Source organism: Streptomyces sp. NPDC047981 (assembly GCF_040653315.1).
GTDB lineage: Bacteria > Actinomycetota > Actinomycetes > Streptomycetales > Streptomycetaceae > Streptomyces.
In genome coordinates this window covers 1-47,085 of the sequence record NZ_JBEZNQ010000062.1, presented here as the reverse complement: position 1 = coordinate 47,085, position 47,085 = coordinate 1, and the positions used below count along the sequence as shown (strand labels likewise).

Annotated in this window: 39 protein-coding genes and 2 pseudogenes; 14 read left to right on the top strand and 27 right to left on the bottom strand. The window is 71.4% G+C overall.

Features of this window, described 5'->3' with window-relative positions; genetic code table 11:
• Positions 1-351 (top strand): annotated as a pseudogene (locus tag AB0E14_RS29270) (2-oxoacid:ferredoxin oxidoreductase subunit beta); the annotation flags it as partial.
• Between the two features lie 75 nt (positions 352-426).
• Here AB0E14_RS29270 and AB0E14_RS29265 read toward each other — a convergent pair.
• From AB0E14_RS29265 to AB0E14_RS29250, 4 genes are all read right to left on the bottom strand, one after another.
• A complete protein-coding gene (locus AB0E14_RS29265; RefSeq protein WP_362424628.1) occupies positions 427-2,673 on the bottom strand; it encodes a bifunctional serine/threonine-protein kinase/ABC transporter substrate-binding protein in 2,247 nt (748 codons plus the stop codon).
• Positions 2,674-2,676: 3 nt separating this feature from the next.
• Complete coding sequence (locus AB0E14_RS29260) at positions 2,677-5,121, bottom strand: ABC transporter substrate-binding protein (protein WP_362424625.1); 2,445 nt, start codon at positions 5,119-5,121, stop codon at positions 2,677-2,679.
• A complete protein-coding gene (locus tag AB0E14_RS29255; protein ID WP_362424622.1) occupies positions 5,118-5,960 on the bottom strand; it encodes a hypothetical protein in 843 nt (280 codons plus the stop codon). Before AB0E14_RS29255 ends, AB0E14_RS29260 begins: the two co-directional genes overlap by 4 nt.
• An 83-nt stretch (positions 5,961-6,043) precedes the next feature.
• Positions 6,044-6,481, bottom strand: coding sequence for a helix-turn-helix domain-containing protein (locus tag AB0E14_RS29250; RefSeq protein ID WP_362424619.1), 438 nt, complete (start codon positions 6,479-6,481; stop codon positions 6,044-6,046).
• Positions 6,482-6,578: 97 nt separating this feature from the next.
• On the opposite strand from AB0E14_RS29250, the gene AB0E14_RS29245 reads away from it, so the two are divergent.
• Positions 6,579-7,439 (top strand): NAD(P)H-binding protein, encoded by an 861-nt coding sequence (locus AB0E14_RS29245; RefSeq protein WP_362424616.1) that lies wholly within the window; start codon positions 6,579-6,581, stop codon positions 7,437-7,439.
• Between the two features lie 104 nt (positions 7,440-7,543).
• Positions 7,544-8,641 (top strand): EamA family transporter RarD, encoded by a 1,098-nt coding sequence (gene rarD / locus AB0E14_RS29240; RefSeq protein WP_362424613.1) that lies wholly within the window; start codon positions 7,544-7,546, stop codon positions 8,639-8,641.
• On the opposite strand, the gene AB0E14_RS29235 is transcribed toward rarD, so the two are convergent.
• Positions 8,638-10,116, bottom strand: coding sequence for an MFS transporter (locus AB0E14_RS29235; protein ID WP_362424610.1), 1,479 nt, complete (start codon positions 10,114-10,116; stop codon positions 8,638-8,640). The two genes, rarD and AB0E14_RS29235, sit on opposite strands and share 4 nt — an antisense overlap.
• Positions 10,117-10,212: 96 nt before the next feature.
• Between AB0E14_RS29235 and AB0E14_RS29230 the strand changes: the two genes are divergently transcribed.
• Together AB0E14_RS29230 and AB0E14_RS29225 are read left to right on the top strand one after the other, a co-directional pair.
• On the top strand, positions 10,213-10,698 hold the full coding sequence (locus tag AB0E14_RS29230) for a helix-turn-helix domain-containing protein (protein ID WP_362424607.1): 486 nt from the start codon (positions 10,213-10,215) through the stop codon (positions 10,696-10,698).
• Positions 10,699-10,961: 263 nt separating this feature from the next.
• Positions 10,962-11,417: a VOC family protein gene (locus AB0E14_RS29225; protein WP_362424604.1), complete on the top strand. Its 456-nt coding sequence runs from the start codon at positions 10,962-10,964 to the stop codon at positions 11,415-11,417.
• Positions 11,418-11,420: 3 nt separating this feature from the next.
• Here the strand turns inward: AB0E14_RS29225 and AB0E14_RS29220 are convergent, their stop codons facing one another.
• Entirely contained in the window at positions 11,421-11,933 is a 513-nt protein-coding gene (locus tag AB0E14_RS29220; RefSeq protein ID WP_362424601.1) for a DUF1203 domain-containing protein, read from the bottom strand.
• 354 nt (positions 11,934-12,287) lie between these two features.
• Here AB0E14_RS29220 and AB0E14_RS29215 point away from each other — a divergent pair, with 354 nt between their 5' ends.
• The 4 genes from AB0E14_RS29215 to AB0E14_RS29200 all read left to right on the top strand — a co-directional run bounded on the left by AB0E14_RS29215 (position 12,288) and on the right by AB0E14_RS29200 (position 16,102).
• Positions 12,288-13,142 carry a helix-turn-helix domain-containing protein gene (locus AB0E14_RS29215; RefSeq protein WP_362424598.1) on the top strand — a complete coding sequence of 285 codons (855 nt, stop codon included), beginning with the start codon at positions 12,288-12,290 and terminating at the stop codon, positions 13,140-13,142.
• Positions 13,143-13,191: 49 nt separating this feature from the next.
• Entirely contained in the window at positions 13,192-13,758 is a 567-nt protein-coding gene (locus AB0E14_RS29210; RefSeq protein ID WP_362424595.1) for a Uma2 family endonuclease, read from the top strand.
• Positions 13,759-13,830: 72 nt separating this feature from the next.
• Complete coding sequence (locus tag AB0E14_RS29205) at positions 13,831-14,640, top strand: HEAT repeat domain-containing protein (protein WP_362424592.1); 810 nt, start codon at positions 13,831-13,833, stop codon at positions 14,638-14,640.
• 148 nt (positions 14,641-14,788) lie between these two features.
• Positions 14,789-16,102 (top strand): M28 family metallopeptidase, encoded by a 1,314-nt coding sequence (locus tag AB0E14_RS29200; protein ID WP_362424589.1) that lies wholly within the window; start codon positions 14,789-14,791, stop codon positions 16,100-16,102.
• Between the two features lie 121 nt (positions 16,103-16,223).
• Here the strand turns inward: AB0E14_RS29200 and AB0E14_RS29195 are convergent, their stop codons facing one another.
• Positions 16,224-17,444 carry a DUF2092 domain-containing protein gene (locus tag AB0E14_RS29195; RefSeq protein ID WP_362424586.1) on the bottom strand — a complete coding sequence of 407 codons (1,221 nt, stop codon included), beginning with the start codon at positions 17,442-17,444 and terminating at the stop codon, positions 16,224-16,226.
• A 117-nt stretch (positions 17,445-17,561) separates the two neighbouring features.
• Positions 17,562-18,572, bottom strand: coding sequence for a polyprenyl synthetase family protein (locus AB0E14_RS29190; RefSeq protein WP_362424583.1), 1,011 nt, complete (start codon positions 18,570-18,572; stop codon positions 17,562-17,564).
• A 267-nt stretch (positions 18,573-18,839) separates the two neighbouring features.
• On the opposite strand from AB0E14_RS29190, the gene AB0E14_RS29185 reads away from it, so the two are divergent.
• Both AB0E14_RS29185 and AB0E14_RS29180 read left to right on the top strand, forming a co-directional pair.
• Entirely contained in the window at positions 18,840-20,345 is a 1,506-nt protein-coding gene (locus tag AB0E14_RS29185; RefSeq protein ID WP_362424580.1) for a peptide MFS transporter, read from the top strand.
• Positions 20,346-20,363: 18 nt separating this feature from the next.
• Entirely contained in the window at positions 20,364-22,394 is a 2,031-nt protein-coding gene (locus tag AB0E14_RS29180) for a CocE/NonD family hydrolase (RefSeq protein ID WP_362424577.1), read from the top strand.
• 64 nt (positions 22,395-22,458) lie between these two features.
• Here the strand turns inward: AB0E14_RS29180 and AB0E14_RS29175 are convergent, their stop codons facing one another.
• Positions 22,459-23,739 carry a peptidase gene (locus AB0E14_RS29175; protein ID WP_362424574.1) on the bottom strand — a complete coding sequence of 427 codons (1,281 nt, stop codon included), beginning with the start codon at positions 23,737-23,739 and terminating at the stop codon, positions 22,459-22,461.
• Between the two features lie 318 nt (positions 23,740-24,057).
• On the opposite strand from AB0E14_RS29175, the gene fahA reads away from it, so the two are divergent.
• Positions 24,058-25,284, top strand: coding sequence for a fumarylacetoacetase (gene fahA / locus AB0E14_RS29170; RefSeq protein ID WP_362424571.1), 1,227 nt, complete (start codon positions 24,058-24,060; stop codon positions 25,282-25,284).
• A gap of 69 nt (positions 25,285-25,353) precedes the next feature.
• Here the strand turns inward: fahA and nuoN are convergent, their stop codons facing one another.
• The 14 genes from nuoN to AB0E14_RS29100 are packed head-to-tail and all read right to left on the bottom strand — an operon-like array spanning position 25,354 to position 41,113.
• Entirely contained in the window at positions 25,354-27,003 is a 1,650-nt protein-coding gene (gene nuoN, locus AB0E14_RS29165; protein ID WP_362424568.1) for an NADH-quinone oxidoreductase subunit NuoN, read from the bottom strand.
• Entirely contained in the window at positions 27,000-28,574 is a 1,575-nt protein-coding gene (locus AB0E14_RS29160; RefSeq protein ID WP_362424565.1) for an NADH-quinone oxidoreductase subunit M, read from the bottom strand. The genes nuoN and AB0E14_RS29160 overlap by 4 nt, the downstream gene beginning before the upstream one ends.
• Positions 28,575-28,579: 5 nt before the next feature.
• Positions 28,580-30,475, bottom strand: coding sequence for an NADH-quinone oxidoreductase subunit L (gene nuoL, locus AB0E14_RS29155; RefSeq protein ID WP_362424562.1), 1,896 nt, complete (start codon positions 30,473-30,475; stop codon positions 28,580-28,582).
• A gap of 11 nt (positions 30,476-30,486) precedes the next feature.
• Positions 30,487-30,786, bottom strand: a complete 300-nt coding sequence (gene nuoK, locus AB0E14_RS29150; RefSeq protein WP_069927518.1) for an NADH-quinone oxidoreductase subunit NuoK — start codon at positions 30,784-30,786, stop codon at positions 30,487-30,489.
• A complete protein-coding gene (locus AB0E14_RS29145) occupies positions 30,783-31,631 on the bottom strand; it encodes an NADH-quinone oxidoreductase subunit J (protein ID WP_362424558.1) in 849 nt (282 codons plus the stop codon). The genes nuoK and AB0E14_RS29145 overlap by 4 nt, the downstream gene beginning before the upstream one ends.
• On the bottom strand, positions 31,628-32,224 hold the full coding sequence (nuoI, locus tag AB0E14_RS29140) for an NADH-quinone oxidoreductase subunit NuoI (RefSeq protein ID WP_362424555.1): 597 nt from the start codon (positions 32,222-32,224) through the stop codon (positions 31,628-31,630). Before nuoI ends, AB0E14_RS29145 begins: the two co-directional genes overlap by 4 nt.
• A complete protein-coding gene (gene nuoH, locus AB0E14_RS29135) occupies positions 32,199-33,557 on the bottom strand; it encodes an NADH-quinone oxidoreductase subunit NuoH (RefSeq protein WP_362424552.1) in 1,359 nt (452 codons plus the stop codon). The genes nuoI and nuoH overlap by 26 nt, the downstream gene beginning before the upstream one ends.
• Entirely contained in the window at positions 33,554-36,037 is a 2,484-nt protein-coding gene (locus AB0E14_RS29130) for an NADH-quinone oxidoreductase subunit G (RefSeq protein ID WP_362424549.1), read from the bottom strand. Before AB0E14_RS29130 ends, nuoH begins: the two co-directional genes overlap by 4 nt.
• Positions 36,034-37,383: an NADH-quinone oxidoreductase subunit NuoF gene (nuoF, locus tag AB0E14_RS29125; RefSeq protein ID WP_362424546.1), complete on the bottom strand. Its 1,350-nt coding sequence runs from the start codon at positions 37,381-37,383 to the stop codon at positions 36,034-36,036. Before nuoF ends, AB0E14_RS29130 begins: the two co-directional genes overlap by 4 nt.
• On the bottom strand, positions 37,383-38,126 hold the full coding sequence (nuoE, locus tag AB0E14_RS29120; RefSeq protein ID WP_362424543.1) for an NADH-quinone oxidoreductase subunit NuoE: 744 nt from the start codon (positions 38,124-38,126) through the stop codon (positions 37,383-37,385). Before nuoE ends, nuoF begins: the two co-directional genes overlap by 1 nt.
• Positions 38,123-39,454, bottom strand: coding sequence for an NADH-quinone oxidoreductase subunit D (locus AB0E14_RS29115; protein ID WP_362424540.1), 1,332 nt, complete (start codon positions 39,452-39,454; stop codon positions 38,123-38,125). The genes nuoE and AB0E14_RS29115 overlap by 4 nt, the downstream gene beginning before the upstream one ends.
• Complete coding sequence (locus AB0E14_RS29110) at positions 39,454-40,185, bottom strand: NADH-quinone oxidoreductase subunit C (RefSeq protein WP_362424537.1); 732 nt, start codon at positions 40,183-40,185, stop codon at positions 39,454-39,456. Before AB0E14_RS29110 ends, AB0E14_RS29115 begins: the two co-directional genes overlap by 1 nt.
• Complete coding sequence (locus AB0E14_RS29105; protein WP_010041554.1) at positions 40,182-40,736, bottom strand: NADH-quinone oxidoreductase subunit B; 555 nt, start codon at positions 40,734-40,736, stop codon at positions 40,182-40,184. Before AB0E14_RS29105 ends, AB0E14_RS29110 begins: the two co-directional genes overlap by 4 nt.
• Positions 40,737-40,753: 17 nt before the next feature.
• Positions 40,754-41,113, bottom strand: a complete 360-nt coding sequence (locus tag AB0E14_RS29100; RefSeq protein WP_030494815.1) for an NADH-quinone oxidoreductase subunit A — start codon at positions 41,111-41,113, stop codon at positions 40,754-40,756.
• 681 nt (positions 41,114-41,794) lie between these two features.
• On the opposite strand from AB0E14_RS29100, the gene AB0E14_RS29095 reads away from it, so the two are divergent.
• The gene (locus AB0E14_RS29095) at positions 41,795-42,628 is read left to right on the top strand and encodes a C40 family peptidase (RefSeq protein ID WP_362424534.1); all 834 of its coding nucleotides are present in this window, start codon (positions 41,795-41,797) and stop codon (positions 42,626-42,628) included.
• 73 nt (positions 42,629-42,701) lie between these two features.
• Here AB0E14_RS29095 and AB0E14_RS29090 read toward each other — a convergent pair whose 3' ends face one another.
• Complete coding sequence (locus AB0E14_RS29090) at positions 42,702-43,574, bottom strand: NAD(P)-binding domain-containing protein (RefSeq protein WP_362424531.1); 873 nt, start codon at positions 43,572-43,574, stop codon at positions 42,702-42,704.
• A gap of 85 nt (positions 43,575-43,659) precedes the next feature.
• Here AB0E14_RS29090 and AB0E14_RS29085 point away from each other — a divergent pair, with 85 nt between their 5' ends.
• A complete protein-coding gene (locus AB0E14_RS29085; RefSeq protein WP_362424528.1) occupies positions 43,660-44,670 on the top strand; it encodes a helix-turn-helix domain-containing protein in 1,011 nt (336 codons plus the stop codon).
• Here the strand turns inward: AB0E14_RS29085 and AB0E14_RS29080 are convergent.
• The 3 genes and pseudogenes from AB0E14_RS29080 to AB0E14_RS29070 form a co-directional block, all read right to left on the bottom strand.
• Positions 44,636-45,925, bottom strand: a complete 1,290-nt coding sequence (locus tag AB0E14_RS29080; RefSeq protein ID WP_362424525.1) for a geranylgeranyl reductase family protein — start codon at positions 45,923-45,925, stop codon at positions 44,636-44,638. The two genes, AB0E14_RS29085 and AB0E14_RS29080, sit on opposite strands and share 35 nt — an antisense overlap.
• Before the next feature lie 99 nt (positions 45,926-46,024).
• On the bottom strand, positions 46,025-46,717 hold the full coding sequence (locus tag AB0E14_RS29075) for a demethylmenaquinone methyltransferase (RefSeq protein WP_362424522.1): 693 nt from the start codon (positions 46,715-46,717) through the stop codon (positions 46,025-46,027).
• A gap of 132 nt (positions 46,718-46,849) precedes the next feature.
• A pseudogene (locus tag AB0E14_RS29070) lies at positions 46,850-47,085 on the bottom strand (hypothetical protein); the annotation flags it as partial.

Here is a 47,085-nt window from a genome sequence, read left to right as displayed (position 1 = left end):
ATCCGCCTCGAACACGGACAGCCCATCCGCTTCGGCACCGACCTCGACAAGGGCGTCGTCCGCGACCGGGCCACCGGCGACCTCAAGGTCGTCACCATCACCCCCGGCAACGAGACCGACATCCTCGTCCACGACGCCCACGCCACCAGCCCCACCACCGCCTTCGCACTCTCCCGCCTCGCCGACCCCGACACCCTCCACCAGACCCCCATCGGCGTCTTCCGCTCGGTGAAACGACCCGTCTACGACACCCTCATGGCCGACCAACTCGACACCGCCATCGAACAACACGGCAAGGGCGACCTCACCCAACTCCTCACCGGCAACGACACCTGGACGGTCGTCGGCTGAGAGCGGCACCAGCACGGAAGTACGGGCACAGCGGTACGGACGAGGGGCGCGGCCGGAACACCGGCACCGCGCCCCTCAGTCGATCTTCCGCCGGTTCTTCTCGCCCTGCGCCGCCGCCTCGAAAGCGCCGAGGAAGCGCGGGGTGCCGCCCTCGATCCGGTAGAGGAACATCTCCTTGATGTACTTGAACGCGGACACGTTCCGCTCGTCGAAGCCGTACTTCTTCGCGATCCCGTCGTAGGGGAACAGCCGCATCGCCCCGCGTACGGCGGTCCGCGCCATGTCCAGCTTCTGGCCAGACACCATCTCGCTCATGCTCGCCGCGATGCCCGTCACCACGTCGTACGCCTCGACGGCGAACGGCTCGACCGGCGCCGTGGCCGACAGGCCCCAGCGCTTGCGGTACGCGGCGGTGAAGCCCTTCGCCGCCGGTACGAGCGCCGGATCGACGTACGTCGTGCCGAAGTACCACTCCTCGGCGGCAGGGCCCGCGACGGACAGGAACTCGGGGCCGAGCGCGTACTCGACACCACCCCGCAGGCCCTTGTACCCCTGCTCGCTCAGCGCCTTCGCGCAGAGCCCGGCGCGGCGCGGGGAGACCCCGGCGTAGAGCACCGCCTGCGGGCGGGCGGCGAGCACCTCGCGCACGACGGTCCCGAAGTCCTCGCTGTCGGCGGCGATCCGATGGACCGTCACGGCATCGGAGACCGGAGTCATCGTGCTCTGCGCGGAGTTGGCCGTCCGCCAGCTGAAGTCGCCGGCCGCGCGGTCGTCGACCACGGCCGTCCGCCTGGCCTTGGTGACGATGGCGACGCTGGTGAAGGGGAGTTGCAGCATGTCGTGCGGGGCGCGCAGCTCGCGGTGGACGGGGTTGACGGTCTGGGTCGTCAGGTCGCCCGCGTCGATGCCGACGGCGACGGTCGCGAAGACCAGCTGGTTCCTGTCGTACGCGGCGGAGCCCGCGACGACGGTCTCCCTGGCCGTGGGGCCGACCACGGCCATGACGGACGCGTCCTTCCCGAACTCCTCGGCCACGGCGGCGGCCCGGCGCGGGTCGCCGCCGTCGTCGCGTACCTTCACCGCCAGGTCGAAGGGCCGGTCGGCGCGGGCGTTGAAGGTCTCGGCGGCCAGCCGCACACCGCGCTCCTGGGCGCGCCCGGCGGCCTTGCCGGGGCCGCTCAGATCGGTCTGGACGCCGATCGTGTACGCGGGACGGGTGCCGGACGGCCCGCCCGAACGCGTGCCGACGCCCGAGCCCCCGCCCGTGCCGCCGGACGTGCCGGCTCCGGGCTCTCGGTTCACCAGCCAGGCCGTCAGGCCGCCCGCCCCGACGACGGCGGCGGCCGAGCCGAGGGCGAGGAAGCGCCGCCGGGACGGCGAGGTGCGGGCCCGGTCGCCGTCGGCGGCGGGTACGACGACGGTCGGCTCGGCGACGGGCAGGTCGAGGACGCGCGTGGAGCGTTCGGCGATGAGCGCCGGGAGGCCGGGCGGCAGCCAGTCCCCCGCCGGGCCCTCGGTCCGGCCGAGGCGCGCCCGGACCTCCGGCGCCGTGGGCCGGTCGGCCGGGTCCTTGGCCAGGCAGGCGGTCACCAGCGGCAGCAGCGGCTCCGGTACGCCGTCGAGGTCGGGCTCCTCGTGGACCGTGCGGTAGACGATCGCGGCCACCGTGCCCGTACCGAACGGGCGGCGGCCGGTCGTCGCGTACGCGAGCACGCAGCCGAGCGAGAAGACGTCGCTCGGCGGGCCGACCTCGCCCGCGCCGCCCGTGCGGGCCTGCTCGGGGGCGAGGTAGCCGGGGGTGCCGATCATCGCGTCGGTGGCGGTCAGGGCGGTGGCCCCGGCGGAGCGGGCGATGCCGAAGTCGATGAGGCGCGGCCCGTCGAGGGCGAGGAGGACGTTGGCGGGCTTCACGTCCCGGTGGACGAGCCCGGCCGCGTGCATGCCGGTGAGCGCGTCGGCGAGCCGTGCGCCCAGGGCCCGTACGGTCGCCTCGGGCAGCGCGCCGTGCAGGCCGACGGCCTCGGCGAGCGAGGGTCCCGGGACGAACTCGGTGGCGAGCCAGGGCTCCCGGGCCTCCGGGTCCGCGCCGAGGACCCGGACCACCCACCGGCCGGTGATCCGCTCGGCGACCAGGGCCTCGCGCCGGAACCGCTCCCGGAAGCCGGGGTCGGCGGCGTGCTCGGCTCTGATCAGCTTGAGCGCGGCGAGCGCGCCGCCGGCGGAGCGGGCGAGGTAGACCACGCCCATGCCGCCGGCGCCGAGCCGGCCGAGGAGGCGGTAGCCGGCGATCGCCGAGGGGTCGGCGGGACGGAGGGGCCGCACGCGTCAGGTCCGTCTGGTCTTGGGCGGCCCGGCGGGCGCGAACTCCAACGGCTGGTAACGGCCGTTCTGGACGGCGTACATGAAGGTGCCGATCCCGCTGAGGTTCCCGCTCTCGGTGTCGAAGGTGTAGCCGCCCATGACGCCGGTGTACCGGGCCTTGCGCAGCGCGGGCGTGAGCGCGGTGCGGTCCGGTCGCTTCCCGCCCTCGGCGGCCTTGACCACCTCCTGGATCAGCAGGTTGACGACGTCGAAGGACTCGCCCGTGTAGGGGGCGGGGGGCGTGCCGTACCGGGTGCGGTGGGCGGCGACGAAGTCGGCCGCCTCCTTGCGGGCGGTCGGGTCGGTGACGGGCGCGCCGAGGATCCAGCCCTCCGCCGCAGGGCCCGCTTCGGTGAGGAAGCGGGGCTCGAAGACGTGCTGGCCGGTGATCTTCATTCCGGTGAAGCCGAGTTCGTCGAGAGCGCGGGCGGCGAGGACGGCGCTGGGGGTGAGGCCGCAGTGGACGTACGCGTCCATCCCCTCGCCGATCATCGAAGCGAGGATCCGCTTGTAGTCGGTGGCGCGGCCGGGGACCACGCGCGGGACGGGCACGACAGCGGCCTGCCGGAAGCCGAAGTTGGCGCCGCCGATGTACTGCCAGGCGTAGGGGTCGTCGGTGCGTTCCTGGAGGATGCCCGGGCGGATGCTCCGGGTCTTGTGCAGCACGTAGTAGGCGAGGCAGCTGCCGGCGATGGCGTGCTGGGGGCAGGCGCGCAGGACGGAGAGGCCCTGGGCGCTCGTCGCGTTGGTCAGCAGGTTGAGCCCGGCGGAGACCGTCATGAGCGGCAGCCGTGACTCGTCGTAGGCGGGCAGGGCGTTCAGGCCGGTGTAGTCGGAGGTCGGGCCGAGGACGCCGAGGACGTCGGGGTCGCCGGTGAGGACGCGGGCGGCGGCGAGGGCCTTGTCCTTGTCGCCGCCGTCGTCGGAGACCTTCACTTCCAGGGTGAAGGGCTTGTCCTTGCGGGCGTTGAACCGTTCGACGGCGAGCCGTGCGCCGCGTTCCTGGGCGCGGCCGATGTCCTTGGCGGGGCCGGTCAGGTCCGCCTGGACGCCGACGATCCAGCGCCGCTGCTTGGGCGGCGGGGCGGCGGTCCTGCCGTCCTTGCCCCGGTTGTCGTCGCTCAGGGCGGCGTAGGCGGCGACGCCTCCGCCGGCGGCGAGGACGGCGGCGCCGGAGGCCAGGAGCAGGAACTTCCGTCTGCTGGGCGCCGGTCGGCTCGGAGCCGTCGGCGTCCCGTGCTCGGTGGGGTCGATCGAGGGCAGGGCGAGCATCGCGGCGGAGCGTTCGGCGATGGTCCGGACGACGGGGGCGGGCAGCCAGTCGGCGGCCGCGCCGGGAGTGTCCTCGGTGAGGCGGGCGGCGACCTCCTCGGCGGTGGGCCGGGCGGCCGGGTCCTTGGCGAGACAGGTCCGTACGAGGTCCAGGAGCGTCCCGTCCGGTACGCCGACGAGGTCGGGCTCGTCGTGGACGGTGCGGTAGAGGAGGGCGTCGACCGCCCCCGTGCCGAAGGGCGGGCGGCCGGTCGACGCGTGGGCGAGGAGGCAGCCGAGGGCGAAGACGTCGCTGGGCGGACCGATCTCGTCGGCACGGGCCTCGGCCTGCTCGGGGGCGAGGAAGCCGGGGGTGCCGACGACCATGTCGGTGGAGGTCAGCGCGGTCTCCCCGGTCGCCCGGGCGATGCCGAAGTCGATGAGCCGGGGGCCGTCGACGGCGAGCAGGACGTTGCCGGGCTTGACGTCCCGGTGGACGAGCCCGGCCGCGTGGACGGCGGCGAGCGCGCGGGCGACGGCGCCGCCGAGGATCCGTACGCTCCGCTCGGGCAGCGGCCCGTGCGCGGCGACGGCCTCGCCGAGGGAGGGTCCTGGGACGAAGGCGGTCGCCATCCACGGCTCGGGGGCGTCCGGGTCCGCGCCGGTCACGGGGACGGCCCAGCGGCTGACGACCCGGCGCGCGGCCTCGACCTCGCGCCGGAACCGGGTCCGGAAGTCGGCCTGTTCGGCCTGGTCGGCGTGGGTCACCTTCACGGCGGCGAGCTCACCGTGCTCCGTACGCCCGAGGTAGACGACGCCCATGCCGCCCGCCCCGAGCCGCCCGAGGATCCGGTAGCCGGCGATCACGGAGGGGTCGGAGGGGAGGAGGGGCTGGGGGGCGCCGGGCTGGGGGTCGCGCGGCTCGTCGGGCTGGGGGGCGGTCTCGGGGGTCGGGGCGGACTCGGGGTTCGTGGCGGACTCGGGGTTCGGGGCGGACTCGGGGTTCGGGGCGCCGGGCTGGTGGGGCTCGGGCTGGTGGGCCTCGGACTGCGGAGCGCCCGGCTCAAGCTGGGACTCAGGCCGAGGCTCGGGCTGGGAGTCGGGCTGAGGCTCGGGCTGGGAGTCGGGACGCGGCTCGGGCTGCGGGACCTGGCTCACTTCTGGACCTCCAGGGCGTCCTCGGCGCGTCCGACCATGGCGACGAGGGCCTGGATCTGGGCCCTGTCGACTTCCTTGCCGGTGTGGCCGGGCGCGCCCTTGACCACGGCGGCGACGGTGACCTGGCCGACCCGGGACTGGTACCAGGAGTACGTCTGCTCGCCCTTCACGGCGTCGTTGACGTACGTCCCGGCCTCGCGGAGCGAGTCGGCCGCGGTGAAGTTGCCGCCGACTCCGAAGGGGCTGCCGAGGGACATGAGCCCGGTGATGCGCTCACCGTCCCGCAGCTGCTGGGAGGGGCAGCGGAGCGCCTCCTCCAGGGTCTGGGCCATCTCCCAGTCGGCGTCCGTCTCCGTGCGGTGGACGGTCACGGTCGCGGACACCTGCAGGAGCCCCCTCCCCGTCGTCGCGGGGACCTCGCTGTAGGCGGTCACGCTGTGGAGCACGGTCGGGGGCCGGGTACCGGCCTCCCAGGTGCAGCCGGCGTCGAGGACGGGCCAGTAGGCGTCGGCGCTGAGGTGCGGGGTGCGCTTGACGTAGTCGGGCCCCCAGGACTCCGGCCCGGCGACGATCCCGCGGGCGAGGCGTCTGGCGTCGGCCTCGTTCTTCGGGGCCCGGCTCGGGTCCGCGGTGAACTCGAGCCCCGTGGGTGTGGGTACGGGCGCGGCCGACGCGGGCGGTGCGGTCGAGGTGCCGGACGGCCCGCGGGACGTGGGCGGACCGCCCTTGCCGCCGCCCTTCCCGTCACCCTCACCGGAGTCCGTACAGCCGGTCAGGATCAGGCCGCAGGCCAGTAAGCCCCCGCAGGCACGCAGCACTCTTCCGTACGCGTACGTCACGAATCCCCCACACACGCTCACACTTGCCCCCAGTGGTGAGCAGATCGTACGACGCACGGGCACAACTGGCCCTTGTTACCGCCTCATTGGGACGATCTCGTGGCCACCGCCGCACTCTTCGCCACGTCGTACCTGTCGCGGGCCTCCTCGACCGCCGAGAGACGGGCGTCGGTCCACCGGGCCAGCTCCCTGACGCGCTCGGCGGCCTCCTCGCCGAGGGGGGTGAGGCTGTAGTCGACGCGGGGCGGGATGACGGGCTTGGCGTCACGGTGGACGAAGCCGTCGCGCTCCAGGGTCTGGAGGGTCTGCGTCAGCATCTTCTCGCTGACGCCGCCGACGCGACGGCGCAGCTCGCTGAAGCGGTACGAACGCTCGCTCAGCGCGATGAAGACCAGGACGCCCCATCGGCTGGTGACGTGCTCCAGGACGAGCCGGGACGGGCACATGCCGCCGACGTCGGCCAGCAGGCTCTGCGGGTCGTGCAGGTCGCGCGGACTCCGTACCCGATCACTTACTCCCATGCCAGTACCTTACTTCAAAGTGGGTACTTTCGGAAGGAAAGCGCCCGCCGTACGGTGAGTGCATCGCCCACCGCACCACACCGAAGAAGGAACCACCATGAGCATCGTCGTCACCGGCGCCACCGGACAGCTCGGCCGTCTCGTCATCGACGAGCTCCTGACCCGGGTCCCCGCCGAGTCCGTCGTCGCCGTCGTCCGCGACAAGGCGAAGGCCGCCGCCCTCGCCGAGCACGGTGTCGAGCTGCGGATCGCGGACTACAGCCGCCCCGAGACCCTCGCGGGCGCCTTCGCGGCGGGCGACCGGGTCCTGCTGATCTCCGGCAGCGAGGTCGGGCAGCGCGTGGCCCAGCATGCCGCCGTCATCGACGCGGCCACGGCGGCGGGCGTCGCGCAGCTCGCGTACACCGGCATCCTCGGCGGCCCGGAGGCCGACTTCGACCTGGCGGCCGAGCACCGGGCGACGGAGACGCTGATCCTCGACTCGGGGCTGCCGTACACGTTCCTGCGCAACGGCTGGTACACCGAGAACTACACCGCCAACCTCGCCCCCGTCCTGGCCCACGGCGCCGTCGTCGCCAACGCGGGCGAGGGCCGCGTCGCCTCCGCCACCCGCGCCGACTACGCGGCCGCGGCCGCCGCCGTCCTGGCGGGCCCGGTCGAGGAGCACGTGAACACGGCGTACGAGCTGAGCGGCGACATCGCCTGGTCGCTCGCCGAGTACGCCGCCGAGGTCGCCCGGCAGACCGGCAAGGAGATCGCGTACCGCAACGTCCCGGCCGGGACGCACGAGGAGATCCTGACCGGCGCCGGCGTGCCCGCGCTCTTCGCGGCGATCCTCGTGGACGTCGACAAGGCCATCGAGCGCGGGGCGCTCGCGCGGCGGACCGGCGACCTGTCGCGCCTCATCGGCCGGCCCACCACCCCGCTGGCCGAGACGGTCGCGCTCGCGCTCGCGTGACCGCACCCCACCCGAGTCATGACCGTATCGCGGTACGGACATGACAGCCTGCCCTGTGCGGCGCTACCTTCATCAGGACGGCGCGGCGCGGGGCAGGAGGTTCGGTGAAGACGGACAACGAGGGACGAGCAGGTCTCCTCTACGGGATCGGTGCCTACGGGATGTGGGGACTGGTCCCGCTCTTCTGGCCGCTCCTGAAGCCGGCCGGAGCGGTCGAGATCCTCGCCCACCGGATGGTCTGGTCCCTGGCCTTCGTCGTCGTCGCGCTCCTCGCGGTCCGCCGCTGGGGCTGGATACGGGAGCTGGCGCGCAGCCCGCGCAAGCTGGGACTGATCACGCTCGCCGCGTCCGTGATCACGGTCAACTGGGGCGTCTACATCTGGTCCGTCAACACGGGCCATGTCGTCGAGGCGTCCCTCGGCTACTTCATCAACCCGCTCGTCACCATCGCGCTCGGCGTCCTGCTCCTGAAGGAGCGGCTGCGGCCCGCGCAGTGGATCGCGGTCGGCGTCGCCGCCACGGCCGTGCTCGTCCTCTCGATCGGCTACGGCCAGCCGCCGTGGATCTCGCTGATCCTGGCCTTCTCCTTCGGCGTCTACGGCCTGGTGAAGAAGAAGGTCAACATCGGCGGCCTGGAGTCGCTGGCGGCCGAGACGGCGGTCCAGTTCCTGCCCGCCCTCGCCTACCTGCTCTGGCTCGGCTCGCAGGGCTCGGCCACCTTCGGCGCGGAGGGCGCCGGGCACGCGGCCCTGCTCGCCGCGACGGGCGTGGTGACGGCGGTGCCGCTGATCTGCTTCGGCGCGGCGGCGATCCGCGTACCGCTGTCGACCCTCGGCCTGCTCCAGTACCTGGCGCCGATGTTCCAGTTCCTGCTGGGCATCGCGTACTTCCACGAGGCCATGCCCCCGGAGCGCTGGGCGGGCTTCTCCCTGGTGTGGCTGGCCCTGACGATCCTCACCTGGGACGCCCTGCGCACGGCCCGCCGCAGCCGCGCGGAGCTGGCAGCGGCCGAGCGCGCGGCGACGGACGCGGGCGTGGACGCGGGTACGGGAGCGGCTGCCGTGGTGAATGCGGGCGCAGGTACGGGAGCGGGAACGGGGGCCGGTGTCGTGACCGGCACGTCCGCCCCCGCCGCCCCCACCGACCTCGCCGGCCCGTCCGCCCCCGCCGACCCGTCGGCGCAGCCGGCCCGGCCCGCCTAGACGGCGGCCTTGGGGGTCTCCGCCAGGGCCTCCGCGCCTTCGGGCGCCCCCGTCACCGCGCCCGTCACCGCGCCCGTCACCGGCCGTGTCCGGCCGCGGGCGCCGGTCGCGGCGATGACCGTGCCTAGGGCGACCATCGCCACCGGTACGACCAGGGCCGCGCGGAAGCCGTCGAGGCCGCCGCCGACGATCCCGTAGACCGCGGTGACCAGGGAGATGCCGACCGCCGAACCGAACTGCACGGCCGTCGTCAGCAGTCCGCTCGCGAGCCCCTGCTCCTCCTCCGCGATGCCGTCGGTCGCGGCGATCGTCAGCGGGCCGTACGCGAGCGAGAAGGCGAGCCCGCTGAGCAGCAGGGTCGGGAACATCGCGGCGTACGACCAGTCGGGGCCGACCGGCAGGAAGAGCGCGTACGCGACGACCGCGAGCACGAACCCGCCGAGGATCACCCGACCGTTGCCGAACCGCGCCACCAGCCTGGGCGTCAGCGTCGGGGCGAGGATCGCGTCGACGCCCATCACCGTCAGGGCGAACGCCGTCTCCAGCGAGGACCAGCCGCGCAGCTCCTGCAGGTAGAGCGTGGCGACGAACTGGAAGCCGAAGAAGGACCCCACGAAGAGCAGCGCGCCCAGGTCGGCCCGGACGGTGGAGGCCTTGCGCAGCAGCCCGAGGCGTACGAGCGGGGTGGCGGTGCGCCGCTCGACGGCGACGAACACTCCGGCGAGGGCCAGCCCGGCGGCGGCCACGAGCGCGGTCAGCGGCCAGCCGGCCAGGCCGTGTTCGAGCCGGACGATCGCGAAGGCGAGCAGCAGCATGGACCCGGACGCCGTCAGCGCGCCCGCCAGGTCGAAGCCGCCGGCGGCCCGCTCCGGGCGGGGTTCCTTCGGGACCAGACGCAGCGCGGCGACGAGGACCGCGGCCGCGAGCAGGACGGGCGCGAAGAAGACCCAGCGCCAGCCGAACTGGGTGAGCAGCCCGCCGATGACCAGGCCGAGGGAGAAGCCCCCGGCGGCGGTGCCGGCGAAGACGAGGAGCGCCTGGTTGCGCTGCGGCCCCTCCTCGTACGAGGTGGTGATGATCGACAGCGCGGCGGGGGTCATGAAGGCGGCGGCGACACCCGTCACGAAGCGGGCCGTGATCAGCATCCAGCCGTCCTGGGCGAAGCCGCCGAGTCCGGAGAAGAGCATGAAGACCACGAGCCAGCCGAGGAACATCCGGCGGCGGCCGAGCAGGTCGGCGGCGCGTCCGCCGAGGAGGGTGAAGCCGGCGTAGCCGAGGACGTACGCCGACATCACCCAGGCCGCTGTCCCGGTGGACAGGTCGAGATCGGATCTGATGCTCGGTACGGCCACGGCGAGCATGGCGACGTCGATGCCCTCCAGGAAGATCGTCCCGCAGAGGACGAGGAGCAGGGCCCAGGCCCGCGCGGGGAGGGCGGTGGAGCCGGGGTTGGGGGTGGAGGCGGAAGTGGACACAGGTGTCTCCAGGCAGGAGGGGGCAGGGGGTGGTTACCGTCCAGAGGGTCGGTTCCCTCTTGTAACCACCCCGATCCTGCGGCAGGATCCGATGCCATGGAAGAAGGCACTTTGAAGTCACCGAGTCACTGCGAAGTGACCTACGCCGACGGCGAGTCCGGGGACACGGACCCCTTCCAGTGGGACACCCGGGAGGACTGCGAGGTACGGCAGATCCTGGACCGGGTCGCCGACAAGTGGTCCCTGCTCGTCATCGCCCTGCTCGACCGCCGCAAGCTGCGCTTCTCGGAGCTGAAGCGGGAGATCGACGGGGTCAGCCAGCGGATGCTGACCGTGACGCTGCGGCAGCTGGAGCGGGACGGCCTCGTCAGGCGCACGGTCCACCCGGTGGTCCCGCCGCGCGTGGACTACGAACTCACGGCGCTGGGCAGGACCTTGCACACGACGATCCGCTCGCTCGTGACGTGGACCGAGCTGCACCAGAACGAGATCGCGGCGGCCCGGGAGGCGTACGACGCCAAGGAGGCCGAGGCGGAGGCGGCGGCAGCGGCGGACGCGGAGGCGGTCGGGGCGGCCGTCTGAGCCCGGCGGGATTCCGCCGTACGCGGGTCGGCCCGACGGAACCCCGCCGTACGCGGGTCGGCCCGACGGAACCCCGCCGTACGCGGGCCCGCCGGAACCCCGCCGTACGCGGGCCCGCCGGAACCCCGCCGCACGCGGGCCCGCCGGAACCCCGCCGCACTCACGTCCGGCGGGACGCCGCCGACCGGCGCGCTTCCGCCGGAATTCCCGCCGTACGCGCGCCGGTTCGCCGCGCGCGCGGTGGGCGCGCCGAGACTGGGGGCATGACCCCACTGCACTGGAAGCTCGTGATCGACGCCGGCGACCCGCACGCGCAGGCCGCCTTCTGGGCCGCCGCGCTCGGCTACGTGGACGAGGACCACAGCGCCTTCATCGACGGGCTGCTCGCCGCCGGCGCTGCCCCGCCCGAGCTCTCGACGACGCTCGCGGACGGCCGCCGCGCCTGGCGCAAGCTGGCCGCCGTCCGGCACCCGGACGACCCGTTCGACGAGAAGTCGGGCACGGGACACGGCCGACGGATCCTCTTCCAGCAGGTCCCGGAGGAGAAGACCGTCAAGAACCGGGTCCACCTGGACCTCCACCCCGGTCAGGAGCAGCGCGACGCGGAGGTCGAACGCCTGGAGTCCCTGGGCGCCTCGGTCCTGCGCCGGGTGTCGGAGTACGGGATGACCTGGGTGGTCATGGCGGACCCGGAGGGCAACGAGTTCTGCGTGGAGTGACGTTCACTCCCCCGGCGTCGCGCGCCGGACCTCGAACTGGAAGCAGCCGTACTCCACCGCCCTGACGTGCACCAGCTCGACCCGGGAGTCGGCGAAGGCCTCCGCCAGGGCCCGGTCGAAGCCCTCGTTGGCCTCGGCCGGGATCTCCAGGAGACGGCCGCCGACGATCCGCCCGTCGGAGTCGTACCGCCGCAGGGTGCGCAGCGCGCCGGTCCGGTCGAAGGGGTACGACTCCGCTTCCGGCACCGGCCCTTCGCACCCGTCGGCGTGGATGAAGACCGGCCCCTGCTCGTCGTACGCCCCCGGCCTGGCCCCGGTCGCGGCGGCCCAGCGCCGCAGGGGCGCGTAGGAGACGAGCGCGACCCGCTCCCCCGCCCGGACTGGCCGGAGGCAGCAGCGCAGCGGATCCCCGCCCTCGGCGGCGGCGAACGGGACACAGGGGCGCCCGGCGTCGTCCGTGTCGCGGAGCTCGGCGAGGGCGGCGGGGTCGATGGGGCGTGCGGTGTAGGTCGTCATGCCCCCAGCGTCACGCGCCCCCACCCCACCCCGCTGGCGGAATTCGGACGCCGCACTCACCGGCGACAGGACCGGCGCCCCGCGTCGCGACCGCCCGCGATGCGGCGGCCCACGACGGAAAAGAAAAAGACCGAGAGAAAGTACCCACCCACCCCCTCCAGCCTCCCCCGGCGGCCACGGCGACGCGCTTCACCCACCGTCACTCGCACGGGTGATCTGTACCAACTGGGCTGGATTCGGGGCCGGTTGCCTGGCATATGCTCTCGCCACACAACCCCAGACAGACGTCGGCCCCCGGCCGGGAGTTACGATCCCGATCGAGGGCCTGACCAACACGGAAGTAGACGCTTCCTGATGGCTTCCTCGCAGCCTAGCGCGCCCCGGCGCGCCTCCGGGCTCATTCACGTCAACGTCCGCCACACGACCCGCTACACGGTCGTCGGCAACCACCTCGCCCAACACCGCGAGCTCTCACTGCTCGCCATCGGGCTCGCCGTCCACCTCCAGTCGCTGCCCGGCGGCGCCTCCGTGGGCATCAAAGCCCTCGCCGCGTGCTTCCCCGAGAGCGAGCTGCGCATCGCCGGTGCGATGCGCGAGCTGGAGGCCCACGGCTACCTCAAGCGCTTCAACGAACGCCTGCCCAACGGCCGACTCGCCCCGCGCACGATCTCGTACAACCGACCTGGGGCTGAACCCGCCCCCATCCCGGAGACGCCCCCGCCTCCGGACGAGGAGCTTCCTCCGCCACCACCACCGCCCCGGCGGGAGCGCCGCAATGAACCCCCACCCCGCCGTGCGCCGCAGCCCCCGGCCCCTGCCCCTGCCCCTGCCCCTGCCCCGCCCCAACCGTCGACGCAGGCGCACCGACCCGCCGCCGACCTGCTCGCGGGCCTCCACCTGCACGAGCCCCGGCTCCTTCTCGCCGAACGGGACGTCCACCGCCTGGCACCCGCCCTGACCACCTGGCTGGAGCGCGGCGCCCGCCCCGACGCCGTACGCCAGGCGCTCGCCGCGGGCCTCCCCGACCACGTGGCCCACCCGGCCGGCCTCCTGGCCCACCGCCTCACCGCCCTCCTGCCACCCCCGCCACCGGCGCGCCCGCCGGCCCCCGACCCCCTCCAGACCTGCGACACCTGCGACCGCGCCTTCAGATCCCCCGACCCAGGCCACTGCCGCGACTGCCGCCCCGATCGACGAGAGGCCGCCTAGCATGAAGCTGATGACTCGGGCCCCAGGGCACAGACGAGGAGCCAGTGCGATGACGACCGTCTCCCCCCTCTACCGGACCATGCGCGAGGCGCTGGGCGGGCTGGACGACACCGTCCCCGGGAAGTTCGAGATCACCAAAGAAGGAATCGTTCACGACATGATGTCCCCGAGCCGCCCGCACGAGCTGACCGTTCTGCGCCTGCGGAAGCGTCTGGAGAAGGTCATGCCGGAGGAGCTGGCCGCCCACACCGGAGAACCTGACGTCGAGAACGCGCCCGAGGGCGTCATGCGCCACCCGGACGTCACGGTCATCGCCGAGGCCGACATGGAAGGCGACGGCTCCTTCGACCCCCGGACCCTGCTCGCCGCGATCGAGGTCGTCTCCCGCTCCAACCCCGACAACGACTGGGTCGGCAAGGTCCGGGACTACCCGCTGCTCGGCATCCCGGTCTACGCGATCTTCGACCCGCGCACCGGCTCCGGAGCGGTCCTCTCCGACATCCACGCCACCCCGGACGGCCCGCGCTACGCGACGCGCAAGGACTTCTACTACGGCGAGGACGTCACCATCGCCGACTGGACGATCTCCACGGAGGACCTGCCCCGCTATCCGTGACCCCGGCCACGTCCCGGCCGCGCCCCGCAAAGGAGTTGCCGTGCCCCGGCCGGGCGGTGGACGGTGTTCCGCATGGCGACCTTCGTGCACCTGACACCCGCGGCCAACGCCCCGCGCATCCGCCGCGGTGGCATCCGGGCTCTCAGCCGTGGCCGTGGCAGCGGGCTCGGGGCGTCCGGGCCGGGGACGTATCTGTTCCCCGTGCTCCACTCGTACCCGCTCACCCACCAGTGGCTTCGCGAGCTGGCACGCCGCCCCGGGACCCGCGATGTCGTCGCGGTGCACGTCAGGCTCGCGGACGCGGAGGCCGTCACCGTCGGGCGGTACGGGGATCGGGAGCCCGTGGAGACGACGGCCGCCGACGCCGTGCGCGTGGTGCGCGGGCTCGACGACCCGCGCGGGTGGGAGGTGTTCCTGCCCCGGGCCGTCGAGCGGCGCGAGGTCCGGGCCGTCCGGCGGGTGCGGCAGGTCAACGGGTGGCGGTACTTCCCCGACGCGCACGGCCGGACGCCCTGCACCTGCCAGGGGTGCCTGGCCCGCGGCGAGTACGGCGGGCGGCGGCTGCGCGAGCGGCACCCGCATCCGCTGGACGGGCCGCACCCGCCGCCCCGCGTCCTGCTCGGGCACGTCGAGGCGGCCGAGGCCGCGGGGGACTCCGCCGCGCTGCGCGAGGCGCTGCGCCGGTTCGCGTACCGGCGGCGCGGCCCCCTGCCCCAGCTGGCCCACCTGGCCCGGCACCCCGACCCGGGCGTGCGCATCGCGCTCGTCGAAGCCGTCGGGTACTGGTCGACTCCCGGAGTCGACAGCCTCGTAAGGGAGTTGGCGTGCGACCCGGACCCGGACGTCAGCGAAGCCGCCCGTTCGGTGAGCGAACAAGCCTGACCGGTTTCCGCTCTTGACGGAGAGTCAACTCCTCCCCGAACATTCAGCCCACGAACCACCCGCACAGCTCCAGCGCCTCGTGGCACCCACGCCCCGGGGCGTCTCGCACGTTTCCGTCCCATCCCCGTTCGGAATCCGGAGCCCCCACATGAAGTTCTCCGTTCCCAGACGTGCCGCCGCGCTCTCCGCCGTCGCCGCACTGGCCCTCGCCGGCTTCACCGGCGCATCCGCGACCGCGGCACCCGCCGCGCCCGCAGCGCCCACAGCCGCGCCCGACATCCCGCTCGCCAACGTGAAGCAGCACCTCACCGACCTCCAGGCGATAGCCAACGCCAACGGCGGCAACCGCGCCCACGGGCGCACCGGCTACAAAGCCTCCATCGACTTCGTGAAGGCCAAGCTGGACGCGGCCGGATTCACCACCACGGTCCAGCAGTTCACCACCAGCGGCGCCACCGGCTACAACCTGATAGCCGACTGGCCCGGCGGTGACCCCAACCAGGTCCTGATGGCCGGCGCACACCTCGACTCCGTCTCCTCCGGCGCCGGGATCAACGACAACGGCTCCGGCTCGGCGGCCGTCCTCGAGACCGCGCTCGCCGTCTCCCGCGCGGGCCTCCAGCCCACGAAGCACCTGCGCTTCGGCTGGTGGGGCGCCGAGGAGCTCGGCCTCGTCGGGTCGAAGTACTACGTCAACCAGCTCCCGTCCACGGAGCGCGCGAAGTTCTCCGGGTATCTGAACTTCGACATGATCGGCTCGCCCAACCCGGGCTACTTCGTCTACGACGACGACCCCACCATCGAGCAGACCTTCAAGAGCTACTTCGCCGGCATCGGCGTCCCCACCGAGATCGAGACCGAGGGCGACGGCCGCTCCGACCACGCCTCGTTCAAGAACGTCGGCATCCCCGTCGGCGGTCTGTTCACCGGCGCCAGCCGGGTGAAGACCAGCGCGCAGGTCCAGAAGTGGGGCGGTACGGCCACGGCCTTCGACCGCTGCTACCACTCCTCCTGCGACACGACCTCGAACATCAACGACACCGCCCTCGACCGCAACAGCGACGCCGTCGCCCACGCGATCTGGACCCTGTCGGCCGGTACGACCACCCCGCCCGGCACGGTCTTCGAGAACACCGCCGACGTGTCCATCCCGGACAACGGCGCCGCGGTGACCTCCACGGTCAACGTCACGGGCATCACCGGCAACGCGCCGTCGGCCCTCAAGGTGGACGTGAACATCGTCCACACCTACCGCGGTGACCTCGTCGTCGACCTGCTCGCCCCCGACGGCTCGGTCTACAACCTGCACAACCAGTCCGGTGGCAGCGCCGACAACCTCGTGGCCACCTACACCGTGAACGCCTCCTCGGAGGTCGCCAACGGCGCCTGGAAGCTCCGTGTCCAGGACCGGGCCGCGCAGGACACCGGGTACATCAACAGCGTCAAGCTGACGTTCCCGTAAGGCGTTCCCGTAAGGCGTCCCCGTACAGCACGAGCCGTTCCGCACGAAAAACGCCCGGGTGGGTCGGTGACCATCGCCCCCGACCCACCCGGGGTCCCATGCTCCGCGTACGACCGCGCGGCTACTTCGCGGCGTTCGCCGCGTCGACGAGCGCCTGCTTCGTCACCGCGCCGACGTACACCTTGCCGTCGTCCGTCATCAGGGCGTTGACGATCTTCGTCTTGAAGACCGTGCCGGAGCCGAACTTTCCGTTCACCTCGTCCCCGAGCGAGTCCAGGAAGCCCTGGACCTCCTTCGGGGCCTCGTCCGTCTTCGGGGCCTTCGCGCCGGTGTCGAAGGTCGCGATCGTCGTCCAGCCCTCGCCGATGACGTTCATGCCCTCGCCCTTGCCGTCGGCACCGGGCACGGCGCCGCCGAACAGGCCGCCGAGGCCGCCGCCGAACTCCTTCTCCAGGTCCTTCTCGACGTCCTCCGGCGACTTCCCGTGCTCCGCCGGGCCCTCGCCCGTGCCCTCGGTCACCTTCGCGCCCTTGGGGGCCTTGAAGTCGAACGTGGACGCGGCCGGCTTGCCGAAGTCGACCTTCGTGAAGCCCGCGTCGAGGACCGGCTTGCCGCCGTCGACCGAGGCCAGCGTGAACTTCAGCGGCGTACCGGTCTTCGCGTCCACCGCGATCTTGATCGACTCGACCGTCGAGCCGCTCTGCTTGGGCTTGATCACGAGCTGGTAGGCGTCCCGGCCGGCCACCGTGGCCGCCCCGCCGACCGTGATCGACGTCGTGTCGCCGGCCTCCTTCAGGACCTCGTCGGCGAACTCCTTGGGCGTACCGGGAAGCCCGTCCTTCTCGCCCTTCTCCTCGGCAGGGCGGTCCGAGCCGGCGCCCTTCTCGTGGAAGACCTGGTTCGACTTGCTGTCGTACGCCCAGACGTCGTCGCCGTTGTGGATCAGGCTGTACTCGTCGGAGCCGTCCAGGATCGTGAGCTTCTGCCGGTCCGGGCCGTCGGCCGCCACCTTGAGCGTGTGGGTGCCCGAGACCAGGCGCGTCAGCAGCTCCTGCGGGTCCGTGGAGGGCGCGCCGTCGGCGGACTGGCCGCCCGCGCCCGCGAAGCTGTCGGCGAGGCCGGCCACCGACGGCAGGCCCAGGTCCGTGCTCACCTTGAACGTGCCGGACAGCGTTTGCGTGTCCGACGCGGCGATCTTCTCGATCAGCTGCTGTGCCGTGATCTCCGGCAGGTCGGGGTCGCCGGACGCCGCCAGCGCCGGTACGAGCCCGATCGTCGCGGCGGCCACTCCGGCCACCGCGAACGGGACGACGTAGCGGCTCGCCTTACGGGTCTGTGCCATGGTCTGTCCTAACCTCCGTGGTCGATGACTCCATCTGACCAAAGCGGCGGCTCGGAATCGTCAGACTGCGGACTCAACCTCGCGTACTGCTATGGGATGACACACCCCTAGGGCGTCTTAGCCCGCGCGGTGGACCACCGCGTCGCACAGCTCCTCCAGAGCGGACTTCGCGTAGCCCTCGGGCAGCGGCGCCAGCATCGCGCGCGCCTCCTCCGCGAACCGCACGGTGTCCCGGCGGGCCTGCTCCAGGGCCGGGTGGACGCGCAGCCGGCGCAGCACCTCGGCGTGCCGGGCGTCGTCGCTGAGGTCGCCGTCGATCAGCTCGACGAGTTCCACGTCCTCGGGGCGCCCGTGGGCCGCCGCGGCGGCGCGCAGGCGGAGGACCGGGAGGGTCGGGATGCCCTCGCGGAGGTCCGTGCCCGGGGTCTTGCCGGACTCGTGGGAGTCGGAGGCGATGTCGAGGACGTCGTCGGCGAGCTGGAAGGCGACGCCGAGCCGCTCGCCGTACTGGGTGAGGATGTCGACGACGCTCTCGTCCGCGCCGGACATCATGGCGCCGAAGCGGCAGGAGACGGCGACGAGCGAGCCGGTCTTGCCGCCGAGCACGTCGAGGTAGTGGTCGACCGGGTCGCGGTCGCCCTGCGGCCCTGCCGTCTCCAGGATCTGGCCGGTCACGAGCCGTTCGAACGCCTCCGACTGGATCCGTACGGCCTCGGGGCCGAGGTCCGCCAGCGTGTGCGAGGCGCGGGCGAAGAGGAAGTCACCCGTCAGGACGGCGATGGAGTTGCCCCATCGGGTGTTCGCGCTGTCGACCCCGCGCCGCACGTCCGCCTCGTCCATGACGTCGTCGTGGTAGAGGGTCGCCAGGTGGGTGAGCTCGACGACGACGGCCGAGGGCACGACACCCGGCGCGTACGGGTCGCCGAACTGGGCGGCGAGCATCACCAGCAGGGGCCGGAATCGCTTGCCACCGGCCAGGACGAGGTGCTGCGCGGCCTCCGTGATGAACGGGATCTCGCTCTTGGTGGCGTCGAGGAGACCTGCCTCCACGGCCGCCAATCCGGTCTGGACATCGGCCTCAAGAGCCTGGTCCCGCACGCTAAGACCGAACGGCCCGACGACGGTCACGAGGGGATCTCCTGTCTGCTGACGCCTGCTCCAACGCCTGCCTAAACGCCTGTCTAACGCCTGCTCTAACGCTGTGGTACGCCTGCTGTACGTCTGCTCCGTCGCGTGCTGCGACGCCTGCTTCCGCTGCCGGCGACCACACGGATTGTCGATGTGTCGCCGGATTCGCTCAAGTCAGCGTATCCGGTCGCCTTTCGATCACCATGGGCGCCTTCCCGCCACCCCCGGTATGTTCGTGATCAGCTCATACGACCAGGAGTGGACCTTTTGTCCCGAACAGCGATCGATACCGAAGCGAACGGCGAGCAGCCGCCACCCGAAGACGATCATGCCTTCTTCGGGCACCCGAGGGGCCTTCTCACGCTCTCGGGGCTGGAGGTCTGGGAGCGGTTCTCCTTCCTCGGCATGCAGGCGATCCTCGTCCTCTACTTCGCCGACAGCGTCGCGAACGAGGGCCTCGGCATGGCCCCGGGCACGGCCGCCTCCGTCGCGGCGGCCTACGGGACCCTCGTCTACCTGGTCTCGGTGGCCGGCGGCTGGCTCGCCGACCGCATCCTCGGCTCGTACCGGGCCGTCCTGTGGGGCGGCATCCTGATCGCGCTCGGCCACTACTCCATGGCGGTGCCGACGGCCGCCATGACCTGGGTGGGCCTCGGCCTGATCAGCGCCGGCACCGGCCTGCTCAAGCCGAACGTCGCCACCATGGTCGGCAAGCTCTACGCCACCGACGACGACCGCCGCGACGCGGGCTTCGCCCTCTACTACATGGCGATCAACATCGGCGCCTTCGCCGGACCGCTCATCACCGGCTGGCTCGCCGACCACCGCGGCTACCACTGGGGCTTCTCGGCCGCCGCCATCGGCATGACCCTGGGCCTGGCCCAGTACGTCCTCGGCCGCCGTCACCTGGCCGGGCGCAAGCACTCCGCCGAGTTCGCCCTCGCCCCCGACGCCCTGCGCCGGGCGGTGCGGACGATCATCGTCGGCGTGGTCGTCGTGGCGGTCCTGGGCGTCCTCCTGGCCGCCGTCGGCTGGCTCACCATGGACCGCTTCGTCGACCTGCTGACGCTGATCTCGGTCCTCGCCCCGGTCGTCTACTTCTGGGTGATGTTCAAGAGCCCGCGCGTCACGGCGGAGGAGCGCGGGCGGCTGAAACCGTACATCGTGCTCTTCCTGGCCTCGGTGGTCTTCAACTTCATCCTCTTCCAGGCGTACTCGACGATGATCCTGCTGGCCTCCACCAACGCCCGCACCACCATCCTCGGCTTCGACTTCCCGGCCAGCTGGTACGCCTCCGCCCTCGGCGCCTTCGAGGTGGCGCTCGCGCCCGTGGTGGCCGCCGTCTGGGCCCGGATGGGCCACAGTCAGCCGCACGCCTCCAACAAGATCGCCTTCGGCGTGATCCTCGGCGGCCTGTCGTTCCTGCTGATGGTGGTGCCGACGTCCGGGCACGCCGACGACACGTACCAGATGGCGGCGTGGTGGATCGTCGGCTCGTACCTGCTGCTCGGCCTCGGCGACGTGCTCCTGGAGACCTCCGGGATGTCGGCGACCAGCAAGCTCGCGCCGAAGGCCTTCTCCAGCCAGACGATGTCGCTCTGGTTCCTCTCCCTCGCGCTCGCCAACGGCATCCAGGCCCAGACCGTGAAGCTGTACGACGACGTCTCCAAGCCCGCGTACTTCGGCGTGAACGGAGCCATCGCGGTCGTCGCGGGCCTCGTCGTGATCGCCCTGGCCCCATGGCTGCGCCGCACCATGCACCCCGTCCACTGAGCTCCGCGGAGATCCGTCATGCGCATCCGTACCGAGTTCCCGTACGAGACGACCCACGAGGACGTCCGGATCCCGCTCCCTGGGGGGACCTCCCAGGCCGAAGGCCCTGGGGGAGGCACGCGGCTCTACGCCCGGATCTGGCGCCCCGTCACCGAGGAGCCCGTCCCGGCGCTCCTGGAGTACCTCCCGTACCGCCTCACCGACTGGACGGCGCCCCGGGACCGGCAGCGCCACCCCTGGTACGCCGGGCACGGCTACGCCTCCGTGCGGGTCGACGTGCGCGGGCACGGCAACAGCGAGGGGCTGCCGGGCGACGAGTACGACGCAGTCGAGCTGGCGGACGGCGTGGCGGTGGTGCACTGGCTCGCCGAGCAGCCCTGGTGCACGGGGAAGGTCGGCATGTTCGGGATCTCCTGGGGCGGCTTCAACGCCCTCCAGATCGCCGCCCTGGCCCCCGAGCCCCTGAAGGCGATCGTCACGGTCTGCTCGACCGACGACCGCTACGACAACGACGTGCACTACATGGGCGGGTCGGTCCTCGCGGTCGACATGCACGCCTGGGCGGCCACCATGCTGGCCTTCGCCTGCCGGCCGCCGGACCCGCTGCACGTGGGCGAGGAGTGGCGGGAGCTGTGGCTGCGGCGCCTGGAGGCCGTGGACCCCCTCATCCACACCTGGCTCGCCCACCAGACCCGGGACGACTACTGGAAGCACGGCAGCGTCTGCGAGGACTACGGCGCGATCCGGGCGGCCGTCCTGGCGGTGGGCGGCTGGCACGACCCGTACCGGGACACCGTGCTGCGGCTCGTCGAGCACCTCCCGCAGGACCGGGTGCGCGGGATCATCGGCCCGTGGTCGCACCAGTACCCGGACCGGGGCCTGCCGCCGGGCCCCGCGATCGGCTTCCTCCAGGAGACGCTGAGGTGGTGGGACCACCACCTCAAGGACGCGGACAACGACGTCATGGCGGAGCCACTGCTGCGCTCCTGGATCAGCGCCTCGCACCCGCCGGCCACGGTCTACGAGGAGCTGCCGGGCCGCTGGGTCACCGACCCGTCCTGGCCGTCCCCGAACGTCACCCCCGTCACGTACGCCTTCCAGGGCGAGCCGGTCGTGGTGCACTCGCCGCAGCAGACGGGCCTGGACGCGGGCCGCTTCTTCCCCTTCGGCAACGACAGCGACCTGCCGCCGGACCAGCGGGAGGAGGACGCGCTCGGGGCCTGCTTCGACTTCGTGGTACCGGAGGACGGCGAGCCGATCGAGATCCTGGGCCGCCCGAGGGTGAGCCTCACCCTGACGACCCCGGCCCCCACGGGCCAGGTGATCGCCCGCCTGTGCGACGTGGCCCCGGACGGCTCGTCCACGCTGGTGACCCGGGGCGCGATGAACTTCTCGTCCCGCTACGGCCGGGACCGCGTGGTGGAGGCGCAGGTGGGCGAGTCCGCGTCCTTCGTCCTCGACCTGAACGGCATCGGCCACACCTTCCCACCCGGCCACCGGGTCCGCCTCGCGGTCTCCTCCGCGTACTGGCCCTGGATCTGGCCCCAGCCGGACGCGGCGGGCTTCACCCTCTCCCCGACCACGTCGTCCCTGACCCTCCCGGTCCGCCGCCGCACGACGACGGACGCGGTCGAGTGGCAGCCGCCGGAACAATCGGAACCCCTGGGCGTGGTCACCCCCGCCACCCTGGAGGAACCCCGCCCGGAGCGCCTGGTCGTCCGCGACGTGGCCAAGGGCGAATGGCGCCTGGAGGTCGACCCCCGCTACGGCGGCACCCGGGTCTACCCGGACGGCCTGGAGTTCACCGAGGACGCCCTGGAGACCTACACGATCGCCGAGAACGACCCCCTCTCGGCCCGCACCCACTCCACCTGGACGATCCGCCTCCACCGCCCGGACCTGTCCTGGGACGTGACGATCGACTCCCGCTCGGAGATCACCTGCGACGCGGACGCGTTCCTGACGTCGAACGAGGTGGTGTGCAAGGAGGGCGGTGAGGTCCTCTTCCACCGGACATGGGAGAAAAGCATTCCGCGCACGGCGGGTTGAGCCCGGGGCACAGGGAAAGGCCCGCGTTCCTGTGGGAACGCGGGCCTTTCCTCTACCGCTCGGATCAGGCGTCCGCGCCGGCCTTGCGGCGGCGGACCATGAACATCGCGCCGGCGCCGAGCGCGACGGCCGTGGCGCCCGTGAGGGCGATCTGCGGCATGGCGTCGTTCGAACCGGTCTTGGCGAGCTGGCCGGTGGTCACGGCGGTGGTGGAGGTGCCGCCCTGGGTGGTGGTGTTCTTGCCGCCCGGGGTGCCCTTGGCGTCCTCGACCTTGCCCGGGTCGCTGCCCTTGGCGAGGATCTGGAACTCGTACTCGGTCAGGTCCGGCGTGCCGCCGCAGCTGCCGTCCTCGTTCCAGAAGTCACCCGCGGCGAAGGTGAGGCCCTGACCGGCCGGAGCGTCCGCGTCCACCTTCAGGCGGAGCTTGATGTCGGCGGAGGTCTTGGACTTCAGGACACCCACGGGGATCTCCTCGGCGACGTTGACGTCGTTCCAGTGGAAGTCGTCCGCCGTGGTCCAGTCCAGGTCCAGGTACTTGTCGAGGGGCTTGAGGCCCTTCTCGTCGAAGGCGTGGACGGAGACGAAGGCGTACGCCTCGTCCAGCGTCCGGTCGGAGCCGTTCGTCAGCCGCAGGTTGAACTCGACGGTGGAGCCGGCGACGACCTTCGAGGGCAGGCCGGTCACCACGGAGGTGAACTTCGCCTCGGGGAAGCAGTCCTCGTGCGGCGGCTCCTCCTCGCCCTCTTCCTCCTCGGCCTTCTTCAGCGCCTCCTTGGCGGCGTCCAGCGCCTTGAGGGCGTCCTTCGTGGCATTCCCGGTCGTGGTGACCTTGGTCGAGGCCGCGGTGTCCGCGGCGACGAGCTTCGTGTTGGCCTCCGTGACCTTCGCGTCGGCGTTGGCCTTCGCCGTGGCCGCCTCCGCGGCGGCGGTCTTCGCGTCGGTGACGGCCTGCTCGGCGGCGGCCTTCACCTCGGGGGCGGCGTCGGGCGCGAGCGCCGCGAGAGCGGCCTCGGCCTCCGTGACCTTGGTGTCCGCGGCGGTCTTCTTCGCGGCGGCCTCGGCAGCGGCCGTCTTCGCGGCGGCGAGGGCGACCTGGAGCTCGTGCTCGGGCTTCGCGAGGTCCTGCTTGGCCTTCACGGCGTCCGACTCGGCCAGCACGGCCGCGTCGTACGCCTTCTGCGCCGCCGCGACGTCCTTCTTCAGCTGGTCGATGTCCGGCGCCTGGTCCTGCTTGTCGTTCTGCGTCTGCGCGGGCGCGGACGGCTTCGTGTCGGCGAAGGCCGGGGCGGCCGACAGGAAGACGACGGGGGTGGTCACGGCGGCCGCCACGGCCGTCGCGAGCATGCGGCGAATCTTCAAGGTGGACCTTTTCTGGTCAAGAGCGGTCGGGTGAAGACAAAGCAATGAGGGGGTCGCGCCTGCGGGAACCTCACGCGGCGCGACGATGCCGTGATCGTATGACCGGGATCGGTCCCCGGAAAAGCAGGAATTGAACGCGCTCAGTCACCTCTTGCGCGCACAGTCCACGCACAGGACGCATAAACCGCGCATACATGGACAGTTGTGCACGGAGGCGGCACTTTCTCTGTGATCCATATCATCCGCGCCCGGCCGCTCGCCCATTAACGTGTCCCCCACACCCTGGAAAGCGAGGCAGCACCGATGCCCGAGCAGTCCCCGCTCGATCTGGCCGAGGGCGACCCCTTCGGCCCGCACAACCTTCCGTACGGCGTCTTCTCCCCCGCCGACGAGCCCGACCGGCGGAGGGTCGGCGTCCGCATCGGCGGCCATGTCCTCGACGCGGGGGCCGCGGCGCACGCGCTCGGTTCGCCGTACGCGGCGCTGCTCGCGCAGCCCAGCCTCAACCCGCTGCTCGCCGCCGGCCGCACCGCCTGGCGCGACGTGCGCAGGGCCCTGACGGCCTGGGTGACCGTACCCGCGCACCGGCCGGTCATAGAGCCGCTGCTGTATCCGCTCGACACCGTCAGCATGCACCTGCCGTACGAGGTCGCGGACTACGTCGACTTCTACGCCAGCGAGCACCACGCCACCAACGTGGGCCGGATCTTCCGCCCCGACGGCGACGCGCTCACCCCCAACTGGAAGCACCTGCCCATCGGTTACCACGGCCGGGCCGGCACGGTCGTCGTCTCCGGGACCGACGTCGTACGCCCCGCCGGGCAGCGCAAGGCGCCCACCGACCCCGCGCCGGTCTTCGGGCCCTCGGTGAAGCTGGACATCGAGGCGGAGGTCGGCTTCGTCGTCGGCACCCCCTCCACCCTCGGCACCCCCGTGCCGCTGGCCGACTTCCGCGAGCACGTCTTCGGCCTGACGCTGCTCAACGACTGGTCCGCGCGCGATCTCCAGGCCTGGGAGTACGTGCCGCTCGGCCCGTTCCTCGGCAAGTCGTTCACGACCTCCGTGTCGGCCTGGGTGACCCCCCTGGAGGCCCTGGACGCGGCCAGGACCGCCCCGCCCGCCCGGGACTTCGACCTCCTCCCCTACCTCGACGACGCCACCGATGAGGAGCCCGGCGGCTTCGACCTGCGGATCACCGTCGAGATCAACGGGCAGGTCGTCTCCGAGCCGCCGTTCGCCACCATGTACTGGACCGCCGCCCAGCAGCTGGCCCACATGACGGTCAACGGCGCCTCGCTGCGCACCGGTGACCTGTACGGCTCCGGCACGGTCTCGGGCCCCGAGGTCCACCAGCGCGGCTCGCTCCTCGAACTGACCTGGAACGGCCGCGACGCGCTCGAACTGCCCACCGGGAAGCGGACGTTCCTCGAGGACGGCGACGTGGTCACGCTCACCGCGTGGGCCCCGGGGCCGGACGGGACGCAGGTCGCGCTCGGCGAGGTGACCGGGCGGATCGTTCCGGCTGCATAGTCCCCGCACGCGTACGACAGAAGGGCCCGGCCCCCGCGCCTGCGGAGACCGGGCCCTCTCACGGAGCGGCTAGCGGACGAACACGCTCGCCTGGCCCGCCAGGTCCAGGAAGTACTGCGGCGCGAGGCCAAGCACCACCGTGACCGCGACACCCACCGTGATGGTCGCCGCCGTGAAGACCGACGGCACGGCGACCGTCGGGCCGTCCGCCTTCGGCTCGCTGAAGAACATCAGCACGATCACCCGGATGTAGAAGAACGCGGCGATCGCCGAGGAGATCACACCGACCACGACCAGCGCGCCCGCGCCGCCCTCCGCCGCCGCCGAGAAGACCGCGAACTTGCCGGAGAACCCGGAGGTCAGCGGAATGCCCGCGAAGGCGAGCAGGAACACCGCGAAGACCGCCGCCACCAGCGGCGAACGGCGGCCGAGCCCCGCCCACTTGGACAGGTGCGTCGCCTCGCCGCCCGCGTCCCGCACCAGCGTGACGACCGCGAACGCGCCGATCGTCACGAAGGAATACGCGCCCAGGTAGAAGAGCACCGACGAGATGCCGGAGGGCGTGGCGGCGATGACACCGGCGAGCAGGAAGCCCGCGTGCGCGATCGAGGAGTACGCGAGGAGCCGCTTGATGTCGGTCTGGGTGATCGCGACGATCGCGCCGCCCAGCATGGTGACGATGGCGACGCCCCACATGACCGGCCGCCAGTCCCAGGTGAGGCCCGGCAGCACCACGTACAGCAGGCGCAGCAGCGCGCCGAACGCGGCGACCTTCGTCGCGGCCGCCATGAAGCCGGTGACGGGGGTCGGGGCGCCCTGGTAGACGTCCGGGGTCCACATGTGGAACGGCACGGCGCCGACCTTGAAGAGCAGCCCCATGAGGACCAGCGCGAAGCCGATGAGCAGCAGGACGTCGTTGCCCATCGTCTGGGCGAGGGCCGGGTCGACCGAGGCGACCGAGCCGTCGACGACGTTCGCGATGGTGGCGTACGAGACGGAGCCCGCGTAGCCGTAGAGCAGGGCGATGCCGAAGAGCAGGAACGCCGAGGAGAAGGCGCCGAGGAGGAAGTACTTGACCGCGGCCTCCTGCGACATGAGCCGCCTGCGGCGGGCGACGGCGCAGAGCAGGTAGAGCGGGAGGGAGAAGACCTCGAGCGCGATGAAGAGCGTCAGGAGGTCGTTGGCGGCCGGGAAGACCAGCATGCCCGCGATGGCGAACAGCACCAGCGGGAACACCTCGGTGGTGGTGAACCCGGCCTTGACGGCCGCCTTCTCCTGGTCGCTGCCGGGGACGGCGGCGGCCTCGGCGGCGAAGGAGTCGACCTTGTGGCCGTGGTCGGCCGGGTCGAGCCTGCGCTCGGCGAAGGTGAAGACGGCGACGAGCGAGGCCAGCAGGATCGTGCCCTGCAGGAAGAGCGCCGGACCGTCGACGGCGATGGCGCCCATGGCCGCGATGTGCGCCTTGGTGGTGCCGTAGCCGCCGGCGGCGAGGCCGACGATCGCGGCGAAGGCCGCGACCAGGGCCAGCACGGTCAGGAACACCTGGGCCTGGTAGCGGGCCTTGCGGGGCACGAAGGCCTCGGCGAGGACGCTGAGGACCGCGGCGCCGACCACGATGAGTACGGGTGAGAGCTGGACGTACTCGATGTGGGGTGCCGGGATCTTGGTCAACGGCTCGGCAGCCGTCGTCCACAGGCTGTGGACAGCCATGTCGCTCACTTGGCCGCCTCCACTTCGGGCTTCGGGTCCTCTTGCTGGACGTCGGACATGGTGTACGAGACGGCCGGGTTCACGATGTCCGTCAGCGGCTTCGGGAACACACCGAGGAGGATCAGCAGGGCGATCAGCGGGGCGACCACGACCAGCTCGCGCACCCGCAGGTCCGGCATGGTCCGGACCTCCTCCGTCTTCACCGGCCCGGTCATCGTCCGCTGGTAGAGGACGAGGGTGTAGAGCGCGGCGAGGACGATGCCGGTGGTGGCGATGATGCCGGCCACCGGGTAGCGGGCGAACGTGCCGACCAGGACCAGGAATTCGCTCACGAACGGCGCGAGACCCGGCAGCGAGAGGGTGGCGAGACCGCCGATCAGGAAGGTGCCGGCGAGCACCGGGGCGACCTTCTGCACACCGCCGTAGTCGGCGATGAGCCGCGAGCCGCGCCGGGTGATCAGGAAGCCGGCCACCAGCATCAGGGCGGCCGTCGAGATGCCGTGGTTGACCATGTACAGCGTCGCGCCGCTCTGGCCCTGGCTGGTCATCGCGAAGATGCCCATGATGATGAAGCCGAAGTGCGAGATCGAGGCGTACGCCACCAGGCGCTTGATGTCCCGCTGGCCGACCGCGAGCAGCGCCCCGTAGACGATGCTGACCAGGGCGAGCGCGATGATCACCGGGGTCGCCCACTTCGAGGCCTCCGGGAAGAGCTGGAGGCAGAAGCGGAGCATCGCGAACGTGCCGACCTTGTCGACGACCGCGGTGATGAGCACGGCGACCGGGGCGGTCGCCTCCCCCATCGCGTTCGGCAGCCAGGTGTGCAGCGGCCACAGCGGCGCCTTCACCGCGAAGGCGAAGAAGAAGCCGAGGAACAGCAGCCGTTCGGTGTTGGTCGCCATCTCCAGCTGACCGGACGCCCGCGCCTCCGCGATCTCCGTGAGGGAGAAGTTCCCCGCGACCACGTACAGACCGATGACGGCGGCCAGCATGATCAGTCCGCCGACCAGGTTGTACAGCAGGAACTTCACCGCCGCGTACGAGCGCTGGGCCGCCGCGTTCTCGTCGGAGCCGGCGTGGGCGCGGTCGCCGAAGCCGCCGATGAGGAAGTACATCGGGATGAGCATGGCTTCGAACAGGATGTAGAAGAGGAAGACGTCGGTGGCCTCGAAGGAGAGGATCACCATCGCCTCGACCATCAGGATCAGGGCGAAGAAGCCCTGCGTCGGCCGCCAGCGGCTGGACTTCGTCTCCAGGGGGTCGGCGTCGTGCCAGCCCGCCAGGATGATGAAGGGGATCAGCAGCGCGGTGAGCGCGATCAGCGCCACCCCGATGCCGTCCACGCCCAGTTCGTAGCGGACGCCGAAGTCCTTGATCCAGGAGTGCGACTCGACGAGCTGGTACCGGTCGCCGCCGGGCTCGAAGCGGATCATGACGATCGCCGCGAGCACCAGCGTGACCAGCGAGACCAGCAGCGCCAGCCACTTGGCCGCGGTACGGCGGGCGGCGGGGACGGCGGCGGTGAGGATCGCACCGACCGCGGGCACCGCTGCCGTCACCGTAAGGAGCGGGAAGGACATGGCAGTTACACCGCCCTCATCAGCAGGGTCGCGGCGATCAGCACCGCCGTACCTCCGAACATGGAGACCGCATACGTGCGGGCGTAGCCGTTCTGCAGCCTGCGCAGCCGGCCGGACAGACCGCCGACCGAGGCCGCGGTGCCGTTGACGACCCCGTCGACCAGGGTGTGGTCGACGTAGACGAGCGAGCGGGTGAGGTGCGTGCCGCCCGTCACGAAGACGGCGTGGTTGAAGTCGTCCTGGAGCAGGTCGCGGCGGGCCGCCCGGGTGAGCAGCGAGCCGCGCGGGGCGGTGACCGGGACGGGCCTGCGTCCGTACTGGAGCCAGGCGATCCCGACGCCGATCACCATGACCGCGACCGTGGCGGAGGTGATGGCCCCGGCGCTGATCGGCGGGTGGCCGTGCTCGAACTCGGTCACCGGCCTGAGCCAGTTGATGAACCGGTCGCCGATGGCGAAGAAGCCACCCGCAGCGACGGAGCCGACGGCCAGCAGGACCATCGGGACCGTCATGGACTTCGGCGACTCGTGCGGGTGCGGCAGCTCGCCCTTGTCGTCGGGCTGCCAGCGCTTCTCGCCGAAGAAGGTCATCAGCATCACGCGGGTCATGTAGTACGCGGTGATGGCCGCGCCGAGCAGGGTGACCGCGCCGAGGATCCAGCCCTCGGTGCCGCCCTTGGCGAAGGCCGCCTCGATGATCTTGTCCTTGGAGAAGAAGCCGGACAGACCGGGGAAGCCGATGATCGCGAGATAGCCGAGGCCGAAGGTGACGAAGGTGACCGGCATGTACTTCCGCAGGCCGCCGTAACGCCTCATGTCCACCTCGTCGTTCATGCCGTGCATGACCGAACCGGCGCCGAGGAAGAGCCCGGCCTTGAAGAAGCCGTGCGTGACCAGGTGCATGATCGCGAAGACGTAGCCGATCGGGCCGAGGCCCGCCGCCAGGATCATGTAGCCGATCTGCGACATCGTCGAGCCGGCCAGCGCCTTCTTGATGTCGTCCTTCGCGCAACCGACGATCGCACCGAAGAGGAGCGTGACCGCGCCGACCACGACGACCACGAGCTGGGCGTCGGGGGAGGCGTTGAAGATGTTCGCGGAGCGGACGATCAGATAGACACCGGCGGTGACCATGGTGGCCGCGTGGATGAGGGCGGAGACCGGGGTCGGGCCCTCCATCGCGTCCCCGAGCCAGGACTGCAGCGGCACCTGGGCCGACTTGCCGCAGGCGGCGAGCAGCAGCATCAGGGCGATCGCGGTCAGCGTGCCCTCGCTCGTCTCACCGGTGGCCTCCAGGACCGGCCCGAAGGCGAAGGTCCCGAAGGTGGTGAACATGATCATGATGGCGATCGACAGGCCCATGTCGCCGACCCGGTTGACCAGGAAGGCCTTCTTCGCGGCGGTGGCCGCGCTGGGCTTGTGCTGCCAGAAGCCGATCAGGAGGTACGAGGCGAGGCCGACGCCCTCCCAGCCGAAGTACAGGAGCAGGTAGTTGTCGGCGAGGACCAGGAGCAGCATCGCCGCGAGGAACAGGTTCAGGTAGCCGAAGAAGCGGCGCTTGCGCTCGTCGTGCTCCATGTACCCGATGGAGTACACGTGGATCAGCGAGCCGACGCCGGTGATCAGCAGCACGAACGTCATCGACAGCTGGTCGAGCTGGAAGGCGATGTCCGCCTGGAAGCCCTCGACGGGGATCCAGGTCCACAGGTTCTGGTACAGGGCCCGGTCGTCGGCGCTCTTGCCGAGCATGTCGGCGAAGAGGACGACACCGATGACGAAGGAGGAGGCCGCGAGCGCCGTACCGAGCAGCGGCCCGGCCTTGTCCAGCCGGCGCCCGCCGCACAGCAGGACGGCCGCTCCGAGGAGTGGCGCCGCGACGAGCAGAGCGATCAGGTTGTCCACAGTTCAGCCCCTTACAGCTTCATCAGGCTGGCGTCGTCGACCGAGGCCGAGTGGCGGGAACGGAAGAGCGACACGATGATCGCGAGCCCGACCACGACCTCCGCGGCGGCGACGACCATCGTGAAGAAGGCGATGATCTGGCCGTCGAGGTTGCCGTGCATCCGGGAGAAGGCGACGAACGCGAGGTTGCAGGCGTTGAGCATCAGCTCCACGCACATGAAGACCACGATCGCGTTGCGCCTGATCAGCACACCCGCCGCGCCGATGGTGAACAACAGGGCGGCGAGATACAGATAGTTGACGGGGTTCATCGCGAGGCCTCCTCTTCGTCCCGGTCCCCGGCAGCCTGCCGGTCACGGCCGAGCCGCTCCTCCGAGCGCTGCTCCAGCGCCTTCAGGTCGGCCATCGCCTCACCGGACACGTCCCGGATCTGGCCGCGCTTGCGCAGTGTCTGCATCACGGTCAGCTCGGCGGGGGTGCCGTCGGGCAGGAGACCGGCGATGTCCACCGCGTTGTGCCGGGCGTAGACGCCGGGGGCGGGCAGCGGCGGTACGTGCTTGCCTTCCCGTACGCGCTGCTCCGCCAGCTCCCGCTGGGTGCGGGCCCGTTCGGTCCGCTCGCGGTGGGTGAGGACCATCGCGCCGACGGCCGCGGTGATGAGCAGCGCGCCGGTGATCTCGAAGGCGAAGACGTACTTGGTGAAGATGAGCGCGGCGAGGCCCTCCACGTTCCCGCCGTACGCGCCGTTGGCCGCGCCCAGGCCGTTGAACTCGGTCAGGGAGGCCTGGCCGATGCCGGCGATCAGCAGGATGCCGAAGCCGAGCCCGCAGGCTGCGGCCCACCAGCGCTGGCCCTTGATGGTCTCCTTCAGCGAGTCCGCGGCCGTGACGCCGACGAGCATGACGATGAAGAGGAAGAGCATCATGATCGCGCCGGTGTAGACGACGATCTGGACGATGCCGAGGAAGTACGCGCCGTTGGCGAGGTAGAAGACCGCCAGGATGATCATCGTGCCGGCCAGCGACAGCGCGCTGTGCATGGCCTTCTTCATCAGGATCGTGGCGAGGGCGCCGATCACGGCGACCGTGCCGAGGACCCAGAACTGGAAGGCCTCACCGGTCGACGTGGTGTACGCGGCGAGGGTGGCGGCGCTCATGCGTCCACCTCTTCCGGCTCGCCCTTCTCCCCCTTGGACGTGGCGACCTGCTGGACGGTCCCGGGGGCGGCCTGCGTGACCAGGCCCCGGTAGTAGTCCTGCTCGTCCATGCCCGGGAAGATCGCGTGCGGGGAGTCGACCATGCCCTCCTCCAGGCCCGCGAGGAGCTGCTCCTTGGTGAAGATCAGGTTCTCGCGGGAGGAGTCGGCCAGTTCGAACTCGTTGGTCATCGTCAGCGCCCGCGTGGGGCAGGCCTCGATGCAGAGACCACAGAGGATGCAGCGGGCGTAGTTGATCTGGTAGACGCGGCCGTACCGCTCGCCCGGGGAGTAGCGCTCCTCGTCGGTGTTGTCCGCGCCCTCCACGTAGATGGCGTCGGCGGGACAGGCCCAGGCGCACAGCTCGCAGCCCACGCACTTCTCAAGACCGTCCGGATGACGGTTGAGCTGGTGCCGGCCGTGGAAGCGCGGCGCCGTCGTCTTGCGCTCCTCCGGGTACTGCTCGGTGAGCCGCTTCTTGAACATGGCCTTGAAGGTCACGCCGAAGCCGGCCACCGGGTTCTGGAAATCAGACACCTTCCGTCTCCTTTCCATCACTCGCAGTAGCAGTATCGGGGGCGCCACTGACAACCAGGTCGCGGTCCTGCCGCGACCTGCGCCGCGGCACGGGCGGCAGGGACTGTCCGGGCTTGGGCGGTACGGGGAACCCGCCGGCCATCGGGTCGAACGGCGGCTCGTCCTCGGCCTCGGCGCCCGCCCTGTCCCTGCGGTCGCGGAACATGTCGGCGACGAAGGAGATCAACAGGACGGCGACCACGGCTCCCGCGACGTACAGCACGATGTTCTGGAAGCCGACGTTCTCGTTGCGCAGGGCCCGGACGGTGGCGACCAGCATCAGCCAGAGCACCGAGACCGGGATGAGGACCTTCCAGCCGAGCTTCATCAGCTGGTCGTAGCGGACGCGGGGCAGCGTGCCGCGCAGCCAGATGAAGAAGAAGAGCAGCAACTGCACCTTGAGGATGAACCAGAGCATCGGCCACCAGCCGTGGTTCGCGCCCTCCCAGAAGGTGGAGATCGGGTACGGGGCGCGCCAGCCGCCGAGGAAGAGCGTCACGGAGACGGCGGAGACCGTCACCATGTTCACGTACTCGGCGAGCATGAACATCGCGAACTTGATGGAGGAGTACTCGGTGTTGAAGCCGCCGACGAGGTCGCCCTCGGACTCCGGCATGTCGAAGGGCGCGCGGTTGGTCTCGCCGACCATCGTGACGATGTAGATGATGAACGAGACCGGCAGCAGGATGACGAACCAGCGGTCCGCCTGCGCCTCGACGATCGCCGAGGTCGACATCGACCCGGAGTAGAGGAAGACGGAGGCGAACGCGGCGCCCATGGCGATCTCGTAGGAGATCATCTGGGCGCAGGAGCGCAGCCCGCCGAGGAGCGGGTACGTGGAGCCGGAGGACCAGCCGGCGAGCACGATGCCGTAGATGCCGACGGAGGCGATCGCGAGGACGTACAGCATCGCGATCGGCAGGTCGGTGAGCTGCATCGTGGTGCGGTGGCCGAAGATCGAGACCTCGTTGCCGGCCGGGCCGAACGGGATCACGGCGATGGCCATGAACGCGGGGGCGGCGGCGATGATCGGCGCGAGGATGTAGACGACCTTGTCGGCGCGCTTGACGACGACGTCCTCCTTCAGCATCAGCTTGATGCCGTCCGCGAGGGACTGGAGGAAGCCCCAGGGGCCGTGCCGGTTGGGCCCGATGCGCAGCTGCATCCAGGCGACCACCTTGCGCTCCCACACGATGGAGAAGAGCACGGTCAGCATGAGGAAGGCGAAGCAGAAGACGGCCTTGATCGCGACGAGCCACCAGGGGTCCGTCCCGAACATGGAGAGGTCTTCCGCAGCGAGCAGCGTGGTCATGCCTGCACCTCCGTCGAGGTCGCCGCACCGATACGGACCAGGTCGCCCGGGTGGGCGCCGGTGCCGGAGAGGACGCCGGACGCCGCGGAGTTGAGCGGGAGCCAGACCACGCGGTCGGGCATCTCGGTCACCTGGAGCGGGAAGCTCGTCGAGCCCGCCGGTCCTGTGACGGCGAGGAGGTCGCCGTCCTTGACGCCGGTCTCGGCGGCGGTGGTGGCCGAGAGCCGGGCGACCGCCGCGTGACGGGTGCCCGCGAGGGCGGTGTCGCCCTCCTGGAGGCGGCCGAGGTCGAGCAGCAGCCGGTGTCCGGCGAGGACCGCCTCGCCCTCGCCCGGGCGGGGCGCGGCCTGTGCGGGCTCGGTCGGCTCGGAGGCCCGCTCGCCGTCCCAGCCGCCGAGCCGGTCCAGCTCGCGGCGGACCGAGCGCAGGTCGGGCAGGGCCAGGTGGGCGTCGAGGGCGTCGGCGAGCATGTGCAGCACGCGCGCGTCCGCCGGCGGGAGCGGCCGGGTCATCTGCTCGGGCTTGAGCGCGGCCTCGAAGAGCCGTGCCCTGCCCTCCCAGTTGAGGAAGGTGCCGGGCTTCTCGGCGACCGCGGCGACCGGCAGGACCACGTCGGCCCGCTCGGTGACCTCGCTCGGCCGCAGCTCCAGGGAGACCACGAACGCCGCGTCGAGCGCCTCACGCGCGCGTGCCGGGTCCGGCAGGTCGCGGACCTCGACGGCGCCGACGAGCAGCGCGCCCAGTTCGCCGGTGGCCGCGGCCTCGACGATCTGGCCGGTGTCGCGGCCGTAGCCGTGCGGCAGGTCGCGCACGCCCCAGGCGGCGGCGACCTCCTCACGCGCGCGGGGGTCGGTCGCGGGGCGGCCGCCGGGCAGCAGCGTGGGGATCGCGCCGGCTTCGAGCGCGCCGCGCTCGCCCGCCCGGCGCGGGATCCACACCAGCTTCGCGCCGGTCGCCGTCGCCGTGCGCACCGCGGCGGTGAGCCCGCCCGGCACGGCGGCGAGCCGCTCGCCGACGACGAGGACCGCGCCGTCCTGGCGGAGCGCCTCCGCCGCGCGCGTACCGGCCTCGTCGAGGCCGACCCGCGACGTGAGCGCGTCCAGCCACTCGGTCTCGGTGCCGGGCGCGGCCGGCAGGAGCGTGCCGCCCGCCTTCTCCAGGCCCCGGGTCGCGAACGCGGCCAGCGCGTACGTCTGCTGGCCGTGCTTGCGCCAGGCCTTGCGCAGCCGGAGGAAGACGCCGGGCGCCTCCTCCTCGGACTCGAAGCCGACCAGCAGGACGGCGGGAGCGGCTTCCAGGGAGGTGTACGTGACACCCGAGCCGTCCAGGTCCCGGCCGCGGCCCGCCACCGTCGAGGCCAGGAAGTCGGCCTCCTCGCCGGAGTGGACCCGGGCCCGGAAGTCGACGTCGTTGGTGTCGAGGGCGACCCGGGCGAACTTGGCGTACGCGTAGGCGTCCTCGACGGTCAGCCGGCCGCCGGCCAGGACGCCGGTACGGCCCCGGACCAGGCCGCGCGCCGCCGCCTCGAGTGCCTCGGGCCAGGAGGCCGGTTCGAGGGCGCCGGTCTCCGGGTTCCGCACCAGCGGAGTGGTGAGCCGGTCGCGCTGCTGGGCGTACCGGAACGCGAAGCGCCCCTTGTCGCACACCCACTCCTCGTTGACCTCCGGGTCGTCCGCCGCGAGCCGCCGCATGACCTTGCCGCGCCGGTGGTCGGTGCGGGTCGCGCAGCCGCCCGCGCAGTGCTCGCAGACGGACGGCGAGGACACCAGGTCGAAGGGGCGGGAGCGGAACCGGTACGCGGCCGAGGTCAGCGCGCCGACCGGGCAGATCTGGATGGTGTTCCCGGAGAAGTACGACTCGAAGGGGTCGCCCTCGCCGGTGCCGACCTGCTGCAGCGCGCCGCGCTCGACCAGCTCGATCATCGGGTCGCCCGCGACCTGGTTGGAGAACCGGGTGCAGCGCGCGCACAGCACGCAGCGTTCGCGGTCGAGGAGCACCTGGGTGGAGATCGGTACCGGCTTCTCGTAGGTCCGCTTGTGGCCCTCGAAGCGGGACTCGGCCTGCCCGTGGGACATGGCCTGGTTCTGCAGCGGGCACTCGCCGCCCTTGTCGCAGACCGGGCAGTCCAGCGGGTGGTTGATGAGCAGCAGCTCCATCACACCGTGCTGGGCCTTCTCGGCGACCGGGGAGGTCAGCTGGGACTTCACCACCATGCCGTCGGTGCAGGTGATGGTGCAGGACGCCATCGGCTTGCGCTGGCCCTCGACCTCGACGATGCACTGCCGGCAGGCGCCGGCCGGGTCGAGGAGCGGGTGGTCGCAGAACCGCGGGATCTCGATGCCGAGCTGCTCGGCGGCGCGGATGACCAGGGTCCCCTTGGGGACGGAGATCTCGGCGCCGTCGATGGTCAGCGTGACGAGATCCTCCGGCGGTACCGCCGGGGAAGCCCCGCCGGCCGGGCCGGACGTGGTGACCGTCATGCCGTCACCTCCTTGTGGTTGTCCGCCCAGGCGGTCGACTTGGCCGGGTCGAAGGGGCAGCCACGGCCGGTGATGTGCTGCTCGTACTCCTCGCGGAAGTACTGCAGCGAGGAGAAGATCGGCGAGGCGGCGCCGTCGCCGAGCGCGCAGAACGACTTGCCGTTGATGTTGTCGGCGATGTCGTTGAGCTTGTCGAGGTCGGACATGACGCCCTTGCCGGCCTCGATGTCGCGGAGCAACTGCACGAGCCAGTACGTGCCTTCGCGGCAGGGCGTGCACTTGCCGCAGGACTCGTGGGCGTAGAACTCGGTCCAGCGGGTCACCGCGCGGACCACGCAGGTGGTCTCGTCGAAGCACTGGAGCGCCTTGGTGCCGAGCATCGAGCCGGCCGCGCCCACACCCTCGTAGTCCAGCGGGACGTCGAGGTGCTCGTCGGTGAACATCGGGGTGGAGGAGCCGCCCGGGGTCCAGAACTTCAGCCGGTGCCCGGGACGCATGCCGCCGCTCATGTCGAGGAGCTGGCGCAGCGTGATCCCGAGCGGGGCCTCGTACTGGCCGGGCGAGGCGACGTGCCCGCTGAGCGAGTAGAGCGTGAAGCCCGGGGACTTCTCGCTGCCCATCGACTTGAACCAGTCCTTGCCCCGGTTGAGGATCGCGGGAACGGAGGCGATGGACTCCACGTTGTTCACCACAGTGGGGCAGGCGTACAGACCGGCGACCGCGGGGAAGGGGGGACGCAGCCGGGGCTGGCCGCGTCGGCCTTCGAGCGAGTCGAGCAGCGCGGTCTCCTCGCCGCAGATGTACGCGCCGGCGCCGGCGTGCACGGTGATGTCGAGGTTCAGGCCGCTGCCGAGGATGTCCCGGCCGAGGAGCCCGGCGTCGTACGCCTCACGCACCGCCTCGTGCAGGCGGCGCAGGACGGGCACGACCTCGCCGCGCAGATAGATGAACGCGTGCTCGGAGCGGATCGCGTAGCAAGCGATGATCATTCCCTCGATGAGGGAGTGCGGGTTGGCGAAGAGGAGCGGGATGTCCTTGCAGGTGCCCGGCTCGGACTCGTCTGCGTTGACGACGAGGTAGTGCGGCTTGCCGTCGCCCTGCGGGATGAACTGCCACTTCATCCCGGTGGGGAAGCCGGCGCCGCCTCGGCCGCGCAGTCCCGAGTCCTTGACGTAGGCGATGACCTCGTCGGGCGACATCGCGAGGGCCTTGCGGAGCCCTTCGTATCCCTCGTGGCGCCGGTAGGTGTCCAGGGTCCAGGAGTCCGGCTGGTCCCAGAACGCCGAGAGCACCGGCGCGAGAAGCTTCTCGGGGCTGCTGTTGTTGAGTTCGGCTGCCAAGGTCATCACTCCCCCTCCCCACTGGCCGATTCGCCGCGCGGGTGGACGATCTTGTGGTGCGGGGTCTCGCCCTTGGCCAGCCGCAGCCCGACGAGCGAGGCCGGGCCGGCCCCACCGGTGGCCTCGACGGCCCCCTCGCGCTCGTCGGGGAAGCCGGCCAGGATGCGCGCGGTCTCCTTGTACGTGCACAGGGGCGCGCCGCGGGTCGGTTCGACGGGGCGGCCGGCCCGCAGGTCGTCGACGATCTTCTTCGCGGACGCGGGGGTCTGATTGTCGAAGAACTCCCAGTTGACCATCATCACGGGCGCGAAGTCGCAGGCCGCGTTGCACTCGATGTGCTCCAGCGTGACCTTGCCGTCCTCGGTGGTCTCGTTGTTGCCGACGCCGAGGTGCTCCTTCAGCTCCTCGAAGATGGCGTCGCCGCCCATGACCGCGCAGAGCGTGTTGGTGCAGACCCCGACCTGGTAGTCGCCCGAGGGCTTGCGCCGGTACATGGTGTAGAAGGTGGCGACCGCGGTGACCTCGGCGGTGGTCAGGCCGAGGATCTCGGCGCAGAACTTCATGCCGGTACGGGTCACATGGCCCTCCTCCGACTGCACGAGGTGCAGCAGCGGCAGGAGCGCGGAGCGGGACCCCGGGTAGCGGGCGATGATCTCCTTGGCTTCCGCCTCCAGCCGGGCGCGCACCTCGGCCGGGTAGTCGGGGGCGGGGAGCTGGGGCATCCCGAGACTGGTCTGTCCGTCCGTCATCGGTCGACGCCTCCCATCACGGGGTCGATGGACGCGACGGCGACGATGACGTCGGCGACCTGGCCGCCTTCGCACATGGCCGCCATGGCCTGCAGGTTGGTGAAGGACGGGTCGCGGAAGTGGACCCGGTAGGGGCGGGTGCCGCCGTCGGAGACGACGTGCACGCCCAGTTCGCCCTTGGGCGACTCGACGGCCGCGTAGGCCTGTCCGGCCGGGACCCGGAAGCCCTCGGTGACCAGCTTGAAGTGGTGGATCAGGGCCTCCATGGAGGTGCCCATGATCTTCTTGATGTGGTCGAGGGAGTTGCCGAGTCCGTCCGGGCCGAGCGCGAGCTGCGCGGGCCAGGCGATCTTCTTGTCGCCGACCATGACCGGATCGTCGCCCGCCGGCGACAGCCGGTCGAGGCACTGCTCGACGATCCGCAGCGACTGCCGCATCTCCTCCAGGCGGACCAGGAAGCGTCCGTAGGAGTCGCAGGTGTCGGCGGTCGGTACGTCGAACTCGTAGGTCTCGTAGCCGCAGTACGGGTCGGTCTTGCGCAGGTCGTGCGGGAGGCCCGCGGAGCGCAGGATCGGTCCGGTGGCGCCGAGCGCCATGCAGCCGGTGAGGTCGAGGTAGCCGACGTCCTGCATGCGGGCCTTGAAGATGGGGTTGCCGGTGGCGAGCTTGTCGTACTCCGGCAGGTTCTTCTTCATGGTCTTCACGAACTCGCGCACGGCGTCGACGGCGCCGGGCGGGAGGTCCTGGGCGAGGCCGCCGGGGCGGATGAACGCGTGGTTCATGCGCAGTCCGGTGATCAGCTCGTACAGGTCCAGGATCATCTCGCGGTCCCGGAAGCCGTAGATCATGATCGTCGTGGCGCCCAGCTCCATGCCGCCGGTGGCGATGCACACCAGGTGGGAGGAGAGCCGGTTGAGCTCCATGAGGAGGACGCGGATGACGCTGGCGCGGTCCGGGATCTGGTCGGTGATGCCGAGCAGCTTCTCGACGCCCAGGCAGTACGCCGTCTCGTTGTAGAACGAGGTGAGGTAGTCCATGCGCGTGACGAAGGTGGTGCCCTGCGTCCAGTTCCGGAACTCGAGGTTCTTCTCGATGCCGGTGTGGAGGTAGCCGATGCCGCAGCGGGCCTCGGTGACGGTCTCGCCGTCGATCTCCAGGATCAGCCGGAGCACACCGTGCGTGGACGGGTGCTGGGGACCCATGTTGACGATGATGCGCTCGTCGTCGGCCTTGGCGGCGGACTCGACGACCTCTTCCCAGTCGCCACCGGTGACGGTGTAGACGGTGCCTTCGGTCGTCTCGCGGGCGGAGGCATGTTCGGTGCTCATCAGCTGTACGACCTCCGCTGGTCAGGAGCCGGGATCTGGGCGCCCTTGTACTCGACGGCGATGCCGCCGAGGGGGTAGTCCTTGCGCTGCGGGAAGCCCTGCCAGTCGTCCGGCATCATGATCCGGGTGAGGGCGGGGTGGCCTTCGAAGACGATCCCGAAGAAGTCGTACGTCTCGCGCTCGTGCCAGTCGTTGGTCGGGTAGACCGCGACGAGCGACGGGATGCGCGGCTCGGTGTCCGGGGCGGACACCTCCAGGCGGATCAGCCGGCCGTGGGTGAGCGAGCGCAGGTGGTAGACGGCGTGCAGCTCGCGGCCCTTGTCGCCGGGGTAGTGGACGCCGGAGACGCCCGTACAGAGCTCGAAGCGCAGGGCCGGGTCGTCGCGCAGGGTGCGGGCGACGCGGACGAGGTGCTCGCGGGCGATGTGGAAGGTGAGCTCGTCGCGGTCGACGACCGTCTTCTCGATGGCGTTCTCGGGCAGCAGCCCCTGCTCCTCGAGGGCGCCCTCCAACTCGTCGGCGACCTCGTCGAACCAGCCGCCGTAGGGGCGGGTGGCCGCGCCGGGCAGGCGTACGGAGCGGACGAGGCCGCCGTAGCCGGAGGTGTCGCCGCCGTTGTTGGCGCCGAACATCCCGCGCTGGACGCGGACCTCCTCGCCGTGCTCCCCGCGCTGGCCCGGAAGGTTCTGCCCGGAGAGCTCCTTCTCGGGGTTCGGAGTCTCGTCGCTCAACGGAGGAGCCCCTTCATCTCGATGGTGGGCAGCGCCTTGAGCGCCGCCTCCTCCGCCTCGCGGGCCGCCTCCTCGGCGTTCACGCCGAGCTTGGAGGTCTGGATCTTCTGGTGGAGCTTGAGGATCGCGTCCATCAGCATCTCCGGGCGCGGCGGGCAACCCGGCAAATAGATGTCAACGGGAACAATGTGGTCAACGCCCTGCACAATCGCGTAATTATTGAACATTCCGCCCGAAGACGCGCAAACCCCCATGGAGATGACCCACTTGGGGTTGGGCATCTGGTCGTAGACCTGCCGCAGGACCGGCGCCATCTTCTGGCTGACCCGGCCGGCCACGATCATCAGGTCGGCCTGGCGCGGCGAGCCGCGGAAGACCTCCATGCCGAAGCGCGCCAGGTCGTAGCGGCCGGCGCCGGTCGTCATCATCTCGATGGCGCAGCAGGCCAGGCCGAAGGTGGCGGGGAAGACGGATGACTTGCGCACCCAGCCCGCGGCCTGTTCGACCGTCGTCAGCAGAAAGCCGCTCGGCAGCTTCTCTTCGAGTCCCATAGGTGCCCCTCAGCCCCTCAGTCCCATTCCAGGCCGCCGCGCCGCCACACATAGGCGTAGGCGACGAAGACGGTGAGCACGAAGAGCAGCATCTCCACGAGCCCGAAAAGCCCCAGGGCGTCGAAGGTGACGGCCCAGGGGTAGAGGAAGACGATCTCGATGTCGAAGACGATGAAGAGCATCGCCGTCAGGTAGTACTTGATGGGAAAGCGGCCGCCTCCGGCCGGAGTGGGCGTCGGCTCGATACCGCACTCGTATGCCTCAAGTTTTGCCCTGTTGTACCGCTTTGGGCCGATTAGCGTGGCCATGACCACGGAGAAGATCGCAAACCCCGCTCCCAGGGCACCGAGCACGAGGATGGGCGCGTACGCATTCACGCTCCTCGCTCCTTCCAGTCGTCCTTGACCGTTGGACCGCACTGCCGGGCCGCGGAAGATCGCCCCCATGTGAGGCAGTTCACAAGCCTGGCTGCCCCGCATCTTATGCCCGCCCCTCTGTGATCTGCGACACGGGGTACAGCAAGGACTTTGTGATCTCCACCACCTGACGAAGGATCATGAAGTCGGATGAGCGGTGATCTTGGCACTCGAAGCGCCCAGGTGATCACCAGATGTGACATCCGGACCGGAAACCGCTGGTCGGGGCGGTGGCGCACTATCAAGAGGTGGCAGTTACAAGCAAATTGGCGATGGACTCCGACCGGGTGATAAAGGACCGGGCCGTCGCCCGGTCGGGGGGTCGAAGGGAGCGAAGTGGACGTGTGCACCGATTCACGAGCCACCCGCCCGCCTGATGGACCCGAGATGTGACCTGCACCACACGCAAAAGCCCCGCGGGAAAACGGGGCTTGGCCAACGGTGTGAAGAGGTGGTAAGCGGCGGTCAATTCGGACGTTTCGCGGAAAACCCGTGATCAAGGCCCGGATGGCGCATGCCCGGATTGTCCGTTACGGCGTCAATAAGGCCGCCAGATAAGCGGATTAGGTGGTTCCGAACGTAACTGTGGCGCAACCCACGTTTCTTGAAGGGAACCGTGAAGCCCTGATAGCGGTTGTACTCATGTCCCAGACCGCTCACATACCCAGCCACCGGAAGCCCCGCCGCAGCGCCTCGAAGCTCGCGCTCCGTGCCGGAGTTGCCGGTGGCGTCCTCAGCACCATCGCGGTGGCCGGCGCCGCCGGGCCGGCGAACGCCGACCCGGTGACCGAGACCATCGAGATGCCCACGCTGGGCTCGCTCGACACGGACCTGGCGAGCGCCGTCTCCGCCTCCGCCGAGGCGTCCCAGCAGGAGGCCCTGGACCTCAGCCTGCAGGCCCAGGAGAAGACCGCCCTGGAGAAGGCCGCCAAGGACGCCAAGAAGGCCAAGGCCGACGCCGACCGCAAGGCGGCCGCCGAGAAGGCGGAGAAGGCCGAGAAGGCCCGTCAGGCGGAGCGTGAGCGCGCCTCCCGCACCCAGACGCGCACCACGCTCTCCTCCTCCGGCTCGTCGTCCTCCGACGGCGGCTCCTCGTACGACAGCGACACCCAGGCCCCCACCGGCTCCGCCGCCGCGATCGTGGCCTTCGCGCGCGCCCAGGTCGGCGACGCCTACGTCCGCGGCGGCACGGGACCCAACTCCTGGGACTGCTCCGGCCTCGTGCAGGCCGCGTACCGCCAGGCCGGCATCGACCTGCCGCGCGTCTCCGGCTCCCAGTCGTCCATGGGCACCTCCGTCTCGCTGAGCAACCTCCAGCCGGGCGACATCCTGTACTGGGGCAGCCGCAGCGGCTCGTACCACGTCGCCATCTACGTCGGCGGCGGCAAGTACGTCGGCGCGCAGAACCCGTCGACCGGTGTCGTCGAGCGCTCCCTGGACTGGGACACCCCGTCGGGCGCGGTCCGCATCCTCTGATCGCCCGCACCACGGCAGAAGCCGTCACTCCTCGGGGGAGTGGCGGCTTCTGCGCTTCCGGTGACGCTTCGCCCTACTTCCGGAAGGCCTCGATGATCCGGGCGTAGCTGTCCCCGCCGTGACCGGCGTCCACGGCGGCGCGCATCAGCTCCAGGTGCAGCCGCGGCAGCCGGTCGTCGACGCCCCGCTCCTCCCCCGCGTGCAGCAGGTGCCCGATCGCCGCCACCTGCACGTCGATGGTGGCGTCCGCGCCCGGGTACTCCCCCGCGTCGATCTGCTCGGCGTACCCGCTCATGAACCAGGAGACGGTCTTCAGCCAGCGGTTGGCGACCGCGGTGAACTCCTTGGCCGCGACCCCGTCCGCGCCCGCGAGGGCGGTCGCGTGCAGCCAGCCGCCGAAGACCGACCACATCAGGCCGAGGAGCCCGGCGTCGTAGAGCGAGGCGAGCCCGGCGTCCTCGCCGAGGTCGACCGGGTCGCCGAGCACCTCCAGGGTCGTCCGGTGTGCGGCGAGCAGGCCGGGCGAGCCCGCGTACAGGATCATGTTGGCGCTGTCGCCGACTCCCGGCGGGGTCGTCATGATGCCGCCGTCCAGGTACCCGATGCCGTGCGCCGCCGCCCACTCCGCCTCCGCGCGGGCCTGCTCGGGCGAGCCGCTCGTGAGGTTGACGAGGGTCTTGCCGCGGAGCGACGCGGCCTCGGGGGCGAGGAGTTCACGGACGGCCGGGTAGTCGAGGACGCAGACGACGACCAGCTCGCTCGCGGCGACGGCCTCCACGACGTCGGCGGCGAGGGCGGCGCCCCGGGCGACGAGGGCGTCGGCCTTGGCGGGGGTGCGGTTCCAGACGGTCGTGGGGTGGCCCGCGGCGAGGAAGGCGTCGGCCAGGGCGGCGCCCATCTGCCCGAGGCCGATGACGGTGACGTTCGGCTTGTTCATGACGTCCACGCTCGCAGCGGCGGAATCCGGCCGACAGTGGCAGGACTGACCATGTCCGCACCATTCCTGCCAGGGCAGACGTAGGCTCGACGGCATGAGCACAGGGACCGTGGCCATCGCCGTCGTACCGGACCAGCGGGTCGGTACCTCGCTGTGGGAGCTGTACGAACTCTCCATCGCCGCCGCCGTCTTCGGCGTCCCCCACCGCGACCTCGCCGACCCCTGGTACACGCTCCGGCTGTGCGGGGACGCGGGCGGCGCGGGTGTCTTCTCCGTCCGTACGGACCGCGGCCTCGACGGGCTCGTCGGCGCGGACACCGTGATCGTGCCGTCCGTGCCCGACGCGGTCGTCGACCACGGCGAGGAGGTGCCGGCCGAGCTCGTCGAGGCGCTGCGCGCGGCCGCCGCGTCCGGCGCGCGGATGGTCTCGCTGTGCACCGGCGCCTTCGCGCTCGCCGCCGCCGGGCTGCTCGACGGCCGCCGCGCCACGGCCCACTGGCAGCACACCGGGCAACTCGCCGCCCGGTACCCCGAGGTGCTCGTGGACGACTCGGTGCTCTACACCGACGAGGGAACGGTCCTCACGAGCGCCGGGGCCACCGCCGCGCTCGACCTCTGTCTGCACCTGGTCCGCAAGGACCTCGGCGCCACCGCCGCCGGCCAGCTCGCCCGTCGGCTCGTCGTCCCGGCCCACCGCACCGGCGGCCAGGCCCAGTTCATCGAGGCGCCCGTGCCGCCCGCCGACGGCGACAGCCTGGGGCCCGTCCTGCAGTGGGCGACCGAGCACCTGGCCGAGCCGCTGACGGTGGAGGGGCTCGCGCTGCGCGCCCGGATGTCGCCGCGCACCTTCCACCGCAGGGTGCGGGATGCGCACGGCACCACACCGCTGCAGTGGCTGCTCCAGCAGCGGGTGGCGCGCGCCCAGACCCTGCTCGAGTCGACCGATCTGCCGGTGGAGCAGATCGGCGACCACAGCGGGCTCGGTACGGCGGCGAACCTGCGCCGTCACTTCACCCGTACCGTCGGGGTCTCCCCCTCGGACTACCGGCGGGCCTTCAGGCCCACCGGGCTCACGCCTTCGGGGCCACCTTCGAGAGACCGTTGATGATGCGGTCCATCGCGTCGCCGCCGGTCGGGTCGGTGAGGTTGGCCAGCATCTTGAGGGTGAACTTCATCAGGACCGGGTGGGTCAGACCGCGCTGGGTCGCGATCTTCATGACCTTCGGGTTGCCGATGATCTTCACGAAGGCGCGTCCGAGCGTGTAGTACCCGCCGTAGGTGTCCTTGAGGATCTTCGGGTAGTTGTGCAGGGCCAGTTCGCGCTGGGCCGGGGTCTGGCGGGCGTGCGCCTGGACGATGACGTCGGCCGCGAGCTGGCCGGACTCCATCGCGTACGCGATGCCCTCGCCGTTGAACGGGTTGACGAGGCCGCCCGCGTCGCCGACGAGCAGCAGGCCCTTGGTGTAGTGCGGCTGGCGGTTGAAGGCCATCGGCAGGGCGGCGCCGCGGATCGGGATCGTCATGTTCTCCGGCGTGAAGCCCCAGTCCTCCGGCATCGAGGCGCACCAGGCCTTGAGGACCTCGCGCCAGTCCAGCTCGCGGAAGGCGGAGGAGGAGTTGAGGATGCCGAGGCCGACGTTGGACGTGCCGTCGCCCATGCCGAAGATCCAGCCGTAGCCGGGCAGGAGACGGTCCTGCGGGCCGCGCCGGTCCCACAGCTCCAGCCAGGACTCCAGGTAGTCGTCGTCGTGGCGGGGGCTGGTGAAGTACGTCCGGACGGCCACGCCCATCGGGCGGTCCTCGCGCCGGTGCAGGCCCATCGCGAGGGAGAGCCGGGTCGAGTTGCCGTCGGCGGCGACGACGAGCGGCGCGTGGAAGGAGACCTCGCGCTTCTCCTCGCCGAGCTTGGCCGTGACGCCGGTGATCCGGCCGGTGCGGTCGTCGATGATCGGGGCGCCGACGTTGCAGCGCTCGTACAGGCGCGCGCCGGCCTTCTGCGCCTGGCGCGCGAGCTGCTCGTCGAAGTCGTCGCGCTTGCGGACGAGTCCGTAGTCCGGGTACGAGGCGAGGTCGGGCCAGTCGAGCTGGAGCCGGACGCCGCCGCCGATGATGCGCAGGCCCTTGTTCCGCAGCCAGCCGGCCTCCTCGGAGATGTCGATCCCCATGGAGACGAGCTGCTTGGTGGCGCGGGGGGTGAGCCCGTCGCCGCAGACCTTCTCGCGCGGGAACGCGGTCTTCTCCAGGAGCAGGACGTCGAGTCCGGCCTTGGCGAGGTAGTACGCGGTCGTCGAACCGGCCGGGCCCGCCCCGACGACGATCACATCAGCGCTGTGCTCGGAGAGGGGCTGCTGCTCGGTCACGGCGGGTTCTCCCGAAGGTCGAGGGCGAGGGCGAGGTGGTGCGGTTTCAGTCTAGGGCGGCCGGTTCGGGCCGCCGGGGCCCGGGCGTGCCCGGAGCCGCTACGGCTTGAAGCCCCTGTGGAGGGCGACGATGCCGCCCGAGAGGTTCCGCCAGGCGACGTTCGACCAGCCGGCCTTCTGGAGCAGACCGGCCAGGGTCGGCTGGTCGGGCCAGGACCGGATCGACTCGGCGAGGTAGACGTACGCGTCCGGGTTGGACGAGATCGCGCGGGCCACCGGCGGCAGGGCGCGCATCAGGTACTCCTCGTACACCGTGCGGAAGGGCGCCCAGGTGGCGTGCGAGAACTCGCAGATCACGACCCGCCCGCCGGGCTTGGTGACCCGGTACAGCTCGCGCAGCGCGGCCTCGGTGTCCTGGATGTTGCGCAGCCCGAAGGAGATGGTGACCGCGTCGAACACGTCGTCGCGGAAGGGGAGGTTCATGCCGTCGCCCGCGGTGAACGGCATCCACGGGTGCTTCTGCTTGCCGACCCGGAGCATGCCGAGCGAGAAGTCGCAGGGCACGACGTAGGCGCCCGCGCGGGCGAAGGGCTGCGAGGAGGTGGCCGTGCCGGCCGCCAGGTCGAGGACGCGCTGCGCGGGGCGGGCGTCGACCGCCTTGGCGACCTCCTTGCGCCAGCGCCGGTCCTGGCCGAGCGAGAGCACGTCGTTGGTGAGGTCGTAGTTCTTGGCGACGTCGTCGAACATCGAGGCGACTTCGTGCGGCTGCTTGTCCAGGGATGCGCGGGTCACTGGCGTTCGGCCTCGCAGACTCGGGTACGGCTCGGGTGTGGACGGACCCGCCCATTCTGGCAGGCGCCCCACCCGGACCACGGCGGGGCCCGCCCCCTTGTGCCCCGAAGGCGTGGAGGTCAGGGACAGGCCCTAGCGGCGGCGGTGGACCAGGCGGCCTTCGATGACCGTCGCCACGCACGTCGAGGCGCCCAGGCGGACGAGGGCCGCGCGGTCGGGGACGTCGAAGACGGCGAAGCGGGCGGGGCCGCCCGGCGCGAGGCGCGGCAGGAGCACGAGCGGCACCGGCGAGAAGGACGGCGGGCCCGGCAGCACCTCGGGCCGCCGGCCGACGGCGAGTCCGGCCCGGCGCACCGCGTCCACGGCGG

What these genes read in the sequence shown, in the direction of transcription:
- AB0E14_RS29250 (WP_362424619.1), bottom strand. Translation starts at nt 6,481, where the DNA reads ATGGGAGTAAGTGATCGGGTACGGAGTCCGCGCGACCTGCACGACCCG.
- AB0E14_RS29245 (WP_362424616.1), top strand. Translation starts at nt 6,579, where the DNA reads ATGAGCATCGTCGTCACCGGCGCCACCGGACAGCTCGGCCGTCTCGTC.
- AB0E14_RS29230 (WP_362424607.1), top strand. Translation starts at nt 10,213, where the DNA reads ATGGAAGAAGGCACTTTGAAGTCACCGAGTCACTGCGAAGTGACCTAC.
- AB0E14_RS29225 (WP_362424604.1), top strand. Translation starts at nt 10,962, where the DNA reads ATGACCCCACTGCACTGGAAGCTCGTGATCGACGCCGGCGACCCGCAC.
- AB0E14_RS29220 (WP_362424601.1), bottom strand. Translation starts at nt 11,933, where the DNA reads ATGACGACCTACACCGCACGCCCCATCGACCCCGCCGCCCTCGCCGAG.
- AB0E14_RS29215 (WP_362424598.1), top strand. Translation starts at nt 12,288, where the DNA reads ATGGCTTCCTCGCAGCCTAGCGCGCCCCGGCGCGCCTCCGGGCTCATT.
- AB0E14_RS29210 (WP_362424595.1), top strand. Translation starts at nt 13,192, where the DNA reads ATGACGACCGTCTCCCCCCTCTACCGGACCATGCGCGAGGCGCTGGGC.
- AB0E14_RS29205 (WP_362424592.1), top strand. Translation starts at nt 13,831, where the DNA reads ATGGCGACCTTCGTGCACCTGACACCCGCGGCCAACGCCCCGCGCATC.
- AB0E14_RS29200 (WP_362424589.1), top strand. Translation starts at nt 14,789, where the DNA reads ATGAAGTTCTCCGTTCCCAGACGTGCCGCCGCGCTCTCCGCCGTCGCC.
- AB0E14_RS29195 (WP_362424586.1), bottom strand. Translation starts at nt 17,444, where the DNA reads ATGGCACAGACCCGTAAGGCGAGCCGCTACGTCGTCCCGTTCGCGGTG.
- AB0E14_RS29180 (WP_362424577.1), top strand. Translation starts at nt 20,364, where the DNA reads ATGCGCATCCGTACCGAGTTCCCGTACGAGACGACCCACGAGGACGTC.
- AB0E14_RS29175 (WP_362424574.1), bottom strand. Translation starts at nt 23,739, where the DNA reads ATGCTCGCGACGGCCGTGGCGGCCGCCGTGACCACCCCCGTCGTCTTC.
- fahA (WP_362424571.1), top strand. Translation starts at nt 24,058, where the DNA reads ATGCCCGAGCAGTCCCCGCTCGATCTGGCCGAGGGCGACCCCTTCGGC.
- AB0E14_RS29160 (WP_362424565.1), bottom strand. Translation starts at nt 28,574, where the DNA reads ATGTCCTTCCCGCTCCTTACGGTGACGGCAGCGGTGCCCGCGGTCGGT.
- nuoK (WP_069927518.1), bottom strand. Translation starts at nt 30,786, where the DNA reads ATGAACCCCGTCAACTATCTGTATCTCGCCGCCCTGTTGTTCACCATC.
- AB0E14_RS29145 (WP_362424558.1), bottom strand. Translation starts at nt 31,631, where the DNA reads ATGAGCGCCGCCACCCTCGCCGCGTACACCACGTCGACCGGTGAGGCC.
- nuoI (WP_362424555.1), bottom strand. Translation starts at nt 32,224, where the DNA reads ATGGAAAGGAGACGGAAGGTGTCTGATTTCCAGAACCCGGTGGCCGGC.
- nuoH (WP_362424552.1), bottom strand. Translation starts at nt 33,557, where the DNA reads ATGACCACGCTGCTCGCTGCGGAAGACCTCTCCATGTTCGGGACGGAC.
- AB0E14_RS29130 (WP_362424549.1), bottom strand. Translation starts at nt 36,037, where the DNA reads ATGACGGTCACCACGTCCGGCCCGGCCGGCGGGGCTTCCCCGGCGGTA.
- nuoF (WP_362424546.1), bottom strand. Translation starts at nt 37,383, where the DNA reads ATGACCTTGGCAGCCGAACTCAACAACAGCAGCCCCGAGAAGCTTCTC.
- nuoE (WP_362424543.1), bottom strand. Translation starts at nt 38,126, where the DNA reads ATGACGGACGGACAGACCAGTCTCGGGATGCCCCAGCTCCCCGCCCCC.
- AB0E14_RS29115 (WP_362424540.1), bottom strand. Translation starts at nt 39,454, where the DNA reads ATGAGCACCGAACATGCCTCCGCCCGCGAGACGACCGAAGGCACCGTC.
- AB0E14_RS29105 (WP_010041554.1), bottom strand. Translation starts at nt 40,736, where the DNA reads ATGGGACTCGAAGAGAAGCTGCCGAGCGGCTTTCTGCTGACGACGGTC.
- AB0E14_RS29095 (WP_362424534.1), top strand. Translation starts at nt 41,795, where the DNA reads ATGTCCCAGACCGCTCACATACCCAGCCACCGGAAGCCCCGCCGCAGC.
- AB0E14_RS29085 (WP_362424528.1), top strand. Translation starts at nt 43,660, where the DNA reads ATGAGCACAGGGACCGTGGCCATCGCCGTCGTACCGGACCAGCGGGTC.